The following is a 44910-nucleotide window of genomic DNA, read 5'->3' as shown; positions in this document are numbered from 1 at the left end:
ATTACATTACCATCTCCATCTTTTACAATAACTTTAGTATTAGGCTGATCGGTTTCGCCTTTAACATTTACTTTCTCAGCTTTATCATCTGCTTTAGAGTCAGTATCTATAGGAGTTACCTCTGTGATTTTTACATCTGGAAGTTTAGTATCTACTTCTATACTTCCGGTTGCACTCTCACTCTCATTACCAGCCATATCTACTACTGTAGCCGTTACAGATGTTTTACCATCTTTAACTGGAATTTCAATCTCAGTGCCATTAGCTTTAACATTACCATCTATGGTTATCTCTGTTTTTTGATCGTTACCTTCTGCATCAGTGTAGCTAATAACTATCTTATCGCCAACTACAGCATTATCTGGAACTGTTACTTTAACAGTAGTAGTGCCTGTGCTATCACCATTCTCTGCTTTATTTAATACACCATTATTATCAGCATCCTCTGTGAATGTTATAGTAGGAGCGTCTGGAGCTTCGTTATCATTTGGATAATCTAAATCACCAGCAATCTTCTCGCCTTCACCTGTATTACCAGCCTTATCAGTTACCTCTACAGTTACCTTATCACCTGGTTTAACCTTACCAGTATCTATAGTAATATCAAAGTTACCATCGCTATCTGTAGTACCTCTACCTAACTCATTGCCATCTTTATCTTTTACGATAAATGGTGCATTAGGCTCATCAGAGTTACCTGCAACTTTTACTTGATCAGCTTTACCATCTGCTGGATTACCACTATCTATAGGAGTTACCTCTTCAACAGTTACATCTGGAGCTGTGTTATCGCCTGTATGTTTTATATTACCAGCATTCTTATCAGCTGAATTTGTATTACCATTCTCATCAGTTACCTCTACAGTTACCTTATCACCTGGTTGAACTTTACCAGTATCTATAGTGATATCAAAGTTACCATCGCTATCTGTAGTACCTTCGCCTATTACATTACCATCTCCATCTTTTACAATAACTTTAGTATTAGGCTGATCGGTTTCGCCTTTAACATTTACTTTCTCAGCTTTATCATCTGCTTTAGAGTCAGTATCTATAGGAGTTACCTCTGTGATTTTTACATCTGGAAGTTTAGTATCACTTATTATCTCATCTGCTACTACTCCACTAGCACCACTAACGCCTGAAAAACCAGCACTAGTGCCTAATCCAGCAAGATCATATATTTCACTTGTAGTAGCATTTACGTTTGAATAATGTCCACCTTCGATAAAATAACTCTCATTTAATTGAGCAGTACCACCATTTCCACCAGGTGCTCCGCCAGCACCAGCTGCTGTCTCTTCAAGCTGTGTTAAGTCAGTTCCTTGTAGTATAGCTTGTTGTAAGCTAGTAGCATCTGCTATTGTATTATCTTCAAAATTTCTATCTATAGCTACACTTTGGTCGATGCTTAATGTATCGTTTGCAAATATAGTAATATCTTTACCATTATTCATCGATACGACTGCACTTGAGTTACTTCCTTGTGTCTTTATGATATCACCTAAAAAGATCTCATCTCCAGCACTTAAAATTCTCTCATTGCCATTCGCATCTACTGCCGTAACAATACCTGAAGTTTGTTTTAGAGTTCCAATTTGAGTTGCCATTATTGTTCCTTTTTATGGATTATTTAAGTTTTATACGAAGGATTATACTTAAAAATTTTACATTAGTCTATTGTACTTTGGTACAATGAAGATAAAAATATTATTTTTTTATTTATGATAATAAAGATAAAGATTTAACTTTTACCAACTCTAAAGCCACAAAAAGCTAAAATATCGAAAAATAACAAAGGCAAACTATGCAAGTAACTTTAATGAATTTCACTCCACTAAATATATGTTCACACGCTATCCGCACGTGTTGGCAAAGCTTTGATAAGGGTGATAATGGCGGAGAGAAGGACATAGAGTTAATAGATAGAGTTGGTAATAAATTTAAACACGCCTCAACGCTTGAACACCTTTATTATAATTTTTATATTCAAGGAATTTCACGTGCTTTATTGCAAGAATTAGCAAGACATCGCATTGCAAGTCTAAGCGTAAAATCAACTCGCTACACGCTAAAAGAGCTAAAAAATGAAGCGGAGTTTAAACAAGGCGAATTTGAACGTGTCAAAGGCTACATCGTTCTAACTGGTAATGAAATAGTAGATAACGCTAGTATCGCCGCACTTGAAAATCTACGTAAAATTTTAGCAAACACAACAACTAGCCTTGACATAGTAAAATACTGCTTACCAGAGTGCTATAAAACAGAGCTAACATGGAGTGTAAATGCAAGAAGTCTACAAAATTTCATCTCACTTCGTTCAAGCAAATCAGCCCTTTGGGAGATACGTAACCTTGCAAATGCCCTATACGACGCACTACCTGCGGAGCATAAGTTTATTTTTGAGAAGTGTATAATACAAGAGACAAAATAGTAAAAAATACCTATTATTTGATATGTTTAAATTTAAAAGAAGTTAGCACATTTACCTCTAAGCTGGATAATAACGATATAAAACATTAATATCAAAGTATTAGCAAAGGCTATTATAGAGTGATAAACTTATTTTAACTCTTTTATTTTTAAGTTATAAATTTGCATATCGGTGGTATATCCATGCTGATTTGTAAGTGGTAAAATTCTGCCATTTATCTCTATTTTAGCCATTATCTTGCCATCTACTGTTACATCTGTTCGCAAGAAAATTTTATTTTTACCACTCATTGTAGGCTCAAATTGCACTAGCTTATAGTCTCTACCAAATTTAGACAAAAGTATCTTTTGACGCAGATTTTTAGTAAATTCAAACTCACGTGATGAAAAATAATCACGCCCTTTTAAACAAATATCATCATCAGCATTTAAAACGATCAAAGCGGCATTTTTAAAATACGCCTCCTTATTTGCCCAGCTATCATCCATAATGCAGCCTAAATTCTCACAAGTTTGCCTAAAATATGGCTTAGTATCGGTGGTTAAAAGTGGCGAAAAATATAAAGATGATCTTAACTTTGTGCTATTTTTATCTGCAAAGATAAAATCACTAGCAGTTAAATTTAAAACAATTAAAACAAAAAATATAACCTTTTTCATCGCCTCTCCTTAGTCTATAAAACCAAATATCTAATAAATTTATTCAAAAACTACACCATCATCACTAAATTTAGAAATTTTTGCCTGTGAATAGACATCATAGCCCATTTTACGGTATTTCTCTCCACCACCTTGAAAGACCTTCTCCACCGCGATACCAACACCAACGACCTTAGCACCGGCTTTATTACAAAGCTCTATCATACCACCGAGTGCGTGTCCAACTGCTAAAAAGTCATCTATCAAAAGCACATTATCATCACTATTAAGAAATTTCTTATCAACACGGATACTATACTCTGTCTTTTTAGTTTGTGAAAAGACCTTACTCGTATAGACATCATCACTAAGCGTAACTGAATGAGTTTTTTTAGCAAATACGACTGGCACACCAAGGTGATAAGCAACTGCAAACGCCACAGCGATGCCTGAAACTTCAAGCGTTAAGACCTTTGTTATATTGCGATTTTTAAAATGATCCGCAAAGTCTTCACCCATTTTTATAAATAGCTCGGTGTCTATTTGGTGGTTTAAAAAGCCATCAACTTTTAAGATATTGCCAGGTAAAACTTGCCCTTCATTTTTGATTTTATCCTCTAAAAGTTTCACTTTTATCATCCTTTTTAACTAAAATAATATTTAAAATAAGTGCGACGATCGTCCCTGTCGAGATCCCTGATGAAAATATCATCTTTATGGCATTTGGTAATGAATTTAAAATTTCAGGCTTTACTGTTACACCAATGCCCAAAGCAAAAGCAATTGAGATAATTAAAAGATCTCTATCACTTAAACGTATGGACGAGAGTGTTTTTATACCTTGTGCAGCAACTAGACCAAACATTATCACACCGACACCACCTAACACAGATGGTGGCATTACAGCGATTAAAGCACTTAACTTTGGAAAAAATCCTAAAAATACTAAAAGCACACCAGCAAGTATCATAACTATACGACTAGCGACTTTTGTAAGTGTTATAAGTCCGATATTTTGTGAAAAGGCTGTGTTTGGTCCAGCTCCTAAAAAGCCTGCGAGCATAGACCCAAGTCCATCACAAAGTACACCTGAAGCCACTCTATCGCTTGAGATTTTCTGTCTTGATGACTCGGCTATAGCCATCATAATACCGACTGTACCTATAGTAGATACTAAAAATGCTGGAGCAAATGCAAGAATGGATGCTAAGTCAAAATTTATACCATATTGCAAAATTTTAGGCAATGCTATCCATTCAGCTCTTGCAACTGCGTCAAGATCAACCATACCAAGTGGTATACATACGATATATCCAACAACCATACCAATAAAAACTGCTGCTGTACTTATGATACCTCTGCCAAAATGGTGTAAAAATAGAGTAAAAAGCATAATGCCAAATGCAATGCTTAAATTCCTAAGTGAACCATAATCCGCCGCTCCATAACCACCAGCCGCCCAATCAATACTAACTGGAAGTAGTGTAATACCAATAAGACTCACAACCGTACCTGTGATAAGTGGTGGGAAAAATTTCATCAAAGGTTTTATAAAACGACTTAGAATAATTTCAACAAAAGAGCCAAATATCGTAGCTGAAATAATGCCTGTAACTCCAAACTGTGATCCGACTGTGATTGAGGGATTAACAAAGGTAAAATCTGTCCCCATCATACCTGAAACTCTTGAGCCAATAATACCTAGCCCACGTGATTGAACTATCGTAGTGATACCAGAGGCTAATATCGTAGCACCTACCATTATAGCAGTTTGCTCTACACTAAATTTAAGTACAGCACATACTACAAGTGGAACAGCAATGATACCAGCAAAGGCTGCTAAGATATGTTGTAAAGCCAAAATGATCGTCATACTAAGCGGAGGAGTCTCATCTATGCCATAAAGTAGGACATCATTTGATTTTTGTCTGTCTATACTCTCTTGTTTTTCTTGCATAAAATACCTTTAAATTTAAATGGTTCTAATTATAGCAAATCACAAATATACTTTAAATGAAATTTATAAATTATGCTCTTATTCTTAAATTATTGGCATGAGTTAGTGCAATAGCGATAGCATCAGTTATATCAAGTGGTTTTATCTCTTTATTTATACCTAAAATTTTTTTCACCATAAATGCTACCTGCTCTTTATCTGCCTTTGCTTTACCTGTAATTGCCTTCTTAACTTGAAGTGGTGTATATTCGGCAAAGTCACCGTGAAGTTGTAAAATTTTAAGACTTAAAGCCCCACGAAATTGAGCAAGTTTAAGCACGGTTTTAGGATTATAAGCAAAAAATATATCCTCTATCGCCACCTCATCAAATTTATAAGTCTTAAATATTAAATCTAGCCCTTCACAAAGCTCGGTTATTTGATATTGAAGTGTATTTGGCTTAATTTTGATAAGTCCTGCTTCTATTAGACTAGTTTTTACAACTGTCTTTTCAACTATCGCATAACCACAATTTCTACTACCAGGATCAATACCTAAAATTTTCATCACACTCTTTTCAATAGTTTTTCACGTTTTTTTCACGCGGTGAATAAGTTTATTTTTATATAGTTTAACAAACAATTTATTAAATTTAAGATAAAATGATTAATCGCATAATTTTTATAAAGGTCAAAGTTTGCTTGTAGATGAAGTTTTAGAACTTTTAAGCGGTGAAATATCACCAAATGAATATGAATATTATATAAAACAACTTAAATTTAATGAAAAAGCTTCAAGTAGTGATAATATCGTATTCAATGCTCCAAATGAGTTAATATCAAAATTTATACAAACTCGCTACACAGCTAAAATAGCACACCTTTTTGAAGTTAAAACAGGTATCAAGCCAAACATAACTATAACAATATCAAATAGACCAAAAAGTACAAAGCAAGTCCAAGTCGATGTCAAACAGATAAAAGCTCAAAGCACTTTGTTAAATCCAGCATATACATTTGAAAATTTTGTAGTTGGCGACTCAAATCAATTTGCATATTTAAGTTGCAAAGCAGCTGCTGAAAAACTTGGAATGACATACAATCCTCTCTTTATCTACGGCTCAACAGGACTTGGCAAAACACACCTTTTACAATCAGTGGGAAATTTCTGCTTTAATCAAGGCAAAGTCGTAATATGCGTAACAAGTGAACAATTTATCACAGATTTTACTTATAATATTAATAATCACTCAATGGAGAGATTTCGTGATAAATACCGAAAATGTGATGTTTTACTCATAGACGATGTTCAATTTTTAGGTAAGACAGACAAAATTCAAGATGAATTTTTTCATACATTTAATGAACTTCACAGTAAAAATGGACAGATAGTTATGACAAGCGATCGTCCACCAAAGACATTAAAAGGCTTTGAAGAACGTCTGAAATCACGATTTGAATGGGGATTAATAGCTGATATAACTCCACCTGAGCTTGATACAAAGGTAGCAATCATTCAAAAAAAATGTGAATTTGATAAGATCAATCTCAATAAAGACGTAATAAATTACATAGCTACAAATATGGGTGATAATATCCGCGAGATAGAGAGTGCGATAATAAATTTAAATGCTTACGCAACACTTATGCGTCAGGAGATAACACTAGAGTTTGCTAAAAATGTTATGCGTGATCAGATAAAAGAAAAACGTAAAAATATAAATTTAGATAGTATTATAGATGTCGTAAGTAAAGAGCTAAATACAAAACCAAGTGATATAAAGAGCAAGTCACGTGTGTCAAATATCGTTGAAGCTCGTCGTATCGTAATATACCTAGCTAAAAATCTAACACCAAACTCAATGCCACAAATAGCAAGTTACTTTGGTATGAAAGATCATAGTGCAGTTAGTCATAATATAAAAAAGATAAATGAGCTAATAGAAAATAATGAAATTTTCAGTCTTAGAGTTACTGAACTGAAAAATAAAATCTTGACAAAAGGATAAAAACAAGATGAAATTTGTGAAAAAATGTGAAAAAAATTCAATATATTTTCACCTACAAAAAGCTGAAAATTTGCTAATATTTAAAAGTTTTCACATATTAACACCACCTACTAATGCTACTAAAAGAAATTTAAAAATAAAAGGAAATCAAAAATGAAAGTATTAATAAATAAAAATGTCCTTGAAAGTATCGTTACAAATACTAGCCCATATTTAGAAAAACGTGATTTAAGTGCTATAACTTCTCATATATATATAGCTGCTAAAAATGGAGTTTTAAACATACGTGCAACAGATCACGAGATAGGTTTAGCTTATAAACTTTCAAATGTAAAGATTGCAGATGAAGGCTATGCAACAGCAAATGGTAAAAAGCTACTTGATATCATTAGAAGTTTAAAAGATGAAGAGGTATCTCTTGAAACTGTAAATAACTACCTTTATATAAAACAAAAAAACTCAAAGTATAAACTACCAATGTATAAATTTGATGATTTTCCTGATTTTCCTAGTATCGATGGTAAATCTAAATTTGATATAGATGCTGTTATGTTAGGGCGAAGTTTAAAGAAAATTTCACCAAATATAGATACAAATAACCCTAAATTTGAACTAAACGGTGCTTTACTTGATATAAAAGAGAACTATATAAATATCGTAGGAACTGATACAAAAAGGCTAAGTGTATTTAAATTTGAGACACAAACTGAGAAAGAGTTTTCTATCATTATCCCAAAAAAAGCTATAAACGAGATACAAAAACTATTTTTTGACAAGATTGAAATTTATTATGATGAAAATGTTTTAATAGCTCAAAGTGCAAATTTTGAGTTCTTTACAAAACTTATAAATGGTAAATATCCTGACTATGAACGTGTTATACCAAAAGAGATAAAAAAGAGATTAAAACTAAATAGAGATAAAATTTTAGATGGAATCAAAACTATATCTATGCTAAGTGATCAAATGAAGATAACATTTACGAGTGAAAGTATAAATTTTGAAAGTATTATAGAGGATAACTCAGAGGCTAAAACAAATATAGAGTATCAAACAGGACTTGATGAAGAGTTTTTTGTCGGTGTTAAAAATAGATATTTAATTGACTTTTTAACTAGCATTGAGAGTGATGAATTTGACCTTGGATTTAACGATAGTAATCTTGCTTTTGTCGTTAGCTCAAACGAGTTAAAAACTGTCATAATGCCGATAAATTTATAAAAATAAGGAAATTTTATGCAAGAACAACACTACGATGCTGGAAATATTAAAGTTTTAAAGGGACTTGAGGCAGTTAGAAAACGCCCTGGTATGTATATAGGCGATACAAATATTGGTGGACTTCACCATATGATATATGAAGTTGTTGATAACTCAATAGATGAAGCAATGGCAGGATATTGTGATACTATAAACATTGAACTTACCCGTGATGGTAGTGCGATAATAACCGATAACGGACGTGGAATTCCTACCGACATGCATCCAACTGAAAATCTCCCTGCTGCAACAGTCGTTTTAACAGTTCTTCATGCTGGTGGTAAATTTGATAAAGATACTTATAAAGTATCTGGTGGTCTTCACGGTGTTGGTGTATCGGTTGTAAATGCTCTTTCTAAAAAGCTTATTTTAACGATAAAAAGAGATGGAAAAACTTACCGTCAAGAATTTAGTAAAGGAATTCCTACAACTGATCTAGAAATTATAAAAACGACAAATAAAACTGGAACACAGGTTGAGTTTTTTGTCGATGATAGTATATTTGAAGTAACTGAATTTAGCCGTGAAATTTTAGCAAAACGCTTTCGTGAGTTAGCCTATCTAAATCCAAAAATAACTATAAATTTTAAAGATGCTAGAGATGGATTTAGCGAGAGTTATCACTTTGAAGGTGGGCTTGAGAGCTTTGTAACTGATATGAATAAATCAACTCCGGTAAGCAAAGCTGTATCATTTAGTGGTGGCGAAGATGATGTTATAGTTGATTTTGCTTTATTATATAACGAAACTTATAGTGAAAATTTATTAAGCTTTGTAAATAATATAAAAACTCCTGATGGTGGTACACACGAAGCTGGTTTTAGAGCTGGTTTGACAAGGGTTATTACAAACTACATATCAGCAAATGCTGCAGCTCGTGAAAAGGATACAAAGATAACTGGTGATGATATACGTGAAGGACTTATTGCAGTTGTAAGTGTAAAAGTACCTGAGCCACAATTTGAAGGACAAACTAAAGGTAAATTAGGTTCAAGCTATGTTAAACCAATAGTTCAAAAGATGGTCTTTGAGGTGCTTACAAAGTATTTTGAAGAAAATCCTATAGAGGCACGTGCCATAATGAATAAAGCTCTTATGGCGGCACGAGGACGTGAGGCGGCTAAGAAAGCACGCGATCTAACTCGTAAAAAAGATAGTTTAAGTGTAGGTACTTTACCAGGTAAACTTGCTGATTGTCAAAGTAAAGATGCAAGTATAAGTGAACTTTATCTGGTTGAGGGAGACTCAGCTGGTGGTTCAGCTAAACAGGGTCGTGATAGAGTATTTCAGGCTATATTACCACTTCGTGGTAAAATTTTAAATGTTGAAAAGGCTAGACTTGATAAAATTTTAAAATCTGATGAGATAAAAAATATGATAACAGCACTTGGTTGCGGTATTGGCGATGAGTTTGATGCAGAAAAACTTCGCTATCATAAGATTATAATTATGACTGATGCTGACGTTGATGGTAGTCATATTCAGACACTTTTACTTACATTTTTCTTTAGATTCTTAAATCAAGTAGTAGAAAATGGATATATTTACTTAGCTCAACCACCACTTTACCGCTATAAAAAGGGTAAGAAAGAAATTTATTTAAAAGATGATAAAGCTTTAAATGAGTTTTTGATCCAAACCGGTATAGAAGGCGTTGAATTTGAAGGTATTGGTAATAATGACTTAGTTGATTTATTAAAAATAGTAGCGGCTTATAGAAGTTTGCTAAAAGAGCTTGAAAAACGCTTTAATCTATTAAGTGCAATCCGATATATGATAGAAAATCCAGATATAATAGGCAAAAATTATAGTGAGCTTTTTGAAATTTTAAAGTCATATCTGCTAAAACAAGGATATAATATATTAAATTCATATGTAAATGATGATGAAATTCGTATCTATGTCCAAACTGAAAATGGCTTAGAAGAGCTTGTAGTAAATGAGAATTTATTTACAAATCCACTATACGAAGAAGCACTTTATATTCATCAAAAGATAAAAGATCGTGATATGGAATTTGGTAAAGATGTAATTGATATACTTGAAGAGATAGAGAAAAATGCCAAAAAAGGTGCGTATATACAACGCTATAAAGGTCTTGGTGAGATGAATCCAGAGCAACTTTGGGAGACTACGATGAATCCTGAAAATCGCCGATTATTACAGATAAATATAAATGACGCTGCAAGTGCTAGTGATACGTTTAATCTATTTATGGGCGATGAGGTTGAACCAAGGAGAAACTATATACAAGATCATGCAAAAGACGTTAAACACTTAGACGTTTAGTGCTAAATTTAAAAGGAAAAAAAGATGAGTGAAGATATAGTACAAAACGAAGAGTTACAAACACAAATAGGTGAAAATATGAGATACGGCGAAAAAATTTTAAGTGAATTTGACGTAAATAGAGATCTTGAAATTTGGGAGAATAAACACGAACGTGAGTATCTTATAAAGATAATTTTACCTGAGTTTTGTTGCCTATGTCCTCGCTCAGGATATCCTGACTTTGCTACGATAAATTTAGAATACATACCAAATAAATTTGTAGTTGAGCTAAAAGCAATTAAACTTTACATAAATAGCTTTAAAAATCGCAATATAAGCCACGAAGATAGTATAAATGAAATTTATGACGTGCTATTTAAGAGACTTAATCCAAAATATATGAAGATAGTTGCTGTCTTTAACCCACGTGGAAATGTGCATACTACTATTGAGATAAGCTCACAAAGCTTGATAAAACTAGATAAAAAAACTGAAGATGGATCTAAGAGTAGCACGCATAGCTTTGATAATATGAATAATTTAAAAAGCATAGATAATCGCAAAGCAGGTGCAAAGCGTATAAGTGAGCGTGATAGTAAAAAAGATAGCTCAAACTCACGAAATAAAATCAACTTTAAAGGCAGTAAAGATAAGAATTTCAGTGATGAAAAGCCACGCAAAATGGCTAATAAAGAAGGCTTTAGAAAGATAAGCTTTGAAGGTGATAAAAAGCCAAGAGTTGTCAAAAAGGATAGATAATTGATAAATACAAATCTCATAGAACATATCTTTAAAGCAGCCTCTATCTCACGTTGGAATGATTATCCAAAGATGGCAAATTTGGTTGAGCTTGATAAACAGGCTCATAAATTTATCATTGCTTATTTTATCGCAAAACTTGAACGCGATGTAGATATGAACTATCTGATTGAAGCGGGAATTTATGAGTTTTTGAGCCGTGTTGTAGTAACTGATATACGCCCTGATGTATTTCATCATATACAAAAGAGTAAAAAAGAACAAGTAAACGCTTGGGTCTTAAATAGTCTTGAAAGTGTCGTTAGTAGCGATGTAGAAGGTAATGAGTTTTTAAATAGACTTAGAAATTTTTTTACAAAAAGTGATAAAAAACATGAAAAAGAGCTACTTATCTTAAAAGCTGCAAGTTATTTGGCTACTCGTTGGGAGTTTTCTATCGTATATCAAACAAGTCAGTTTTTAAGCGATATTGATGAGCTTAAACGTAAAGTTGAAGAAGAGATGGAGGATTATCACGAACTTATAGGTGTGCGTCGTATCGCTATGAATCAAAAGCTTGCTCGTATCGTCGATCTAAGCGGTCGTTTGCGTTTTCAAAAACGCTGGGCTCAAACACCTCGCATACCAGAGACTGCTGTGTTAGGACATATGCTGATTGTGGCGATATTAAGCTATTTTTACTCTATCAAAGTAGGAGCTTGTAAAAAACGTCTTGAAAATAACTTTTTCTGTGCTCTCTTTCACGATCTACCAGAGAGTCTTACAAGAGACATTATAAGCCCTGTAAAATATGGTGTAAAGGGCTTAAATGAGATCATAAGTGAGTATGAAATGAGACTTATAGATGAACAAATTTTACCTTATGTGCCAGATAGTTTTAGAGATGAATTTAGTTATATTTTAGGTATCCGCAAACAAGATGATAAATTTATAAAAGATGAGTTTGAAAACCGCACTTTTGAAAACAAGATAATACCACACGAAGGTACAATGGAAAATGTCAATGATGATAAATTTAACGCTATAGACGGCAAAGCACTAAAATATTGTGATAAACTTGCTGCTTATATAGAAGCTGGTATGTCTATAAGCTATGGTGTACGTTCGAAAGAGCTTAATGATGGATTTGTTAATATGTATAGATTTTTTAAGGAAAAGCCACGTATAGATGGGGTAAATTTCTTAAAAATTTGTGAAGATTTTAACGTGCATTTTGGACTATCAGACCCCCTCTCAGATAACTGCGGCACATACTAAATATAAGTGCTCTGCTGTGTTCCCACCCTGAAGCGGTGCTTAAAAATAGCATTGCACAGGTCTAAGAAGGAGCTAGGGAATGATACTAAAATAATGCTTAATAAATTTTAAAAATGAGTTTTTATGGGATTTAAATTACATTTTCTATCAACTTTTCGTGAATTTTTGGTATATCATCATAAGTCTTTAGAGTTTCGTGCGAAGGTTTTTGCATCAATTATATCATGTAAATACGATCCAGACGAAGATGACTTTTATGCATTAAATGACATAGCAAATGAAATTTATGAAAATGATAAGACACGTAAAGATTTTTTGATACAAACTACCAAAGAATACGTCGCTAAAGTTAAGAAAAAAGATCATCTTACGCTTGATGCACTACTTTTAAGTATAGATAAAGAGCTTAAAACTCACCATAGATACGCTAAAAAGATAGACTTTTCGCACCTTCGTAGGCTGATGAGTGGTAGCGAAGATGAAATACTCGTGCAGCAACGAGTTTATGAGTTTTTGATAAATGAGGTAAAAACTAATTTATCAAACGTTTAAATTTATAAATTCATTGATGTAAAACATTGCAAATCAGATAAAAATAGTCAAATTTCAAAGATAAAGGATAAAAATGGCTACGATATATGAATATACAAAGATTATTCATCTATTTTGTGCTATAATTTTTTTAGGTTATGTCTTTTTTGACGTTGTGATATTTGGGCGTTTAAAGGGTATTTTGGGTACAGATTTTGAACGAGTAAAACAGATAATCACAAGTAAAACTATCAAAATAATGCCAATTTGTGTGTTTTTACTCGTGCTTACCGGTGGTATGATGATGAGTACTTGGGTCGGTAGTAAGGCTGGCGGATACTGGCAGACACCAACTCAGCAAGTATTTATGATAAAAGTTATCTTAGCATTTATCATCGTTTGTGGTGTGATATTTAGCCTATCCTGTCGTGCATTAGGTAAAACACCACCTGCGTTTATAAAGCAAAATTTACATAGCATAGTGCTAGTACTTGGATTTTTTATAGTCCTTTTTGCAAAGCTTATGTTTATGGTTTAAATTTTTAATGGGTGAAAATCACCCAAATTTATTTTATTCATATATCACTGCAAGTTGTATAGATAATAAATTTTTTAGAGTATTTAATCACTTGAACTTTTAAGCAAATTTAAATAGAGCAGTTTGACCTATTATCTCTTCATATTTATCGCAGTTTGTATCATCTCATCACTAGTAGTTATACTCTTTGAGCTTGCGTCATAGGCCTTTTGTACGACGATTATCTCTGTGAGAGCTTGACCTAGATCTACGTTACTCATCTCAAGTTTGTATGAGCTTAGAGTTGCTCCGTAGATTACTTCACCATTTTTATTGGTGTAAAATATCGGCTCACCGGAATTTGCCGTCGCGGTATAAAGATTGTCTCCCATTTTGTCTAATCCTTGATCGTTTTGAAAATGATAAAGGGCGAATTTAGCCACTGGAAACATCCTAGCATTGTCAAACACTGCAACGATATTGCCATTATTATCGATCTCATAATCTTTTAAAACACCTTCATCGTAGCCATTTTTTGTTATGTTGAAGTTATTTGTGCTATTTGATGAGCTAGTGATGCCGTCATATGCGAGTGGATCACCATTTCCACCAAAATTTAAAGCTACGCTACCGACTGAGTTAAGTGTGTTTGATACTAATAACCCACTAGTATTAAATCTCAACTCACCTTGTGCAGTGTTTAGTACCGCTCCTGTGCTATCTGTGATCGTTGCAGTGGCGTTCCATATAGAGCCGGTTTTGTTTTGTGGGACTTGCTTGGTTAAATTTATAGTGAGCTTGTTTATCACGCCACTTGCATCATAAATTTCAGTTGATAGTTTTTGTGTGTTAGCTACTTCTAAATTTGCCGTGCCGATCACTGAGACATTTAAATTTGTAGTATCAAGGTATCTTATCTCTTTATCTTGTATGCTCCATACTCCATCTTTATCAAGTTGTGTTGAAAATTCGCTAAATTTACCGCTAGCGTCAGTGACTTTGATAGTTATAGTATCTCCTGCTTTGTATCCTAGACTTGAGTCACTTAGCTTGACTTTTCCACTCACACTTATAGTTTTAGCCGTGTCATCAACAGAATATGTATAGCTACTTGCGTCTAGTTCGCTATTTGTTAGCTCGCTTTTGCGTGTTGAGTCTAAATTTCCACGGAAATTTACTTGCGTCGTAGGCTCTGATGCTAAGTATAAAAATTTTGGTAGTTTTATCGCTGTTTGGGCGTTTGCTGAGTTTAAATTTATACTCTCAATTTTTGAAGGCGTATAAATTTGTTGTGTCGTATTTCCAAATTTTGTCATCGCTGATATACTTGCCGTTGTTGGAGTAAGGGTATTCATAGTACCAAGGACGAAATTTCCTGAGCTATTTACTAAATTCCCAGCTCCATCTATATCAAAAGCACCGTTTCTAGTGTAATATGTGTTACCATCATGTCCTAAAACACCGAAATATCCATCTCCAGCAATAGCCATATCAAATTTATTATCAGTGTTTTGAAAACTACCGTTACTCATATCAAGAGCTGTTGTCTGTCTAGTCGCTCCTAAACCAACTTGATCGCTTGTGGGTGTATTTCCAGCTGAGTGGACTGTTTGATAAAATATGCTTTTAAACTCAGGTGTTGAAGCTTTAAAACCTACGTTGTTGATATTTGAGATATTATTACTCCATACGTCCATACCGAAGCTTTGCGTCTTTATGCCACTCACTCCGTTGTAAAATCCTCTCATCATAGCTTCTGCCTTTAACTATGGCTTAAACTTGTACTTGGCATATCGTAAAATTCAGCTATTTTATCGATAGAGACATACTCTCCAGCGATTTTAACTTGTGCTTTACCATCTACAAATTTTACTGCTTCTACTGGGTAATTGCCTATTTGAGTTGTATAGCTCTTACCATCTGTGCCTGTATAAGTCGCTGTTACGCTATATGAACCGTTTGGTAGCTTATTGCCATTATCATCTTTAAGATCCCAAGCTACTTTTTGAACGCCTTGAGCTAAATCTTTAAGCTCCATAGTTTTTACTACTTGATTTTTTGTATCTTTTATTTGTAGTGTGCCATTTTTAACGGCATTTGGAAAATACATTGCCAAAGTCGCATCTTTTGTGCTATCTGTTGTAGTGATAGAATTTGACCCAATCGAAGCCATCTTACCAAGTGCAGCGAGTGAATACATACTCGACGTCGTTTTTAACTGACCTACAAGTTCTTTCATCGTTGAGTTTGTGTTTTCTTGCATTTCTAACGTAGCTAGCTGGCTTGTTTGTGTTAGCATTTTTTCAGTATCCATAGGTGATGTTGGGTCTTGGTATTGAAGCTCTACTAAAAGAAGCTTTAAAAATGCATCTTTATCAAGCTGTGCTGATGGGTTTGTACCATTTGCTTTAGTTGCTTTTTTTGCGTCTTGGGCAGCTTTTAGCTTTTCTGATGTAAATTGTGATTGTATATCTGATGTCGAAGTTGCCATCGTTTTCTCCTAAATATATCTTGGTATGACTAGTTCAAGCAAAGGTTGTTCCATATCTTCGCTCTCACTTTGTTGTTGGGAGTTTTGGGCGAATTTTTTATACGCTTTTTGCTCTCGTTCTTGTTTTTGCTGATCACTGAAATTCATCTCAAGCTCGGTAAATCCCATATTTACAAGGTTTGCTTTAAACTCAGCTTGATTTTGTAAAAATAGATTCATCGTATTTGTAGTTGAGTTGAAATTTATATGCAAGTTATTACCACGATTTATCATCGTGATCTCAACTTCGCCTAAATTCATAGGGTTAAGCGTGATATTTACACGAGTTAGCGGTGCTTTGTAGTTTTGAATTTGATCGCGTAAATTTTCACTAAAATTACTCAGAGTTTCACGCACAGCAGTGCGATTTTGTATTTGATTTTGTGCAGCTCGACTAATATCTCGCACCATCGAATTTAGCTCACTATCTTTTTTCTGATTACTTTGTTCGCTGTTTTGCTCTAAATTTTCACCATTTTGCTCACGCTCTGGATATAAAAGTGATTGTAAATTTACCGATTTTTGAGATTGATATTTGTCTGTTTTTGTTGTAAAATTTATAACATCAGGTGTTTCTAAACTCTCATCTGCTACGTCTATTTTAGGTGTTGTGATCTCTTTTGTGATATCTTTTACCACTTGAGCCACCTGAGTTTGTGTGACAGGTTGATTTTTCTGCTCTTTTAATGTCTCTTTTGTTATATCTTGAAGCAGTTGATTGAGTGTAGTTTTCTTATTTTGGTTATCTTGATTTAAGATTATAGCTTGTTCGACCTTTTGTATGAGATTATCACTATAAATACTATTTGTTTTTGGTAAAATAGGGGTAAAAAACTTACTTTTGCCTAAATTTTTAAACATATTATTAAGGATATCCACATCGTCATTTGTGATAGTGAGTTTTTCAAGTCCGAGATCAAATCTCTTAGATAGTTCAAGCAAGTCAGTGACGCTTTTAACGTTGCTAAGTTCTTCAACATTTTTAGGCACAGCAAGAAAACTCGCTACCTTATCACTAAAATTTGGAAACTTACTCAGCTTCTCTCCACCGTTTAAGATCTCTAAAACTTGCAAAAGCTGCATAAAATTTGCATTTTCATATAACTCATTTTTTATAGCTTCATCGAGATTTTGCTCTAAGTCAGTTGTAATCTTTACATTTGCTTCATCTTGGATTTTAGTTGCTATCTCGACTCTTTGATTGATCTCTTTTATGATCTGATTTACATCATCTTGCGTCAACTCTTCGCCTTTTTTTGCCTTATTCGTTGCTGCATCTAAAACAAGTGATAAGAACTCACCCCTATCATCACTATTTTTTTTATTTGTAGATACCATTTTATTCGGTGAAACTGCAAATAAATCCGCCACATTACTAGCCGTTTGGGTTTGCATTTTTTATCCTTAAATTTAAAACTATTGTTTTATATGCAAATTTCGTTCCATAAATTTAAATTTTTCGCTTATTATTTTTATAAGAATTTTTTGGATATAATCAGCCCCTACTTAAAATTTGGAGCATACTTTGGAAAATATACGAAACATCGCCGTCATCGCACACGTCGATCACGGAAAGACTACAATGGTTGATGAATTATTAAAACAATCTGGAACATTTAACGAACATCAAGCTGTTGGCGAACGCGTGATGGACAGCAATGACATAGAGCGTGAGCGTGGCATTACGATACTTTCAAAAAATACCGCAATCCGCTACAAAAACACAAAAATAAACATCATAGATACGCCAGGACACGCTGACTTTGGTGGTGAGGTTGAGCGAGTACTTAAGATGGTCGATGGAGTTTTGTTGCTAGTTGATGCACAAGAGGGCGTTATGCCACAGACTAAATTTGTTGTTAAAAAGGCACTTTCTCTTGGGCTTTGTCCGATCGTCGTTGTCAATAAAATAGACAAACCAGCTGGCGATCCAGAGCGTGTGATAAATGAAATTTTTGACCTTTTTGTAGCACTTGATGCAACTGATGAGCAGCTAGAATTTCCAGTTGTTTATGCAGCAGCTAAAAATGGCTACGCGAAGTTAAATTTAGATGATGAGAACGTGGATATGCAGCCACTTTTTGAGACTATCTTAGCTCATGTCCCAGCTCCAAGTGGAAGCGATGAAAATCCTTTACAACTTCAAGTTTTTACACTTGATTATGATAATTATGTCGGTAAGATAGGCATTGCGAGAATTTTTAACGGTAAAGTAGCTAAAAATCAAAATGTTATGCTTATGAAGGCTGATGGCACAAAAACAACTGGTAGAATTTCAAAGCTTATCGGATTTATGGGGTTAGAAAGAGCTGATATAAACGAAGCTGGGACTGGTGATATAGTCGCTATAGCTGGATTTGATGCACTTGATGTTGGCGATAGTGTCGTCGATCCAAATAGCCCAAATCCACTTGAAGCACTTCATATAGAAGAGCCGACTTTAAGTGTAGTTTTTAGCGTAAATGATGGACCACTGGCTGGAACAGAGGGCAAACACGTAACGTCAAATAAGATAGATGAGCGTTTAAGAAATGAGATGAAAACAAATATCGCGATGAAGTATGAAAACATTGGCGAGGGTAAATTTAAAGTCAGTGGTCGTGGAGAGCTACAAATAACGATCTTGGCTGAAAATATGCGTAGAGAGGGCTATGAGTTCTTACTTGGTCGTCCAGAGGTTATCGTAAAAGAGATAGAAGGCGTGAAGTGTGAGCCGTATGAGTTTTTAGTCATTGATGCACCAGATGACTGTACGGGAACGGTCATAGAAAAGCTAGGTAAACGCAAGGCGGAGATGACATCTATGAGTCCGACAGGCGATGGACAGACTAGAATTGAGTTTGAGATTCCTGCTCGTGGACTTATCGGCTTTAGAAGTCAGTTTTTGACCGATACTAAAGGTGAGGGTGTGATGAATCATAGCTTTTTAGAGTTTCGTCCACTAAGTGGCTCTGTGGAACACCGCACAAACGGAGCTCTTGTATCAATGGAAAATGGTGTAACTTTGGCGTATTCGCTTTTTAATCTACAAGATCGTGGTGTGCTATTTTTAGATCCACAAGCAAAGGTTTATGTCGGTATGATCATTGGCGAACATAGTCGTCCAAACGATCTTGACGTCAATCCTATAAAAGGTAAAAATTTAACAAATGTTCGTGCTAGTGGCTCTGATGATGCTATAAAACTAGTCCCACCTAGAAAACTAAGCTTAGAGCGAGCTTTGGAGTGGATAGAAGATGATGAGCTAGTGGAGGTAACTCCTATAAATATCCGTGTCCGCAAACGCTACCTTGATCCAACCCAACGTAGAAGAATGGCGAAAAACTGATATAAATTTATGAGTTTTAATGATTTGGATTTAGCTCAGTGGAAGAGTTGCGATATAGATACAAACTCACTTTGGCTTATAAAAGAGCGTGATAAAAGTGGAAAACATAAAAATATCTATCATGGCAACTTTATTCCACAAATTCCATATCAACTAATCAAACGCTACACAAAAGCTAACCAAGCTGTATTTGAGCCATTTATGGGAAGTGGTACTACTTTATTTGAATGTGAAAATTTAAATCGTAAATATATTGGCTTTGATATAAATCCAAAAATAGTTGAATATGTCAGTCAAAATATGGGCGATTCAAATTTTAACGATTATTTTATAGCTAATTGCAACTCTTTAGATAGTAAAATGTTTAATAAAAATTTTATCTTAGCAACACAAAAATTAGGCATTAATAGCGTAAATTTTGTGTTAATGCATCCACCTTATATGGATATTATTAAATTTACTGATGATAAAAATGACTTATCACAGTGTGATAATATCCAAGATTTTATGGTTAAATTTAAAATAATATGCCAAAATTCACTTAAAATTTTAGAGAAAAATTGCTACTTTGCTCTTGTGATTGGTGATGTTTATAAAAATAGTGAAGTTTTACCGCTTAGTTTTTATACTATGGATATGATAAAGAGAAATTTTAAAGTAAAGTTAAAAGGAGTAGTTGTAAAAAACATAGAGGGCAATCGTGAAAAATTAAACAGTAGTAGAATTTGGCGATATAGAGCTTTAAAAAGTGATTATTATATCTTTAAACACTAATATATTTTTGTATTTAAAAAGGAGTTTTGATGACTAAGACTGAGCTATTTTTAAAACTTGCAAATCCTGATGAAAATGGTATTTCAGAGTGGATTGATGTTAGTAAATTTGTTGGTGAGTTTAAGGATCTTCAGCTTGGAAATGGCGGTAGCTTGTGTAGAAAAAGCTCAACTTTAGCAAAAAGATATATTGTAGAATTTGATAAGACAAAAAGTAGTGGAAATTCCATAGACGCTATACGTATAAATGGCTTTAATACCAATCAAAATTTTAATCAAAATATCAGACAAGATATAAGAGATTACTATAAGAATAAAAAATGTGTAATGCTTGGTATTAATGGCAAATCTGAAAATACAAAAATAGAGATAGACCATAAAGATGGCAGAAAAAATGATTTAAGAGTTAGCGATACATCAACTCAAAAGTTAGAGGATTTTCAGCCACTTTGCAAAGCGGCAAATGATGCAAAACGTCAAATTTGTAAAGAGAAAAATAAAAGATGGGATGCCAAAAATATCCTGGTAATCCATACTCTTTTTATGAAGGCGGTGAAAACTATACAAATGAACTTGGATGTAGAGATTGTTATCAATATGACCCTGTTGAATACAGAAAAAGTTGCGTTATAAAAATCTCAAATGAAGCTTCAAAATATACTTCAGATTTTATTTTAAAAAAGCTATATCCAGATATTACACAATGAACTATATCGGCTCTAAATTTAAACTCTCATCGTGGCTAAAACAAGAAATTTGTAAAGTCGTGGGAGTTGACTTGTCAGATAAAACAATATGTGATATTTTTGCTGGGACTGGTTGTATTGGTCGTGCGTTTAAGCCATTTGTTAAAAAGGTTATTAGTAACGATATAGAGCCATATAGCTACATTTTAAATAAAAACTACATAGGAAATTATGCTCCGATACAAAATGCATTAAATTTGATAAGTGAGCTAAATGAGCTTACACCGATTGAAAATGGCTTTATTTATACGCATTATTGTAATATTGAAAAAAGTGGCAGACAATATTTTAGTAACGAAAATGGTAAAAAGATAGATGCTATTAGAGTTAAAATTCAAAATTTAAAAGATAGTTTGCAAATAGATGATAAGGCTTACTGTTTTTTACTCGCTTCGCTTATTGAGAGTGCTGATAAGGTAGCAAATACAGCTTCAATTTATGGGGCTTTTTTAAAAAATATTAAAAAAGTGCAACAGCTATGATGACTTTAAGAGCGGCTAAATTTGAACTAAGTCATAATATTCATGATGTTTATTGTAAAGTACTCTATCTTGATCCGCCATACAATCAAAGACAATATGGTGCAAATGGTAAATCTTATGCAAAAGGTAAAAAAGTGAGAAGAGTAAAAAATATGGAGCAAATAACGTAATGGTCGGAGTTTTATGACTTAGAGACATAAGGTAAAAAATGAGAAACTAAAATGCAAAATTTGCAAAATTTACGCATTTTTTTCACATTTTGAAAGTTAAGCTTCAAACCGCTTCAAAGTCACTTCAAAACTTCAAAAATTATTTCAAAGTTGCGTAAAATAGGACTTATGCCGAGATTGCACCGGATGGAAGCACTTTTTTAACGATACCGACTATTTTAAGCTGCTATAACTCATCGCCCTCAACTATGATGTCTTCATAAAGCTTATTCATAGAAGTTAGATGGATACGCTTTTTATCGGGTCTTTAAGCATTTTTTTGACATATAAATCGCCGTCAAGGTTTGCTATGACTATCTCGCCGTTGCTTGCTTCGTGCGTAGGCGAGCTTGCTCATTTTATAGACTACGTAAGAGTTGCGATCGACGACGGCAAAGAGCACGAGTTTATCTTTGAAAACGGTGATGTGTTTTACGGAGAGTTTAGCGAGTGCGTAGAGTATGCGAATGCTAAACGTTAAAACAAGTGACAAATATGAGAAAATTTAACATTAAGGCGTAAGATGAAAAATTTAGATAAATTTTTAAAAAATTTCCTTTATAGAGTAGGATCGGGAGTGGTGCAGGTAGCTAAAGAAAAGACTGCACCGATCTCAAATTTAAAAACTCGCAGCACTTAAAACGAAATATCAAGGTTTTTAGTGCGACTTCTAGCGAGGTTAAAATCGGCAACACCACACAGGTGAAATACGCCAAATTTGTGCATTTTGACACAAAGCCCCACGTCATAAAACCAAAAAACAAAAAGGCTCCGGCTTATGAGACCAGCAGTTTTTGCTAAAATCTCACGCTCTCGTCGATGTTTTTGAGTTTGGTTAGGCTTATTGTGCCTTAACTTGTGCCTTACTGCTTAAATTTAGCCCATAAAAGACGTTATTTATCGCTTTTGTTTTTTGCTCAGTTAATGCCGATTTATAATAGTGCTTATCACTAACCGCTTCACTATGACCTGCAAGCTCTGCTACAAAGTCTTTACTAACACCTGCATTTCTTAATAGACTAATAAACGTGTGGCGTGTAGCATAAAGTGTTTTATACTTAACTCCTATACGTTCTAAAAGTGGCTTAAAATAGTGCTTTGTTATGGCTTTGCTCTCTGAAAAAGGCTTATTTAGCCTTGAAACAAACAACCACTCACTACCACTATCATACGCTTTTAGCTCATCTACTAAATAATCAGCTAAAACGACTATGCGATTATGATTTTTTATCTCACTACTCTCTTTTATCTCGCCCTTTGTTATGCTTCGATTAACATAAATCACACGCTTTTTAAAGTCAATATCGCTCTTTTTTAGCCCCATAAGTTCGCCCGTGCGAAGTCCAGTGGTAAAAGCTAAATGCAAAAATAATCTAAACCAGCCAGTAGAAAAGTGCAAAATTTTAAGCATTTCATCAATAGTGTATGGCTCTTTTTTCTCGTGCTTTATCTTAAAACCATCTACCAAAGTTAAAGGGTTTTTAGGTATAATATCGTTTAAATATGCCTTATTTAAAGCCATATTTAGGATATTTTTAAGCCGTTTAGCAGTGGTGGTTGAGTAGTGCTTTAAAATTTCACTTTGCCACTGCTCTATATCAAATGGCTTAATATCGCCTAGCTCATACGCCTTAAAATAGGGGATTATGAGCCGTTTAGCCTTTGAAATGTAGTCAATTTGCGTTGATTTTGAGCGTTTATGTGCAGTTAGTTCTATGACTTCAAGCAAAAAATCGCTAAGCTTTAAACTCTGCTTTGGCATTTTTTTCTCATCGATTAAATTTAAAAGAACACTCCAGTAGTTCCGTGCTATCCAAGTTAAATTCTCTTTTGTAGCCTCTTTGCCTACTGAAAATCTATATCTTACTTTATCTATCGTGCCAAAAACGTAAATTTTGCCGTTTCGCACCTTGTATCCGCCACTATCTTTCATTATATCTCCTTATAATTTTTAAGGCGGCAGTTTGAGACAGCATTATTTTACCATTTTGTTGCCAAAAATCTTTTTTAGGCTCTAAATTTGACTTTACAAAAGCGGTTAAAGTTTGTCTGCTTTTGCCAGTTTTGAGCCGAGACTTCAGAGATACTCATACTTTTAGGCAGTAAAGACGATAGTATAAATTTTAATTCCAAAATCTCATTTTTTAGCTCTAAAATCTCGCTCATATTTACCCTTTATTATTGCTTTTGTAACTTCTAAAATGTATCTGAGTTCAAAAATATCAAGCTTAAAAAGCCTTCTTCTTATGCACTCGACAAGCTCTATCTTTTTACAAAAAGTGTCAAAATTTTCTAATGCCTTATTGTGTTTTTCTTTATCTGGACTTGACATCGCTAACCCTTTAAAAGTTTTAGATTTTCATATAAATATTACCGATAGCTTTTATCTCATCTGCAAAGTCCATAGGATAATATCTTACTTCGCCCTTTGAAGTAATTTTTAATGTAAAAGCTGACGTGTCTTGAAGGTAAAAAATTTCTGCCTCTATCTCATTATTCTCATCATCTTTAGGAGATATTTTTACAATATCTCCTTCATAAATTTCGTAACCATCTTTATCTTTTAAGCCTGTATATTGTATAAGCTTTATATCATAAAATGGGCATTCAATTTCCTCTTCGGTAATAAGACCTGTAAGCCTTGCTTCGGAATTTTCAAAGTCAAGGGCTGAAACTTCATATATGGTTTTATCTACCTTATAAAAGGCTAAAAATTTAATCTTTCTCATTATCTTTTATCTCTTCAGTCATCAGTTCTGATGAAACATCTACTGTGTAATTTGGGTCCTCATCTGCTAAAATATCTGTTAAAATATCTTGAAGGTCATCTGGTGAATTAACCACGTAAGTATTCCCTCGCCCGTCTATTGCTCTAGTTGGGGTAAAGCTTTTACCGTCAAAGTAACACTCTACCAAACAGTGTCCGTTAAAATCTATATTAAAGTATTCACCTGCTTTAACATCAATCTCTTTTGTTATTCCTGCATATTCTGCTGATATTTTCATTGTTTATCCTTTGTATTAAATTTATTTGTTAGTTTTTGATTGGGAGCTTATTTAGCCCCCTTTGTAAAATATATCCAAATGCAAGTAGCTATAAAAGCTATAAGCATTAAAACGTCTAAAACTGACATATAAGCTCCTTATGGTATAATGGTTAAAGGCAACGATGAAATATTTATTAACGCCCCCTTTGTAGGGGGGGGATTTAATCCACCCTATTAATTTTGCTATCCAGTAAAGGATTTGCAAAATCAACGCTAATACTTGCAAGAATATTAACATCGTTGCTCCTTTCGTTTTATTTAAAGGTTGTTTTTCTCAACCTTTATAACGAAATTATACAATAAATACAACCAAATGTCAAGTAAAAAGTATAATATATTTTATATTTTGTTAAAATAAGTTGCTAAAAACAACTTATTTTAATTCGAGTAGGTTTTTAAGAGTATTTTTTAAATTTTGCATATCATTAAGTTTTGCTTCAAGCTCATAAACCCTTTTTAATAGCTCAATTGATTTTTCTAAGCTTTCACTTATTTCATTCCTTGAAACGATAGTTTTTATACCTGCTTCTGTATAGCCTACTAGTTCAGCAAATTCTTTATAAGTTAAATTCTGTTCTTTACAAAATTGTTTTAAGTCTGCTCCAGTCATTTTAGCCCTTTAAAAAGTCTTTTAAGTTGCTTTTAAAAGCTTCTGATTTCTCAAGTTCGGCTTTTAAGTTTAGTGTTTCTTGATAAAGCTCAATTGCTCGTGTGAGCGGTTCGCTTATTTTTTCCTGACGTGCTGCGTTATTTATAGCACTCTCACTATACCCTATCAACTCGCCAAGTTGTTTATAGGTAAGACCCAGCTCTTTGCAAGTTTTTTTTATTATGTTTTCATCACTCATTATTTGCTATCCTTTTGTTTTGGTATTATGCTATGTATAGCCGTAACTCTGTAAAATTTTACAATGCCTTCTACTGAAAACGAAAGCAAATCAACGAGATAATAATTATCAAATGGGCTTTTATTTACAAGCTCTTTATCATCGATATTTATTATCTCTGTAGGTATAGAACGATTTTTAATCACCGCTTCGCATACCGCACTATCTCTTACTATACGCTTAGCGTCTTTTACAATTTTAAAGTTTATTAAGACATTTTTATACTCTTTGCATTGTTCTGCTTGCTCTACCTCTGCTATAAGCTCGGCATTTTGAGTCATCTTTTTAGCGTCATCTGCCCCAATAGAAAATATTATATTATCTGCGTGGCTTATGTTGTAAGTATTTTGATTGATGATGACCGGTGCTAAGATATCTTTTAGTAAGGTTGCATTTTTCGGCGTCAAGTATGGGTTATTTTCAGTTTCGTATAGACTTTTGTCTTTGTAATCTTTAAAAAGCACCATAATATCTATAACCTCCTTTAATACTTTAAGCGGTGCAATAAGTGGTAACGCTTCGGCTGATATCTGAAAAATCAACGAGTAAATATCGCTACCAACTTCTACCTTATCAAGGTAAATTTTTGAGTCACTTATGCCGTGTTCTTTTGAAGTGTAGCCATCTATAAGCTCTTGCAAGCTTAGCAATGACACCGCCATAGTCTTTAACTCTATTGGCTCATCGTGCGTTAGCCTGATTTTAAACTCAGTGCATTTTTCATCACTCATTTTAGCCCTTTTGCTTTATCTATCTTTTTAAATTTTATCAACCTTTAAAGCTTAAATTCTAGCTAAACACGGCTTAATCTAAAATGTTTAAACACCTTTTATCTCATCTAATAACGCGTCAATGCTATTTGGGTCGGCTAAAATATTCATAATTTGCTCGTTATTAAATCTATTAATAATGCGTTCGGCTTCTTCCTCATTTAATCCGCGTCTTTTTAGCTCAATTTCTAGCTCCTCACCTGGCATAATGGGCTCTGGCTCTATCACTATCTCGCTTAATTGCTCTTTTTCATTCTGAGTTATTAGCTCATTTAGATTAATAGCCTTGCTACCTTTGCTTGATTGCTCTTTTTGCTCTGCACTTTTACGAAATGGCTCATCTTCTGCCATAAAAGCCTCCGCTATGCTATCATTTATCGGCAGGCGTGAGGCTACGTGTTTTATAGCTTTAGCCTTATACATCTCTTCAGCCCATTTAGCCCAAATATTGCTTAATCCTTTTGCGTTTTGGTTTGGGCTTGTAGTGCGTAACTGCTCTAACTTTTTAAAAGGGACAAACTCACTAAACTCACTGCCATTTTTATCCGCTACAAAGACTAAAACACCTTTTAAATTTTCAAAAACCCACGCAGGATTAGTCTCATCTCGCTCATCATAATTTGGCACAAAGCTTATATCATCTTTAATGCCTGCAAATTTCATATCAAACTCATCACATTTATAAACGCATATGGCTCTAAACTTCCAGCCATTGCGATATCCTAGTGCGATAAGCCCTTTATAGCCTATCTGTAATTGTGCTTCTTTGTTATAAGGCACTACGTAGGCTTGTCCGAATAGCTTATTTGGGTTTAGTCCGATTTGAACTATTTGCATTGCGGTATTTACTATGCTTTCTGTGGAGCAATTAGATAAATTACCATCATTTACCATATTTACGATTGCACTCGCAAAGGCTGAAGCTTTGGATTTATCGCCGTTTGTTATGGTTTGTATCTGGCTCATTTTTGCACTGATTAAGCTTCGTGCTTTGCTCTCTCTTTGTGCTTTACTCTCTGTTTGTATGTTATGCATTTTTTATCCTTTCATCTTATTTTGTAATTTGTAAATAGTAATCATCATCATTTGTATATCTCATAGCGACATCAATCTCTTTAAAAACTCCGTCCATTTGAATTTGAATATTGTTTAAAGCTCTTGTAATCTCGCTATCTTTAAATTTCTGTTTTTGCTTAAGTTCATTTGCTTTTTTAAAGTAATAATCACGCTCAAGCCTTGCATTATGCAATAATGCTCTTAAGCTCTCTTTTCCTATTTGGCTATCATCGATAACTTCTGCGTCATATATCTCAGACATTCTAATCTCTGCCACACAAAGCCTGTGCTTTAGTCTTAATATCTGCTTGTTACGCTGAGCTATCTGAGATTTATAACCGTTTATTTGGGATTGGTGGTGTTTAAATTTAAGGGCTTGAAGTTCTGCTTCCATTATATTAAAAGCTTTGATAAACTCAACTTTCCATTTATAGGCTTTTTCGCCTGTAAAACCCATAACTAGCAAAGAAAAGCCATCACGGGTTAGATTGTAGCAGGGTAAAACACGCCCGGTTTTGTCTATGTAGCTATGTTTGGCGAAATTTTGATTTTTAAATTCATCGTTTGGAAGTTTGTTTATAACTCTTAAAACGCTATCGTGGCGTTTCTCAAAAACTTGACCGAGCTCGAGAGAGCTTATAAAAACTCTCTCATCGCTTACTTTAAAATTTACGTTTATATCGTTTATAATAACGGCTTTCATTTTGCACCACCCATCTTATAAACGATAACGGCGAGTAACGCAACTATAACTAAATCCAAGATAGTATTAAAAACTTCCATTCTACCGCTCCTTTGTGGTATAATTTCAGAAGGTAAAGCATAAAGCTCCTACTCGGTCAAAGGTGGGCTAACCTAGCCCCTTAACCCTTTGGCTATCTTTTTATCTTTTTGATAAGCAGATAGACTAACGCTAACTTGATGATGGCGGTCATCAAATCAACTACCGAAATAAAAACTTCCATCGCTTTACCTCCTCTTATTTATTTCTAAACTATGAATATCATTGTTTAGATAAGATAATTATAGCTATTTTTAATAGTTTTGTCAAGAGTAAAAAGATGTTTTTAGAAGTTTTTTATAAATTTTTAGATGAATATCATAGTTTTTTACTCACCACAATTTTGCGGTGAGTAAAATTAATCGTCTTTGAGTGCTTTTTTTAAAACGCTTTTTAATTCGCTGTATTCTTTTAGCTTTTCTTTTAAAATTAAGTTTTCTTGATACATTTGTATTGACTTACTCATCGGCATACTTAATTCACCTTTTGCTATTGCTGAATGTATTGTCGCTTCCGAATTTCCGATAATCTCCGCCAACTCTTTATAAGTTAGCCTCATTTCTTTACAAAACGCTTTTAATTCATCTGCCGTCATCTTATCCCTTCCTTTATTAACTCATATTATAGCATATCTGGCTTTTATAACCGTTTATTTGGGATTGGTGGTGTTTGTCTTGTTTGTCCTTAAAAGCTTCAAGCTCTGAGATTTTATTAACAAGCTCTAAATTTTTCTTTCTTGCACTGTGTGCTTTTTCAAGCTCGGCATTAATAGACTTTTCAAGCTCCATCTCAGCCCAAAGTCTGAAATTTTTCGCCTGTGGGCTACGGATAAACATACCAAGTTTAATAATACCGCGGAGCGTCCATTTAATGAGTGGTCTATTTCGGTCGTTTTTGCAAACTATGAAATGGGTATTTTCGATTATTTCGTCTGAATGATTTTTTAAATGGTCTTTAACCGTATCTTGTGAAATGCCATAATTTTTTGCAACTTGCTCTGTTTTAAAGAGTGTTTGAAGTGTAATATTTTGCATAAATTCCCCTTTTTTGCGATTTTGCAATTTAGGGGAATTGTTAAGTTTGATTAGTGTTGCGGTTTTCTTTCTTCTTTATGTTGCTTGTATAATTTATAGCTTACATAAGCAAAAAGTATAGCCGTGATGGCTAAAATAAGATTTTGACCTGCCATTATCTACTCCTTTTTTCTAGTGAGATACAAATCCACATAATACCAACGCTCAAGGCAGTGATTAGAAAAGATTGTATCGTTAAAACGCCATTTAAAAGGGCGAAACTACCATTTACAAATAAGCCTAAGCCTATGTTTTTTATTAGCTCGTTCATTTTTTATATTGTAGCAAACTAATCTAAATTTAACAATTCCACCTAAAAGAACAAAATCTAATATTTTATTAGATTTATATAGAAATTATACAATATTTTATTATATTTGTCAATATATTTTATAATAATATATTTGATTTTTAAGAAATAATCATAATTTTTTATTAGAGTTTTAATAGGGGGAATTTTCCCTTATTAAAAAACAGCGTCTTTTAGGGCATTTTTTAGATTTTCATATTTTGATAGCTCCTTTTTTAACTCTTCGTGTTCTAGCATAAAATTTAGAAATTTTTGTGTTTGTTGGCTTACTTTATTGTTTGATACCGCATTATTTAAACTATCAGCACTCATTCCTATTCTCTCCGCTAACTCCCTTTGTGTTATCCCTAGCTCAGAGCATACGCGTTTAACTATGTTTTCCTCTGCCATCTTATCCCTTCCTTTATTTTTAACTCATATTATAGCATATCTGGCTTTTATAGCCTTTTTCTGGCAGACTAGGCTGCTTTTTTCTTAAATGCTTCACAAATTTTAGCAGATAATGCGACCTGTCCTTTAGCCGTAATGCGTGTGGTAAATCTCTCTTTATTGCCCTTTGTAGTGATTATGATTTGTGGTATAACTTCAAAATATCCAGCGTCTAGCCATTTTTGAAATGGGATATTGTCTTTCATTAGATATTTTTCATCTCTTAACCATTTAAAAATTCTATTTCGCCCAACGCGGACATCGTTTTCATCGCAAAGCGTTTTTATAAAATCGCCTATTAATGCACTTGTTGCACTTGCTTCAACGCTTTTAGCAAAGCTAATATAATGGGTGTTCGCCTCTTTTTCAAGTTCAAGAGCTTTCCGCTTTTCTCGCTCAGCCTTTAAATCAGTTGCTAGTTTTATAATGGTGTCAGGATTTGATAAAACCTCCTGTATCTTAGCGTCTGTTAAATATCCGCCGTGCTTTCTAATGGTTGGCAGGATTTCACAATTTATCCATTTGCGAAATGGCTTAGCCTTTAATTTGTCACTTCGCATAAGCACAAAGTAAAGTTGTGGCTCGGTTATAAATGTTGCGTTTTGTTCTCTGCCTAGGTTATCAAGTATGGGGTAGATTAAATCTAGGTAGTCGTCAAACTCCGATTTTATGGACTTCTTTACGTCTGAAGAGTTTTGTATCTCTAAAACTCTGCAAACATCAGCCAAACAAAAAAGCGGTTCATTGTTTTCATCAACCGCAACTCTAATCTCGAAATTTTCATTTTTAAAAATTTCTAGGTTCATCTTTCCACCTTTTTGTATTAATTATTTTTAAAATTACAGTTTGAAGCTTTCTGTTAAGCCTGGCATTTTCAAGAAAAAACGTCAATTATACGTTAATTATTGATGGGTCCACAGTATGCAATTTGTTATTTGTATAAAATAGGCGTAAATTTACACCTATTTTGAAAGTTCTTTAATGATAAAAGCTAAATCATCGAGTGTTTGAAGCTTTCTGTTAAGCCTGGCATTTTCAATGTAAGGCCACAGAGCTTTTTGCATAGGCGTTGAAATGTTATCGGTTCTTGCTGCTTTGCTTACGGCTTCCTCACTATATCCTATTATCTCTCCAAGTTGTCTATAAGTCAGATTAAGTCGTCTGCAAGTTCGCTTTATTATGTTTTCATCACTCATTATTTTAACCTTTCTGTTACCTCTTTTATAAAATTTTTTGCGTCTAAAAAGTAGTTTGGATAGGCTTTTTTTAGCTTCTTAACGCTATCTACGTTAACTAAAACGCTCTGCGTGGTATCGCTTGTCTCCATACTTTGATACATTGTTTGTGCTAAAAATTGTTCGCTTTTGTTAAAAGAGGTTAGTTTTAATATCCCATCCTTTGCGTCTAAAACCATAAGATAAAAACTTTCGGTGCTACCGCCTTTTTCTAGCTTATTAGCTACCACATTTAGCCCCTTTAACAAAAAAAGTATATTGTGTTTTTCGTCCAGCTCTTTTATCTCATATTTATGCTCTTTTTTGCCAGCAAAAAGCTCAGCACAAAGCCAGAAAAAATGTTTAAAATGCTCTTCGCCATAACCTGCTTTAATGTTTGTGCTACTACGCAAGGCTAAAATTTCAACCGCCGTCGCCCAATAGTGTTGCAATAAATCTCTTAGTTGCAATTCTATGTGATAGTTTTTTATCTCGTCTATCTTTCCGTTATATTTAAATACTATATGATAACTCCTATATCCGTCCGCCTTTGGCTCGTCTATATAGTTGTTTATTTTAACGATTTCAAGGACGCTTTTATTACTTTTATAAACATCTTTGATATTTTTAGCAAACTCCATCACGTCAATACTGTTTTTAAATACCGCTCTAACTCCGCCAATATCTTGCATTCTATCTAAACACATACCATCAAACCGCACAAGCTTTGCCTGTATAGAGCTTAAACGTTTAAGGCGTCTAGCTATAAATAGAGGCTTTGGTAATTTTTTAGATATTGTCTTAACCAGCATTTTCATTAGTTGGATGTGGTTTGACCTAAAAGTTGAGATAGTATTTAAGTCGTCTTTTGTATGGCTCATATTTTTTAAATTTAGTCCTGCTTTTCTGAGTATGTTGTTTGATATCCTCATCCGTCCGCCTTGATTATAAATTAGCCCATTTTAGCCAAAAGTATTTTTAAAAATCTTTAACTACTCATAAAATTTCCACGCGGGCAGACTAAGCTCACGCACGGCATTTATCCTCTCTCCATCAAACTCCGCATACCCCCACCACTCATCTCGCTTTAAACAAATTTTATAAAGGTTTAAAAGCTCTTTATAGCGTTTGCGACCTTGCTCGATAGCTTCATCATCAAGCACATAAAATCCGACCATAAAGGGCTTTTTACTCTCAACCGCGATAAATAAAAAGCTATTGACAACCTTATTGTTTGCTCTTAATATATCAGTATAAAAGGCGTTTTGAATATGATAGTTAAAGTTTGCCACACTCTTTGCAAATCCTGACGCACTCGCGTCACTTGTGGTCTTTAAATCAATGACTAATCCTAGTTTTTCATTATAAAAATCTGGTCTACAACGCACCGCTACATCATCAATAGTGCTAAAATAGCTCTGTTCGCTAAGTCCATCGCGTAAAAACGCCCCGGTTTGCTTCATATCTAAGACACTTTTAGCCATATTTAAAGCAAGCTCATACTCGCTAGGCGTTAAGATATAGCGGTCATTTGCCTCATTTTTAAACTTCTCATAAATAGCCCTGCCATCTTTGGTGCGTTTATCACAAATAGGCTCAATGATAAACTCATTTTTAAAATCAAGCGGTTCAAGGACTAGCTTATGCACGGCTGAGCCTAAAACCAAGGCTTTGCTCTCATCTTTAAACTCTGCTTTGTGTTTAAAGTGATATGGGCTTTTTGCTAAAAGGTCTAAATCAGACTTTGAGATTTCAGGGCGTGAGTGATAGGATTTGATATTCATCGTTTTATCCTTTTTAGTTTAAAATTTAACCTATCGCCAAGTATTATAAAGCCTCTTGATAGCCAAATGGCATTAAACTCTACCCAGCTCATAGCATAGTCTCCAAAAAAGCTTCGTTTACAATATTTTTAATCTCATCATAATCAAGCTCGTCATAATCTCTTATTATCTCATTAAGCTCATCAACTACCGGGATAAAAAACTCTGACACTCTTTCATAAAGCTCATCAGCCAACTCATTTACTCGGCTTTGTCTTTCTTCATATCTCATAATGTCATAATCGAGCGGGTCCATTTACTCTCCTTTCATCTTATTTTGTAATTTGTAAATAGTAATCATCATCATTTGTATATCTCATAGCGACATCAATCTCTTTAAAAACTCCGTCCATTTGAATTTGAATATTGTTTAAAGCTCTTGTAATCTCGCTATCTTTAAATTTCTGTTTTTGCTTAAGTTCATTTGCTTTTTTAAAGTAATAATCACGCTCAAGCCTTGCATTATGCAATAATGCTCTTAAGCTCTCTTTTCCTATTTGGCTATCATCGATAACTTCTGCGTCATATATCTCAGACATTCTAATCTCTGCCACACAAAGCCTGTGCTTTAGTCTTAATATCTGCTTGTTACGCTGAGCTATCTGAGATTTATAACCGTTTATTTGGGATTGGTGGTGTTTAAATTTAAGGGCTTGAAGTTCTGCTTCCATTATATTAAAAGCTTTGATAAACTCAACTTTCCATTTATAGGCTTTTTCGCCTGTAAAACCCATAACTAGCAAAGAAAAGCCATCACGGGTTAGATTGTAGCAGGGTTGCTTTCGCCCTCTGCTATCTGTGTAAGAAACGAGCTTAAAATTTTGCTCGTTAAAGTCACTAAAAGGTAAATTCTTGATGGTTTCTAAAATATCTTTGTGTTGTTTATTAAAAACATTCGCTAGGTGTAAGGTATCGCAAAATACCACCTCATTTTCTACTACAAATTTAACATTTACATTATTAATTAAAGCATTCATTTACCACCGCCAAAGTTAAAAACGTAAATTGTTAAAAGGGCTAACGATAACATCGTTAAAACTAATGCTACTTCCACTTTAAAATCCTTTATGGTAAAATAGCTATCAGTGTGTAAGTGATGAGTGGCTAACGCCACCCACCAAGAACTAAAATTGCAGCTGCTATCTGCAAGATTAGTAAAACAATTTCTAAGGTTAGCTTGACCTTTTTCATTGTCTTACACCTTTTAGCGAATTTCAAAGGTTGAATATCAACCTTTGACACGCATATTATAGCTTAATTTAAACCTTTTGTCAATACTTTAAAGCTTAAATTATACCTTTTTTATAAAATTTCGGTTGAATATCGGCTTTTTGTGGATTTTTTAATCAGCGGAAAAATCCGCCGATTAAGATTTATTTAATGCTTTTTATAAAAGATTTAAAGTTTTCAAACTCTTTTAATTGATTTTGTAGTTCTAAATTTTTAAGATATAGTTCTATTACTCGCTTCATAGGTTCGCTTATATTCCCGCTATTAATAGCGGATTTAATAGCCCCTTCACTATACCCTATCAACTCGCCAAGTTGTTTATAAGTAAGACCCAGCTCTTTGCAAGTTTTTTTTATTATGTTTTCATCACTCATTATCTTTCCTTTATAATTTTAAAACTTGTTGTGTCTGCTCGGCTTGTGAGCTAACTTCTAAAATATCATCTAAAAAATAATCCGTGTCAATAACATTAAGGTCTTTGTCAATAAATGAATTTGTTATAAGTGTGCCACTTATCCTATCGCCATAACGCAGAGCTATCTCGTGGCTTTTTAGTTTGGTTATCCAAGCCTCATCGATGATTTTCACATCGATAGCTTTATCGTGAATGATAGTCCATTTGCTAGCTCCTGCAAGGTCTGGCTTTTTTATAATAAATGAGCCTTGAAACTGACTTTTTTGCGTGATAACATCATCTAAGTCATCGGGGCTAAACTCATACTTTACTTTTGTCGTTATCTCGTGGTCGATATAACCACAAAGTGCTGCGTTTAACTCATCAATGCTATTAATGAAATTTGATACATTTTTAAAAAAATCAGCACCGCCATCTGTCTTAAAATCAAAATGTAGCGTGTAGATTTTATCCATTATTAGCCTTCGTTTGTTTTTGTTTGTAATTTGCATTTTAACGCCCCTTTTTGAAATTTTATCTCTCAAATAGGGCGTTGATTTTTAGTGTTGTGTTTTTCTGTCTTTTGTGATTTTATTTAGATACCACATTGCATATATTAGCGTTGCGGTAGAAATAGCTAAAATTATTGTTTGTGCTTCCATTGTATCTGCTCCTCTCTTTGGATTAAAACGCCAAATATTAAAATTTTAGTGGCGATAAGTGTAGCTAATACCGAGTTTATGGTAAAGCCGTTTTGTGTAATGGTAAAAAGCCCATTGATAAAAAAGCCAAGCCCAAAGTCTCGTAAAAGCGAACCGGTTAAACTATTCATAGCAGTATTTTAACACAAAATTTAATGTTACTTCTACATTTGGCATTATATCGCCTTTTTTATTTATTATGGGCTAGCTTTTTAATTTTATCTTTAAATATAAAATAAGCTATTGTAGAAACAATGGCTAGGATAGTTGAAAACCAAGCAAGTGCGTCCATTTTTTAATCCATTTCTTCATTTTTAGCCCTTTAACTTATAATACACTAAAAAGCAATAAAACATACTTAAATAAATTGAAATAAATTGAAATAAGATATTTAACTCATATATCAAATTTATTATTTTTAATTTAAACTTAAGAATTTTATATTTTTGATTAAATGCCTATCTTTGCGTCTAAAATATCTAAAAATTTTAAACAAATAGCGTAAAAGCGGTCTTATAAATCTCATCGGTTAGCCTTAGAATTTAATGTAAAAAGATATAATCTTACTTAGAGACTAATATATTAATTGAAGTCGCAAAGATTTTATTAACGGCGGTTTTTATTAGCTCCTCTTTGCCTATTTTTACGGCTTGTTTTAGATTATCGCCCAAACTTTTACCGTCTATGCTTTGGGGCGTCTTCTTTAAAATTTCAAGCCCTTTATGAGTTAAAACCGCACCCATTATCCCACCTTTAGTGCATTGCTCTACTTTTATAAAGCCATTATCACAAAGCCATATAACAGTATAATAGATGATATTATTATGCTTTATTAGCTCTATCTCGTCGCCAAAGTCGATACCATCACGCAATAAATTAGCCATCTTTTCATCAAAAGGCAGTGGGAATTCATCTATCAACCGTGCAAAAAGCACCCCGGCATAATAATTAAATAGCTCAATGTTTTTATTTTCCATCTTTACCTCCTTTTTAAATTATATCTTTTTACATTAAAGTGGACTTTTTAGCAGAATTTTAAAAACGAACCTAAAAACTATCCTAAAAGTTCGCTTGTGGTCGCTAGGGCAGTCTGCCTCCCTAGTGCACTTCCGATAAAACCAGATTAACCGCTACTCGCGGAGGCTCTGTCGGTCAAAAGCTTTTTGCCTATCCAGCCTTTTTTGTTTTGATAGCTAAAGTGTATTATAATTCCACTTAAATTTATCTTAAAAAAGTGGATAAAAAATACACTTTAAAAAATTTATTTTGTGCTATAATTTTGCAAAAATTACCACAAAAGAAAAAAGGTTTATGTTATGGGCGTAAGGGAGCACTTGATAAATAGTATAGATATAGAAGGTGATTTTATTAGACAAAGGTGGGATAGAAGTGAAAAAGAATATGACGACTACCAAGAAGCCATAAGCAACATAACTAATGAGATAAAAAAATTAAATAAAAAAAGAGGCGAACAATCTTTAATAAAATGGGCGGTTGCATTTGTGATAAAAATCGCTGTGATTTTTTTGTGTTAATGGTATGTGGACAAGGGTTTGGTGGTATTGATAACCTTGCACTTATTGTGTTTGCTGTGTCTGTTTTATTTGCGTACCAATCACAAAATAATAAATTTATAAATGATGTTTTGGCACTAACAGAAGCGACTGTTGTTTGGCAAAATTTAGCCCAAAACATAACCAGTGAGTATTTAGCAAAAACAAATGAAGAAGTTTAGTGTTGTGATTGTGTCGGCGTCGGATACTTCGATGATTTTATCAGAGAGCAAAAGTGGAGAAAATATAAATAATACGGTTAGGAATTTTACTCTCAAAAAATATCTTATTAAATTATTTTTTTAATTCTTTTATATACTCCCGCAATGGAATATCTGCATTATATACACTCTCTACCAATACTTTGTATTCACCAACCATTTTTTCTTCGGATATATTTTTTTCATAGTAATCACTGATGGCCAATGCAAATTTATTTACGTCTATGCAATTTAGCCGAATAATAGTTAAATACCCTATTGCCTCAATATTGGATGTAAGCTCAATAATGTTGCCGTCATAATCTTTTTTTAATACTTTTGAAAAACAGTCTTTTAAAATCGACAAGCACTCTTTTCTTTCACTGTCTATTTTTTGAAACCTATCTTTAGTTAATAAATATACAAAGTTGATAAACGTAAAAAATATGGCTATTAAAGAGAGCCAAAATGACACATCCAATAACATATCCATTGTGGGTTACTTTGTTAACGGCTTAGAAAAAGCCCTGAATTTTTCTTCTAATTTGGGATTGTCAATGCTAAATAATTTAATTCTCCTAAAAAATTCATGTTCTCCCAATTGTTCGTATAGAGGGGAAAATGCTTCTGATAAAAAAGATGGGTTAAAGGAGGTCTTTATATTGCTACCGTCTATTTCTATAATGTCGTATTGGCTTAACAAATTGTTTAAAACGTCTTCTCTAAATTCTTGACCTGACTTGTCTCCAAGCTTTCTATATCTAGGTCCTGGGGCATCTGTAAAATTCTCGGTAAAATTATATATAATTTTGTTTCCCATTGTTATACTCCTGTCCTTAAATCCCTTATGGACCATCTAATAAACGTCCCTTGTATTTTGGATTTTAATCGTATTATTTTATCATGTTTTGTTAAATATAAGAACTCATCAGTAGCAACTTCCAGACAAGCTTCCTTATTATGGTCTTGACTAACGGTATCTATGAAATTTTTAAATGCTATCATCCCAAATCCTCTGTTATTGTTTTTATCTTTATATTTTGATAAATTGGATTTACACAAAGTTCTTAGTGTACTTTCTTTACCAATGCGTCTTGATATGCGGTAAAATTTTTGGACAAATTTATTCCTGCCCATCTCTAATGATTTGAATATTCCAATGCCTGTATCATAAAAAATAAATTCAATCTCTTTTTCTTTTTTATTATATGCCCCCATAAACCATATTTTTTTATCACCGTCAAAATCAACGAAAGCATGTTCGCTAGAGTTTGCCATCGCTTCGAATATTGCATCGAATAGCTCGTCTTTGTTTTTTTCTAAAATTTCATCTTTGCCTGTAAAAAAATCTATAATTGGATAATGAAATTCGTTGTCTATACTTTCACCATTTCTATAATCTATCTTTAAATACTTACGCCCTTCCTCAACAGCTTCTTTTTTAGGATTTATGCATAACGCATCCCAATACCCTATCGCAGCCAATCTTTGGTCTATTGATTTAGCAGGGGAAACCTTGCCACTTCTTATTAATTTTTCCCCGTTAAAAATATTATTTATACCAACGGTCATTAGGAGTATGGAGGCATTGTCTATTATGTCCATTTTCCTGTGGTCTATTGACACCATATAGCTATGTCTTTTGGTTTTATACTCTTTTAGTCTCTCTAGCGTAGAATTTAGAATTTTAATATCTTCAGGAAAAACTATTTTTTCAGGCATATCAATTTTGCACAGCACTTTATTTCTGTGATACATATCACGTGGCGGGGTAAGTAGATGTTCGCGATTGCATCTTTTATTTTTTCGTTTAAATAATTTTTTTATCTTTCTTTTTATGTTTGAAATATTCTTTTTAGAGGATGCTCTGCTAAGTTTAACAAAAACTTTCATGTTTATTTACCTTACTATGCTCTTTAATGCATCAAATAAATTTTTTGCTTGTTTATCTGTCATAACACTATCATTTATATTTTTCTCTCTGCTTATCCAATCCAGCCCTAAATTCTTAAGCATTTGCGGTTAAAACCCTAATGCCCTAAGTCTAGCTTTTCGGTTATTTCTTACTGACCTTTGTATGTCTGTTACCTTTATCATGCGAATTTCCATTTTTATATCAAATCTTTTGGTTTCAAAATCTTGGTTTATTGGGATAAAAATATGCTGTTTGTTTTTGGTGTCTTTTTTATAAATTTTAATAGCACTCTCTCCATCAACTTGATAATGTACTAAGTCGCCGTCCATAATATCAAGAGTGGGGTCACAAATCACTTGGTCGCCATCCTCTATCATAGGGCTCATACTATCGCCATTAGCGATAACGGCATACATTTCACTGTTCCAGTCTTTGGCTAGAGTGTATGTGTATATGTCTGTTTCTTGGAGTGTGCTTGTGTCAGGTATACCACAACTAGCACTTCCTACGATAGGGATTTGTTTTACTGGAATAACGTCATCAAAACCTAAAATCATCTGATTAGCATCTAGTTTTAAAAATTCTCCTATTAATTTTATTCTAGGTATTTCAGGCACAGCCCTACGACTATCATCACTCCTAAACCACGATTTAACGGTGTCAATAGGCGTTACAATACCCCTACTTGTCAAAAAATCTGCCAAATCTTGCTGTGTTATCTCAAGTTTTTTCATAGTTTGTTTTACCAACAAAAAGTTAAAATTTTTACTCATAATATTTTCCTTAATAGTGGATTATATATCCACTATTATATAATATTTTTATTCAGAATTAAGAGTATCTAAATACCACTTTTTAAATTTATTTTAAGTGGAATTATAATACACTTAACTTATGAAAAAAGTTATTACATATAAAATTTTAAAAGATTTTTTACTCGGATTTTACAAATATGAAACAGTAAAGCAAATACTAAGACCAAATTTTAGACTACAACCAAGGTATGAAATAATGAAAAATGCCTGGGCTGAGTTGGGCGTACCATTTCAAGCTTGGGAAAATATACGTGCTTGGCTATCCGAGCAAGAAGCAAAAAAAGACTAGAAAGGAGAGTAAATGAGTGAAGAACAAAAAATAGACTATGAGGCTCAAGCTAAACGTTTTAATAAGGCGTTTAGGAAAATATCTAAAAAACTAAGAGGGTTTGGGATAAACGACTAAACTAAGATGATAAGGCTCTTAGTAGCGTATTTTAACTACGATGAGCGACTAAAGTGCCACAACCTTATTCTGAGACGTGAATTTGGTTGTAAATAGTATTATAAATATCAGAAATCTCTTTGGCGACATCTACCCTTGGTATATCTTCGTAGGTGTCGTCATATTTGTTTGTGTCGGTGTATATTTTTAGCTTTGTATAGCTAACAACGATTTTGGTTAGCTCTAATGCTATTTCTTTGTCTGTCATATAAGTCCTTTAAGTTAAATTTTTTAGCTTGGTCGCTCAGGAATTTTACTAAAGAGCCTATATAAAAGTCAAATTTATTTTAACAACCGCCCAAATTTTTACTCTCTCAACAAAGGGCGGTTTTTAAAGTAAATTAAAAGGAGAGTGAAAATGATAAAGCAAACTTCAATACAAGCCTACAAAGAGCTAAAGCCGTTTTTAAATGGTAAGCGTAAAGCTATTTATGAGCTGTTTTTACAGCATAAGGACGGAGCAACAAGACAAGAAATATCACGCTGGTATCATCAGAGTATAAATATCGTTTGCGGTCGCACTAATGAGCTTTTAGCAAATGGCTATTTAAAAGTAGTTGGAACTAAAAAAGACAGCCTATCGGGCAAATAAAATGAAATTTTAAAAGCGGTTTGGAGGGTGTAAGATGAATGAAAATTTACAAAACGGCTACTCAATATGCTTTAATGTGTGGCTTTTTGATGAGAGAATACAAAATGAGCTTAGGCTGCTACTTTTAATCTCATCACTATCAGCCAAAAACGGCTATTGTCACGCAAGCAATGAATACTTAGGCGAGAAGCTAGGCAAATCAACCGACACAATTTCAGCAGGTATTACCAAGCTTAGAAAGCTGGGTTATATCGAGGTTGAAAACAAAAAATTCGGAGCGGTAACAATCGATAGAAAAATAAAGCTTTTAGCCTTGGAAAGAGCAAATCAGACGCCAACGGAAAAAATGCAGACGCCAACGGAAAAAATACCCATTCGCCATATAATGTATGCGCGCGAAATAATAATACAAACCAGGAAAAATATAAATTATTAAAAATACAAACTAATAAAAATACAAACTATAAAAATTTAAACCCCCTACCCCCTTTGGGCGAAAACGATTTTCGCCTCCCTCATTTTCTGGACCCAAAGGTGTGGAGTGATTATTTAAAATACAAAAAAGAGCATGGTTGGCATTTTAGTGCAATGGGGATTGATATGTGCTTTAGGGATTGGACTAAATGGTATAACGAGGGCATAGACGTAAATGAGTGCATAAGAACTTCAATGCGTAACGGCTATAAAGGCGTATTTAAGACACAAACTCAAAATAAATCAACACAAATCAATCTAAACGACTACGTTAAATTTGGCTTAGACCCTGCTTTACTGGGTGGTTTTATCGAGATAAACGAGCTATCAAACACTACGCAAAAGGATACAAGATGGATAGAGTGCAAATAATCAAAGAGGCGTTAAATTTAAACAATACTCAAACTCTAGTAATAGCAAATCTAATAGCAAAAATCCCAGATGAAAGGCTTATAGACTTTTTTGCGTTTCGTATGGCTTTTGTAGAGCCTAAACAGAGTGTAGAGCTCATTACTAAAAAAGCCGTTTTTGCTTATAGAAAAATGCTTACGCTTGAAGCTATTAAAAATGGCGAGTTTAGATTTAAAAGCATTGACGGCGTGATAGAGTTCGTACAAACTTTTTTTAAAAATGAGAGACTGTGCTATGGGGCTAACCCATTTAAAGATTTTGTTGTTTTGGGTGTTGATGAAAAAGGTAACTTAATAAATCACTATAAAATAAGCGACTACGGCAAACCTACCCAGCTTAGTTGTGATGATGAGTGTGAAGTTTATGAGTGGCTGTTTAATAATCAAGAGCGAATAGGCGTTATTAAATACATAAGCCAAAAAGATACACCCGCAATAAAACAAATCTCAAACGATACACCAATAGACCCTGATGCACCAGTAGAAATAAACAGAGAAAAATTAAAAGAGTATGGCATAAAATTTGGCTTTAAAAAGGTGTCAGCGTGATAGTAGAAAGAGAGATTAAGGCTGTTGTGGTGCGTTTAATAACGCCTACGGAGTTTTGTATAAATTTTTTAGATGATGATGGCAATGTAGCTGGTGGTTTTAAGAGAGCTAGTTTATAAGCTAAGTGGTAGCAGGATAAAAGAGTTGCTTTATAAGGAGAATAAACTCAGATGAGATTTAAAAATAATGGCACAAGAGGGGTTATTTTGAAGCCAGTTTATACGCTTAAGATTGAAAATTTAGCTTATAACCCAGTTCCATACAAACGCACGACGCAAAGGCAAAAGTGGGTAGATAAGGGCTATCAAAAATACCTAGCGTTTAAAGAGCTTTTAAGGTGGCATTTTAAAGCTCAAAACAAAACCGAGCCAAAGCTAAAAGGACGCTATCACGTAAGCCTAATAGCAACGTATAAAGACAAAACGCACGGCGATACTGATAACATAGCAAAGGCGGTAAATGACGCACTGTTTAGCGATGATAAGCTTGTAAGTGGGGATTATGATTTTAGATACGGCGAATACGGCGGACTTGAAGTTAAGATTTATAAGGTGGAGTAATGGTAAAAGTTACAGAAAAGACAAAAGAGCTAATAAGGGCTGAATATAAAGCAGGAGCTAGTAAAAAAAGCCTAGCTAAAAAATATGAGATAAGTATTGGTTATGTTTTTAAACTTTGCAACGGCTTACCGCAAGAAAACGCCGAATTAGTAAAACAGCAAGTAGCCATAAATACGGCACTTTCAACGCAAAGTGAAACAGAAAGTGAAAGCGTTTGACGAAATAGTGAAAGAGCAGACAAAGCACCTTATTTATTTTCAAAGTAGAGCACTTATTAATCAAAAAAAGGCTGATGAGCTTTTAAAAACAGCGACTGAAATTTCAGAAGTAGAAGTCCACTCACGCATAACAGCAAGAAATAAAGAGACTGTGCTAGGCAAAGAGCCGATGACACAGATAAATAACACAAACGCACAACAGACAAAAATCACGATTGAGCGAAAGGAGATTAAGTGATTAATCTCTCCTTACAATACACCCCGCAGCAAAAGCAGGTCTTTTTTCAAAACACAGCAAGATTTACTACGATTGAAAAGGGCAGACGCTTTGGCTTTACTAAAGGCACAGCGAATGCGTGTATTGAGTGGCTTTTAGAGGGACATAAAATTTTATGGGTTGATACGATGAATGCAAACTTAAAACGCTATTTTTACCCTGAGCTAAAACAATTACCAAGGGATTTGTGGAACTATAATGCACAGGATAAACGGCTAAATTTAGGCGAAGCTTGGCTTGATTTTAGAAGTGCAGAACGCCCTGAAAACATAGAGGGCTTTGGCTACGATATAGTGATTTTAAACGAAGCGGGGATTATTTTAAAAGACCCATATTTATGGGATAATGCGATTTCCCCAATGTTGCTTGATAATCCAAAATCACGTGCATTTATTGGCGGAGTACCAAAGGGTAAGAATAAATTTTATGAACTAGCACAACGTGGAATGAAAAATGAGAGTGGCTGGGTAAATTTTCAGTTTAGCTCGTATGATAATCCGCTGCTAAATCGTGAGGAGATAGATAGATTAGTTTTAGAACTTGGCGGTGCTGATAGCCACGTGGCTAGGCAGGAGATTTTGGCGAGTTTTTAGACACGACAAGCAACGCCGTTTTTAACCTTGCAATGATTGAGAGTGCTATAAATAGAGCAAGTTTGTACGAACCAAACGCAAAGGCTGTATGGGGTTTGGATGTGGCACGTGAAGGCGATGATGAGAGTGTTTTATGTGTGCGTAAGGGAAACAACGTGTAGGAGTTTAAAAGTTACCGAATAAACAGCGTGACCGAACTTGCAAGAGCTATTTACGCTGAGTATGAGAGGGCAGAAGTTAAGCCAGTTGCAATTTTTATTGATAGCGTAGGTGTTGGTGCTGGTGCTTATGATGGGCTTTGTGATTTAGGGCTTAGAAGTATCGTGCGTGAAGCAAAGGGCAGTTTTAAGGCGAGCAATGAAAAGCAATACGCAAATAAAAGGGCTGAGATGTTTTTTAGGCTAAAAGATAAATTTCATCTTTTATCTTTGCCAAATAATGAGAAGTTAAAAAAACAACTTCAAATGATTAGCTTTACTTTTGACAAAGGAGAGCGTTATTTAATCGTGCCAAAAGAGATAATTAAAAAAGAATTTGGCGTAAGCCCTGATTTTGCTGACAGCTTGGCACTTACTTTTTTTGATGAAATTTTAACGATAGAAAAACGAGAGGTTATGGATGATGATTATGGATTTTGGTAAAAATTTAAAAAAATCAAAAAACTGCAAAAAAGGAGTAGATTTTGCAGTGGCAATTTGATTATATTCGCTCAAACATTAAGCCACAAACTATAAGGCAAATCTCACAATTAGATGATGAAAGCCTTGTTTTAGTAATGGCTGGACTTATTTGTAAGTTAGTGGGTGGGCTTAAATACGTGCCTAATAAACGTTACAAAGTCGAACTAGCAAAGGAGCTAATAATAGCAAAATACCCAAAATGGCGTGTATTAGAACTAGCAGAAATAGGCGAAC

Annotated in this window: 61 protein-coding genes, 1 other RNA gene and 2 pseudogenes (1 of these 64 cut by a window edge); 27 read left to right on the top strand and 37 right to left on the bottom strand. The window is 33.8% G+C overall.

Annotated elements, in window-relative coordinates:
- Positions 1-1610, bottom strand: a 1610-nt coding sequence (locus KDE13_RS07835; RefSeq protein WP_212143401.1) for a retention module-containing protein, incomplete at its 3' end; no start/stop codon positions are given.
- Positions 1611-1807: 197 nt separating this feature from the next.
- Here KDE13_RS07835 and thyX point away from each other — a divergent pair.
- Positions 1808-2434, top strand: coding sequence for an FAD-dependent thymidylate synthase (gene thyX, locus KDE13_RS07830; protein WP_212143399.1), 627 nt, complete (start codon positions 1808-1810; stop codon positions 2432-2434).
- A gap of 128 nt (positions 2435-2562) precedes the next feature.
- Here the strand turns inward: thyX and KDE13_RS07825 are convergent, their stop codons facing one another.
- The 4 genes from KDE13_RS07825 to ruvC form a co-directional block, all read right to left on the bottom strand.
- Positions 2563-3093, bottom strand: coding sequence for a hypothetical protein (locus KDE13_RS07825; protein ID WP_212143397.1), 531 nt, complete (start codon positions 3091-3093; stop codon positions 2563-2565).
- Between the two features lie 39 nt (positions 3094-3132).
- Positions 3133-3702: a xanthine phosphoribosyltransferase gene (locus tag KDE13_RS07820; protein ID WP_212143395.1), complete on the bottom strand. Its 570-nt coding sequence runs from the start codon at positions 3700-3702 to the stop codon at positions 3133-3135.
- Positions 3683-5029, bottom strand: coding sequence for a uracil-xanthine permease family protein (locus KDE13_RS07815; RefSeq protein WP_212139695.1), 1347 nt, complete (start codon positions 5027-5029; stop codon positions 3683-3685). The genes KDE13_RS07820 and KDE13_RS07815 overlap by 20 nt, the downstream gene beginning before the upstream one ends.
- 70 nt (positions 5030-5099) lie before the next feature.
- Positions 5100-5576, bottom strand: coding sequence for a crossover junction endodeoxyribonuclease RuvC (gene ruvC, locus KDE13_RS07810; RefSeq protein ID WP_212139694.1), 477 nt, complete (start codon positions 5574-5576; stop codon positions 5100-5102).
- Between the two features lie 130 nt (positions 5577-5706).
- Here ruvC and dnaA point away from each other — a divergent pair, with 130 nt between their 5' ends.
- The 5 genes and pseudogenes from dnaA to KDE13_RS07785 form a co-directional block, all read left to right on the top strand.
- Positions 5707-7017, top strand: coding sequence for a chromosomal replication initiator protein DnaA (gene dnaA / locus KDE13_RS07805; RefSeq protein WP_212139693.1), 1311 nt, complete (start codon positions 5707-5709; stop codon positions 7015-7017).
- 153 nt (positions 7018-7170) lie between these two features.
- A complete protein-coding gene (gene dnaN / locus KDE13_RS07800; protein ID WP_212139692.1) occupies positions 7171-8238 on the top strand; it encodes a DNA polymerase III subunit beta in 1068 nt (355 codons plus the stop codon).
- A 15-nt stretch (positions 8239-8253) separates the two neighbouring features.
- A complete protein-coding gene (gene gyrB / locus KDE13_RS07795) occupies positions 8254-10566 on the top strand; it encodes a DNA topoisomerase (ATP-hydrolyzing) subunit B (protein WP_212143393.1) in 2313 nt (770 codons plus the stop codon).
- A 24-nt stretch (positions 10567-10590) separates the two neighbouring features.
- Entirely contained in the window at positions 10591-11307 is a 717-nt protein-coding gene (gene queF / locus KDE13_RS07790) for a preQ(1) synthase (protein ID WP_229204396.1), read from the top strand.
- A pseudogene (locus KDE13_RS07785) lies at positions 11308-12528 on the top strand (HD domain-containing protein); the annotation flags it as partial.
- 6 nt (positions 12529-12534) lie between these two features.
- Here KDE13_RS07785 and ffs read toward each other — a convergent pair.
- Positions 12535-12632, bottom strand: an RNA gene (gene ffs, locus KDE13_RS07780) — signal recognition particle sRNA small type.
- A gap of 55 nt (positions 12633-12687) precedes the next feature.
- On the opposite strand from ffs, the gene KDE13_RS07775 reads away from it, so the two are divergent.
- Positions 12688-13116, top strand: a complete 429-nt coding sequence (locus KDE13_RS07775) for a hypothetical protein (protein ID WP_212143392.1) — start codon at positions 12688-12690, stop codon at positions 13114-13116.
- 73 nt (positions 13117-13189) lie between these two features.
- Positions 13190-13633, top strand: a complete 444-nt coding sequence (locus KDE13_RS07770; protein ID WP_212142335.1) for a copper resistance protein CopD — start codon at positions 13190-13192, stop codon at positions 13631-13633.
- A 131-nt stretch (positions 13634-13764) separates the two neighbouring features.
- On the opposite strand, the gene KDE13_RS07765 is transcribed toward KDE13_RS07770, so the two are convergent.
- The 3 genes from KDE13_RS07765 to fliK are packed head-to-tail and all read right to left on the bottom strand — an operon-like array spanning position 13765 to position 17537.
- Entirely contained in the window at positions 13765-15363 is a 1599-nt protein-coding gene (locus tag KDE13_RS07765) for a flagellar hook-basal body complex protein (protein ID WP_212143390.1), read from the bottom strand.
- An 11-nt stretch (positions 15364-15374) separates the two neighbouring features.
- Complete coding sequence (locus tag KDE13_RS07760; RefSeq protein ID WP_212143389.1) at positions 15375-16103, bottom strand: flagellar basal body rod modification protein; 729 nt, start codon at positions 16101-16103, stop codon at positions 15375-15377.
- A 9-nt stretch (positions 16104-16112) separates the two neighbouring features.
- The gene (gene fliK / locus KDE13_RS07755) at positions 16113-17537 is read right to left on the bottom strand and encodes a flagellar hook-length control protein FliK (RefSeq protein WP_212143387.1); all 1425 of its coding nucleotides are present in this window, start codon (positions 17535-17537) and stop codon (positions 16113-16115) included.
- Between the two features lie 130 nt (positions 17538-17667).
- Between fliK and typA the strand changes: the two genes are divergently transcribed.
- The 6 genes and pseudogenes from typA to KDE13_RS07730 all read left to right on the top strand — a co-directional run bounded on the left by typA (position 17668) and on the right by KDE13_RS07730 (position 22161).
- The gene (gene typA / locus KDE13_RS07750) at positions 17668-19470 is read left to right on the top strand and encodes a translational GTPase TypA (protein WP_212139685.1); all 1803 of its coding nucleotides are present in this window, start codon (positions 17668-17670) and stop codon (positions 19468-19470) included.
- 9 nt (positions 19471-19479) lie between these two features.
- A complete protein-coding gene (locus tag KDE13_RS07745; RefSeq protein WP_212143385.1) occupies positions 19480-20244 on the top strand; it encodes a DNA methyltransferase in 765 nt (254 codons plus the stop codon).
- Positions 20245-20273: 29 nt separating this feature from the next.
- Positions 20274-20950, top strand: a pseudogene (locus tag KDE13_RS07740) (restriction endonuclease).
- On the top strand, positions 20947-21471 hold the full coding sequence (locus tag KDE13_RS07735; RefSeq protein ID WP_267873712.1) for a DNA adenine methylase: 525 nt from the start codon (positions 20947-20949) through the stop codon (positions 21469-21471). The pseudogene KDE13_RS07740 and the gene KDE13_RS07735 overlap by 4 nt, the downstream one beginning before the upstream one ends.
- The gene (locus KDE13_RS09680; RefSeq protein ID WP_267873711.1) at positions 21468-21641 is read left to right on the top strand and encodes a DNA adenine methylase; all 174 of its coding nucleotides are present in this window, start codon (positions 21468-21470) and stop codon (positions 21639-21641) included. Before KDE13_RS07735 ends, KDE13_RS09680 begins: the two co-directional genes overlap by 4 nt.
- Before the next feature lie 319 nt (positions 21642-21960).
- Positions 21961-22161, top strand: coding sequence for a hypothetical protein (locus tag KDE13_RS07730; protein WP_212143383.1), 201 nt, complete (start codon positions 21961-21963; stop codon positions 22159-22161).
- A gap of 360 nt (positions 22162-22521) precedes the next feature.
- On the opposite strand, the gene KDE13_RS07725 is transcribed toward KDE13_RS07730, so the two are convergent.
- The 23 genes from KDE13_RS07725 to KDE13_RS07615 form a co-directional block, all read right to left on the bottom strand.
- Positions 22522-23613, bottom strand: a complete 1092-nt coding sequence (locus KDE13_RS07725; RefSeq protein WP_212143381.1) for a tyrosine-type recombinase/integrase — start codon at positions 23611-23613, stop codon at positions 22522-22524.
- A gap of 74 nt (positions 23614-23687) precedes the next feature.
- Positions 23688-23846, bottom strand: a complete 159-nt coding sequence (locus KDE13_RS07720) for a hypothetical protein (RefSeq protein WP_212143379.1) — start codon at positions 23844-23846, stop codon at positions 23688-23690.
- Positions 23818-24012 carry a hypothetical protein gene (locus tag KDE13_RS07715; RefSeq protein ID WP_212143378.1) on the bottom strand — a complete coding sequence of 65 codons (195 nt, stop codon included), beginning with the start codon at positions 24010-24012 and terminating at the stop codon, positions 23818-23820. Before KDE13_RS07715 ends, KDE13_RS07720 begins: the two co-directional genes overlap by 29 nt.
- A 19-nt stretch (positions 24013-24031) precedes the next feature.
- On the bottom strand, positions 24032-24409 hold the full coding sequence (locus KDE13_RS07710) for a YopX family protein (RefSeq protein ID WP_212143376.1): 378 nt from the start codon (positions 24407-24409) through the stop codon (positions 24032-24034).
- Entirely contained in the window at positions 24396-24686 is a 291-nt protein-coding gene (locus KDE13_RS07705) for a hypothetical protein (protein WP_212143375.1), read from the bottom strand. Before KDE13_RS07705 ends, KDE13_RS07710 begins: the two co-directional genes overlap by 14 nt.
- Before the next feature lie 414 nt (positions 24687-25100).
- Complete coding sequence (locus KDE13_RS07700; protein WP_212142323.1) at positions 25101-25337, bottom strand: transcriptional regulator; 237 nt, start codon at positions 25335-25337, stop codon at positions 25101-25103.
- A 1-nt stretch (position 25338) separates the two neighbouring features.
- Positions 25339-25575: a helix-turn-helix domain-containing protein gene (locus tag KDE13_RS07695; RefSeq protein WP_212143373.1), complete on the bottom strand. Its 237-nt coding sequence runs from the start codon at positions 25573-25575 to the stop codon at positions 25339-25341.
- Positions 25575-26345: a hypothetical protein gene (locus KDE13_RS07690; protein ID WP_212139834.1), complete on the bottom strand. Its 771-nt coding sequence runs from the start codon at positions 26343-26345 to the stop codon at positions 25575-25577. Before KDE13_RS07690 ends, KDE13_RS07695 begins: the two co-directional genes overlap by 1 nt.
- Before the next feature lie 87 nt (positions 26346-26432).
- Positions 26433-27419, bottom strand: a complete 987-nt coding sequence (locus KDE13_RS07685) for a RecT family recombinase (protein WP_212139833.1) — start codon at positions 27417-27419, stop codon at positions 26433-26435.
- 16 nt (positions 27420-27435) lie between these two features.
- Positions 27436-28143 carry a Rha family transcriptional regulator gene (locus KDE13_RS07680; RefSeq protein WP_212139832.1) on the bottom strand — a complete coding sequence of 236 codons (708 nt, stop codon included), beginning with the start codon at positions 28141-28143 and terminating at the stop codon, positions 27436-27438.
- Between the two features lie 436 nt (positions 28144-28579).
- The gene (locus tag KDE13_RS07675; protein ID WP_212143371.1) at positions 28580-28816 is read right to left on the bottom strand and encodes a transcriptional regulator; all 237 of its coding nucleotides are present in this window, start codon (positions 28814-28816) and stop codon (positions 28580-28582) included.
- 16 nt (positions 28817-28832) lie between these two features.
- Entirely contained in the window at positions 28833-29255 is a 423-nt protein-coding gene (locus tag KDE13_RS07670) for a hypothetical protein (protein WP_212143370.1), read from the bottom strand.
- 505 nt (positions 29256-29760) lie between these two features.
- The gene (locus KDE13_RS07665; protein WP_212143368.1) at positions 29761-29994 is read right to left on the bottom strand and encodes a helix-turn-helix domain-containing protein; all 234 of its coding nucleotides are present in this window, start codon (positions 29992-29994) and stop codon (positions 29761-29763) included.
- Positions 29995-30062: 68 nt separating this feature from the next.
- Entirely contained in the window at positions 30063-30839 is a 777-nt protein-coding gene (locus tag KDE13_RS07660) for a phage antirepressor KilAC domain-containing protein (protein WP_212143366.1), read from the bottom strand.
- A 156-nt stretch (positions 30840-30995) separates the two neighbouring features.
- On the bottom strand, positions 30996-31229 hold the full coding sequence (locus KDE13_RS07655) for a transcriptional regulator (RefSeq protein ID WP_212143364.1): 234 nt from the start codon (positions 31227-31229) through the stop codon (positions 30996-30998).
- Entirely contained in the window at positions 31229-32179 is a 951-nt protein-coding gene (locus tag KDE13_RS07650) for a RelA/SpoT domain-containing protein (protein ID WP_212143363.1), read from the bottom strand. The genes KDE13_RS07655 and KDE13_RS07650 overlap by 1 nt, the downstream gene beginning before the upstream one ends.
- Before the next feature lie 60 nt (positions 32180-32239).
- Positions 32240-33031 (bottom strand): PD-(D/E)XK nuclease-like domain-containing protein, encoded by a 792-nt coding sequence (locus KDE13_RS07645; RefSeq protein ID WP_212139826.1) that lies wholly within the window; start codon positions 33029-33031, stop codon positions 32240-32242.
- Between the two features lie 88 nt (positions 33032-33119).
- Complete coding sequence (locus KDE13_RS07640) at positions 33120-33326, bottom strand: hypothetical protein (RefSeq protein WP_212139825.1); 207 nt, start codon at positions 33324-33326, stop codon at positions 33120-33122.
- 16 nt (positions 33327-33342) lie between these two features.
- Entirely contained in the window at positions 33343-34047 is a 705-nt protein-coding gene (locus KDE13_RS07635) for a Rha family transcriptional regulator (protein ID WP_212143361.1), read from the bottom strand.
- Between the two features lie 396 nt (positions 34048-34443).
- Positions 34444-34674: a transcriptional regulator gene (locus KDE13_RS07630; RefSeq protein ID WP_212143359.1), complete on the bottom strand. Its 231-nt coding sequence runs from the start codon at positions 34672-34674 to the stop codon at positions 34444-34446.
- A 10-nt stretch (positions 34675-34684) separates the two neighbouring features.
- On the bottom strand, positions 34685-35206 hold the full coding sequence (locus KDE13_RS07625; RefSeq protein WP_212143358.1) for a hypothetical protein: 522 nt from the start codon (positions 35204-35206) through the stop codon (positions 34685-34687).
- A gap of 131 nt (positions 35207-35337) precedes the next feature.
- Complete coding sequence (locus KDE13_RS07620) at positions 35338-35526, bottom strand: hypothetical protein (RefSeq protein ID WP_212139821.1); 189 nt, start codon at positions 35524-35526, stop codon at positions 35338-35340.
- A 432-nt stretch (positions 35527-35958) separates the two neighbouring features.
- A complete protein-coding gene (locus tag KDE13_RS07615; protein WP_212139820.1) occupies positions 35959-36372 on the bottom strand; it encodes a hypothetical protein in 414 nt (137 codons plus the stop codon).
- 339 nt (positions 36373-36711) lie between these two features.
- Here KDE13_RS07615 and KDE13_RS07610 point away from each other — a divergent pair, with 339 nt between their 5' ends.
- Together KDE13_RS07610 and KDE13_RS07605 are read left to right on the top strand one after the other, a co-directional pair.
- Positions 36712-36930 carry a hypothetical protein gene (locus tag KDE13_RS07610; RefSeq protein ID WP_212143356.1) on the top strand — a complete coding sequence of 73 codons (219 nt, stop codon included), beginning with the start codon at positions 36712-36714 and terminating at the stop codon, positions 36928-36930.
- The gene (locus KDE13_RS07605; protein ID WP_212143354.1) at positions 36924-37130 is read left to right on the top strand and encodes a hypothetical protein; all 207 of its coding nucleotides are present in this window, start codon (positions 36924-36926) and stop codon (positions 37128-37130) included. The genes KDE13_RS07610 and KDE13_RS07605 overlap by 7 nt, the downstream gene beginning before the upstream one ends.
- 112 nt (positions 37131-37242) lie before the next feature.
- Here KDE13_RS07605 and KDE13_RS07600 read toward each other — a convergent pair whose 3' ends face one another.
- The 5 genes from KDE13_RS07600 to KDE13_RS07580 all read right to left on the bottom strand — a co-directional run bounded on the left by KDE13_RS07600 (position 37243) and on the right by KDE13_RS07580 (position 40531).
- Positions 37243-37641: a hypothetical protein gene (locus KDE13_RS07600; protein WP_212143352.1), complete on the bottom strand. Its 399-nt coding sequence runs from the start codon at positions 37639-37641 to the stop codon at positions 37243-37245.
- A gap of 6 nt (positions 37642-37647) precedes the next feature.
- A complete protein-coding gene (locus tag KDE13_RS07595; protein WP_212143350.1) occupies positions 37648-37968 on the bottom strand; it encodes an STAS-like domain-containing protein in 321 nt (106 codons plus the stop codon).
- A 2-nt stretch (positions 37969-37970) separates the two neighbouring features.
- The gene (locus KDE13_RS07590) at positions 37971-39041 is read right to left on the bottom strand and encodes a hypothetical protein (RefSeq protein ID WP_212143348.1); all 1071 of its coding nucleotides are present in this window, start codon (positions 39039-39041) and stop codon (positions 37971-37973) included.
- A 129-nt stretch (positions 39042-39170) separates the two neighbouring features.
- Positions 39171-39836, bottom strand: coding sequence for a S24 family peptidase (locus KDE13_RS07585; RefSeq protein ID WP_212143346.1), 666 nt, complete (start codon positions 39834-39836; stop codon positions 39171-39173).
- Between the two features lie 512 nt (positions 39837-40348).
- Entirely contained in the window at positions 40349-40531 is a 183-nt protein-coding gene (locus tag KDE13_RS07580) for a hypothetical protein (RefSeq protein ID WP_212143344.1), read from the bottom strand.
- A gap of 150 nt (positions 40532-40681) precedes the next feature.
- On the opposite strand from KDE13_RS07580, the gene KDE13_RS07575 reads away from it, so the two are divergent.
- The 11 genes from KDE13_RS07575 to KDE13_RS07530 all read left to right on the top strand — a co-directional run.
- Positions 40682-40915, top strand: a complete 234-nt coding sequence (locus KDE13_RS07575; RefSeq protein WP_212143342.1) for a hypothetical protein — start codon at positions 40682-40684, stop codon at positions 40913-40915.
- 34 nt (positions 40916-40949) lie between these two features.
- On the top strand, positions 40950-41351 hold the full coding sequence (locus KDE13_RS07570; protein ID WP_212143341.1) for a helix-turn-helix domain-containing protein: 402 nt from the start codon (positions 40950-40952) through the stop codon (positions 41349-41351).
- A 98-nt stretch (positions 41352-41449) separates the two neighbouring features.
- On the top strand, positions 41450-41761 hold the full coding sequence (locus KDE13_RS07565) for a hypothetical protein (protein WP_212143339.1): 312 nt from the start codon (positions 41450-41452) through the stop codon (positions 41759-41761).
- On the top strand, positions 41743-42348 hold the full coding sequence (locus tag KDE13_RS07560) for an SET domain-containing protein (protein WP_212143337.1): 606 nt from the start codon (positions 41743-41745) through the stop codon (positions 42346-42348). Before KDE13_RS07565 ends, KDE13_RS07560 begins: the two co-directional genes overlap by 19 nt.
- Positions 42345-42467, top strand: a complete 123-nt coding sequence (locus KDE13_RS09675) for a hypothetical protein (RefSeq protein WP_267873710.1) — start codon at positions 42345-42347, stop codon at positions 42465-42467. Before KDE13_RS07560 ends, KDE13_RS09675 begins: the two co-directional genes overlap by 4 nt.
- Before the next feature lie 51 nt (positions 42468-42518).
- On the top strand, positions 42519-42908 hold the full coding sequence (locus tag KDE13_RS07555; protein WP_212143335.1) for a RusA family crossover junction endodeoxyribonuclease: 390 nt from the start codon (positions 42519-42521) through the stop codon (positions 42906-42908).
- Positions 42908-43126, top strand: a complete 219-nt coding sequence (locus KDE13_RS07550; protein ID WP_212143334.1) for a helix-turn-helix domain-containing protein — start codon at positions 42908-42910, stop codon at positions 43124-43126. Before KDE13_RS07555 ends, KDE13_RS07550 begins: the two co-directional genes overlap by 1 nt.
- A complete protein-coding gene (locus KDE13_RS07545) occupies positions 43113-43364 on the top strand; it encodes a hypothetical protein (protein ID WP_212143332.1) in 252 nt (83 codons plus the stop codon). The genes KDE13_RS07550 and KDE13_RS07545 overlap by 14 nt, the downstream gene beginning before the upstream one ends.
- Entirely contained in the window at positions 43361-43996 is a 636-nt protein-coding gene (locus tag KDE13_RS07540; RefSeq protein ID WP_212143330.1) for a hypothetical protein, read from the top strand. Before KDE13_RS07545 ends, KDE13_RS07540 begins: the two co-directional genes overlap by 4 nt.
- A gap of 188 nt (positions 43997-44184) precedes the next feature.
- A complete protein-coding gene (locus KDE13_RS07535; protein ID WP_212143328.1) occupies positions 44185-44637 on the top strand; it encodes a hypothetical protein in 453 nt (150 codons plus the stop codon).
- A gap of 41 nt (positions 44638-44678) precedes the next feature.
- Positions 44679-44910 carry the 5' portion of a resolvase gene (locus tag KDE13_RS07530; protein WP_212143326.1) on the top strand. Its footprint extends 47 nt past the window's final position, so the window shows 232 of its 279 coding nt (coding positions 1-232); the start codon lies at positions 44679-44681; the stop codon falls past the right edge of the window.

This window comes from Campylobacter anatolicus, from assembly GCF_018145655.1.
Taxonomy (GTDB): Bacteria; Campylobacterota; Campylobacteria; order Campylobacterales; family Campylobacteraceae; genus Campylobacter_A; species Campylobacter_A anatolicus.
Note: the sequence above shows the minus strand (reverse complement) of the source record. Positions and strands in the feature narration are given on the sequence as shown.

Coding starts and splice junctions, on each gene's coding strand:
- thyX (WP_212143399.1), top strand. CDS start 1,808: ATGCAAGTAACTTTAATGAATTTCACTCCACTAAATATATGTTCACAC.
- KDE13_RS07825 (WP_212143397.1), bottom strand. CDS start 3,093: ATGAAAAAGGTTATATTTTTTGTTTTAATTGTTTTAAATTTAACTGCT.
- KDE13_RS07815 (WP_212139695.1), bottom strand. CDS start 5,029: ATGCAAGAAAAACAAGAGAGTATAGACAGACAAAAATCAAATGATGTC.
- ruvC (WP_212139694.1), bottom strand. CDS start 5,576: ATGAAAATTTTAGGTATTGATCCTGGTAGTAGAAATTGTGGTTATGCG.
- dnaN (WP_212139692.1), top strand. CDS start 7,171: ATGAAAGTATTAATAAATAAAAATGTCCTTGAAAGTATCGTTACAAAT.
- gyrB (WP_212143393.1), top strand. CDS start 8,254: ATGCAAGAACAACACTACGATGCTGGAAATATTAAAGTTTTAAAGGGA.
- queF (WP_229204396.1), top strand. CDS start 10,591: ATGAGTGAAGATATAGTACAAAACGAAGAGTTACAAACACAAATAGGT.
- KDE13_RS07775 (WP_212143392.1), top strand. CDS start 12,688: ATGGGATTTAAATTACATTTTCTATCAACTTTTCGTGAATTTTTGGTA.
- KDE13_RS07770 (WP_212142335.1), top strand. CDS start 13,190: ATGGCTACGATATATGAATATACAAAGATTATTCATCTATTTTGTGCT.
- KDE13_RS07765 (WP_212143390.1), bottom strand. CDS start 15,363: ATGATGAGAGGATTTTACAACGGAGTGAGTGGCATAAAGACGCAAAGC.
- KDE13_RS07760 (WP_212143389.1), bottom strand. CDS start 16,103: ATGGCAACTTCGACATCAGATATACAATCACAATTTACATCAGAAAAG.
- fliK (WP_212143387.1), bottom strand. CDS start 17,537: ATGCAAACCCAAACGGCTAGTAATGTGGCGGATTTATTTGCAGTTTCA.
- KDE13_RS07745 (WP_212143385.1), top strand. CDS start 19,480: ATGAGTTTTAATGATTTGGATTTAGCTCAGTGGAAGAGTTGCGATATA.
- KDE13_RS07735 (WP_267873712.1), top strand. CDS start 20,947: ATGAACTATATCGGCTCTAAATTTAAACTCTCATCGTGGCTAAAACAA.
- KDE13_RS09680 (WP_267873711.1), top strand. CDS start 21,468: ATGATGACTTTAAGAGCGGCTAAATTTGAACTAAGTCATAATATTCAT.
- KDE13_RS07725 (WP_212143381.1), bottom strand. CDS start 23,613: ATGAAAGATAGTGGCGGATACAAGGTGCGAAACGGCAAAATTTACGTT.
- KDE13_RS07720 (WP_212143379.1), bottom strand. CDS start 23,846: ATGAGCGAGATTTTAGAGCTAAAAAATGAGATTTTGGAATTAAAATTT.
- KDE13_RS07715 (WP_212143378.1), bottom strand. CDS start 24,012: ATGTCAAGTCCAGATAAAGAAAAACACAATAAGGCATTAGAAAATTTT.
- KDE13_RS07710 (WP_212143376.1), bottom strand. CDS start 24,409: ATGAGAAAGATTAAATTTTTAGCCTTTTATAAGGTAGATAAAACCATA.
- KDE13_RS07705 (WP_212143375.1), bottom strand. CDS start 24,686: ATGAAAATATCAGCAGAATATGCAGGAATAACAAAAGAGATTGATGTT.
- KDE13_RS07700 (WP_212142323.1), bottom strand. CDS start 25,337: ATGACTGGAGCAGACTTAAAACAATTTTGTAAAGAACAGAATTTAACT.
- KDE13_RS07695 (WP_212143373.1), bottom strand. CDS start 25,575: ATGAGTGATGAAAACATAATAAAAAAAACTTGCAAAGAGCTGGGTCTT.
- KDE13_RS07690 (WP_212139834.1), bottom strand. CDS start 26,345: ATGAGTGATGAAAAATGCACTGAGTTTAAAATCAGGCTAACGCACGAT.
- KDE13_RS07685 (WP_212139833.1), bottom strand. CDS start 27,419: ATGCATAACATACAAACAGAGAGTAAAGCACAAAGAGAGAGCAAAGCA.
- KDE13_RS07680 (WP_212139832.1), bottom strand. CDS start 28,143: ATGAAAGCCGTTATTATAAACGATATAAACGTAAATTTTAAAGTAAGC.
- KDE13_RS07675 (WP_212143371.1), bottom strand. CDS start 28,816: ATGACGGCAGATGAATTAAAAGCGTTTTGTAAAGAAATGAGGCTAACT.
- KDE13_RS07670 (WP_212143370.1), bottom strand. CDS start 29,255: ATGCAAAATATTACACTTCAAACACTCTTTAAAACAGAGCAAGTTGCA.
- KDE13_RS07665 (WP_212143368.1), bottom strand. CDS start 29,994: ATGGCAGAGGAAAACATAGTTAAACGCGTATGCTCTGAGCTAGGGATA.
- KDE13_RS07660 (WP_212143366.1), bottom strand. CDS start 30,839: ATGAACCTAGAAATTTTTAAAAATGAAAATTTCGAGATTAGAGTTGCG.
- KDE13_RS07655 (WP_212143364.1), bottom strand. CDS start 31,229: ATGAGTGATGAAAACATAATAAAGCGAACTTGCAGACGACTTAATCTG.
- KDE13_RS07650 (WP_212143363.1), bottom strand. CDS start 32,179: ATGAGGATATCAAACAACATACTCAGAAAAGCAGGACTAAATTTAAAA.
- KDE13_RS07645 (WP_212139826.1), bottom strand. CDS start 33,031: ATGAATATCAAATCCTATCACTCACGCCCTGAAATCTCAAAGTCTGAT.
- KDE13_RS07640 (WP_212139825.1), bottom strand. CDS start 33,326: ATGGACCCGCTCGATTATGACATTATGAGATATGAAGAAAGACAAAGC.
- KDE13_RS07635 (WP_212143361.1), bottom strand. CDS start 34,047: ATGAATGCTTTAATTAATAATGTAAATGTTAAATTTGTAGTAGAAAAT.
- KDE13_RS07630 (WP_212143359.1), bottom strand. CDS start 34,674: ATGAGTGATGAAAACATAATAAAAAAAACTTGCAAAGAGCTGGGTCTT.
- KDE13_RS07625 (WP_212143358.1), bottom strand. CDS start 35,206: ATGCAAATTACAAACAAAAACAAACGAAGGCTAATAATGGATAAAATC.
- KDE13_RS07620 (WP_212139821.1), bottom strand. CDS start 35,526: ATGAATAGTTTAACCGGTTCGCTTTTACGAGACTTTGGGCTTGGCTTT.
- KDE13_RS07615 (WP_212139820.1), bottom strand. CDS start 36,372: ATGGAAAATAAAAACATTGAGCTATTTAATTATTATGCCGGGGTGCTT.
- KDE13_RS07610 (WP_212143356.1), top strand. CDS start 36,712: ATGGGCGTAAGGGAGCACTTGATAAATAGTATAGATATAGAAGGTGAT.
- KDE13_RS07600 (WP_212143352.1), bottom strand. CDS start 37,641: ATGGATATGTTATTGGATGTGTCATTTTGGCTCTCTTTAATAGCCATA.
- KDE13_RS07595 (WP_212143350.1), bottom strand. CDS start 37,968: ATGGGAAACAAAATTATATATAATTTTACCGAGAATTTTACAGATGCC.
- KDE13_RS07590 (WP_212143348.1), bottom strand. CDS start 39,041: ATGAAAGTTTTTGTTAAACTTAGCAGAGCATCCTCTAAAAAGAATATT.
- KDE13_RS07585 (WP_212143346.1), bottom strand. CDS start 39,836: ATGAGTAAAAATTTTAACTTTTTGTTGGTAAAACAAACTATGAAAAAA.
- KDE13_RS07580 (WP_212143344.1), bottom strand. CDS start 40,531: ATGACAGACAAAGAAATAGCATTAGAGCTAACCAAAATCGTTGTTAGC.
- KDE13_RS07575 (WP_212143342.1), top strand. CDS start 40,682: ATGATAAAGCAAACTTCAATACAAGCCTACAAAGAGCTAAAGCCGTTT.
- KDE13_RS07570 (WP_212143341.1), top strand. CDS start 40,950: ATGAATGAAAATTTACAAAACGGCTACTCAATATGCTTTAATGTGTGG.
- KDE13_RS07560 (WP_212143337.1), top strand. CDS start 41,743: ATGGATAGAGTGCAAATAATCAAAGAGGCGTTAAATTTAAACAATACT.
- KDE13_RS07555 (WP_212143335.1), top strand. CDS start 42,519: ATGAGATTTAAAAATAATGGCACAAGAGGGGTTATTTTGAAGCCAGTT.
- KDE13_RS07550 (WP_212143334.1), top strand. CDS start 42,908: ATGGTAAAAGTTACAGAAAAGACAAAAGAGCTAATAAGGGCTGAATAT.